Origin of the sequence: Streptomyces sp. NPDC050423 (genome assembly GCF_040655445.1) — a bacterium.
Taxonomy (GTDB): Bacteria; Actinomycetota; Actinomycetes; order Streptomycetales; family Streptomycetaceae; genus Streptomyces.
Window position 1 is genome coordinate 1 of record NZ_JBFAJY010000024.1, and the last position, 57671, is coordinate 57671.

Annotated in this window: 44 protein-coding genes, 2 tRNA genes and 1 pseudogene (1 of these 47 running past the window's edge); 24 read left to right on the forward strand and 23 right to left on the reverse strand. The window is 70.6% G+C overall.

Features of this window, described 5'->3' with window-relative positions; all coding sequences use genetic code 11:
- Positions 1-114 precede the first annotated feature (114 nt).
- Positions 115-2736, reverse strand: a complete 2622-nt coding sequence (locus tag AB0I52_RS18900; protein ID WP_363073942.1) for a valine--tRNA ligase — start codon at positions 2734-2736, stop codon at positions 115-117.
- 140 nt (positions 2737-2876) lie between these two features.
- Here AB0I52_RS18900 and AB0I52_RS18905 point away from each other — a divergent pair, with 140 nt between their 5' ends.
- Positions 2877-3878, forward strand: a complete 1002-nt coding sequence (locus AB0I52_RS18905; RefSeq protein ID WP_363073944.1) for a hypothetical protein — start codon at positions 2877-2879, stop codon at positions 3876-3878.
- Between the two features lie 81 nt (positions 3879-3959).
- Here the strand turns inward: AB0I52_RS18905 and clpX are convergent, their stop codons facing one another.
- From clpX to AB0I52_RS18930, 5 genes are all read right to left on the reverse strand, one after another.
- A complete protein-coding gene (clpX, locus tag AB0I52_RS18910; protein WP_363073946.1) occupies positions 3960-5258 on the reverse strand; it encodes an ATP-dependent Clp protease ATP-binding subunit ClpX in 1299 nt (432 codons plus the stop codon).
- Positions 5259-5415: 157 nt separating this feature from the next.
- On the reverse strand, positions 5416-6099 hold the full coding sequence (locus AB0I52_RS18915) for an ATP-dependent Clp protease proteolytic subunit (RefSeq protein ID WP_363073948.1): 684 nt from the start codon (positions 6097-6099) through the stop codon (positions 5416-5418).
- A gap of 79 nt (positions 6100-6178) precedes the next feature.
- Complete coding sequence (locus AB0I52_RS18920) at positions 6179-6784, reverse strand: ATP-dependent Clp protease proteolytic subunit (protein WP_363074087.1); 606 nt, start codon at positions 6782-6784, stop codon at positions 6179-6181.
- 266 nt (positions 6785-7050) lie between these two features.
- Positions 7051-8457 carry a trigger factor gene (gene tig / locus AB0I52_RS18925; RefSeq protein WP_363073950.1) on the reverse strand — a complete coding sequence of 469 codons (1407 nt, stop codon included), beginning with the start codon at positions 8455-8457 and terminating at the stop codon, positions 7051-7053.
- Between the two features lie 150 nt (positions 8458-8607).
- Positions 8608-8684, reverse strand: a tRNA-Pro gene (locus tag AB0I52_RS18930).
- Positions 8685-8851: 167 nt separating this feature from the next.
- Between AB0I52_RS18930 and AB0I52_RS18935 the strand changes: the two genes are divergently transcribed.
- Positions 8852-8925 (forward strand) — tRNA-Gly (locus AB0I52_RS18935).
- A gap of 109 nt (positions 8926-9034) precedes the next feature.
- On the opposite strand, the gene AB0I52_RS18940 is transcribed toward AB0I52_RS18935, so the two are convergent.
- Positions 9035-9229 (reverse strand): hypothetical protein, encoded by a 195-nt coding sequence (locus AB0I52_RS18940; protein ID WP_363073952.1) that lies wholly within the window; start codon positions 9227-9229, stop codon positions 9035-9037.
- Positions 9230-9707: 478 nt separating this feature from the next.
- Here AB0I52_RS18940 and AB0I52_RS18945 point away from each other — a divergent pair, with 478 nt between their 5' ends.
- Positions 9708-10865: an acyltransferase family protein gene (locus AB0I52_RS18945; RefSeq protein WP_363073954.1), complete on the forward strand. Its 1158-nt coding sequence runs from the start codon at positions 9708-9710 to the stop codon at positions 10863-10865.
- A 49-nt stretch (positions 10866-10914) separates the two neighbouring features.
- Here AB0I52_RS18945 and AB0I52_RS18950 read toward each other — a convergent pair whose 3' ends face one another.
- Positions 10915-11400: an HD domain-containing protein gene (locus AB0I52_RS18950; protein ID WP_363073956.1), complete on the reverse strand. Its 486-nt coding sequence runs from the start codon at positions 11398-11400 to the stop codon at positions 10915-10917.
- A 220-nt stretch (positions 11401-11620) separates the two neighbouring features.
- On the opposite strand from AB0I52_RS18950, the gene AB0I52_RS18955 reads away from it, so the two are divergent.
- Positions 11621-12784, forward strand: a complete 1164-nt coding sequence (locus AB0I52_RS18955; protein WP_363074089.1) for a cation:proton antiporter — start codon at positions 11621-11623, stop codon at positions 12782-12784.
- 50 nt (positions 12785-12834) lie between these two features.
- On the opposite strand, the gene AB0I52_RS18960 is transcribed toward AB0I52_RS18955, so the two are convergent.
- Positions 12835-13980 (reverse strand): PP2C family protein-serine/threonine phosphatase, encoded by a 1146-nt coding sequence (locus tag AB0I52_RS18960; protein ID WP_363073958.1) that lies wholly within the window; start codon positions 13978-13980, stop codon positions 12835-12837.
- A gap of 105 nt (positions 13981-14085) precedes the next feature.
- Here AB0I52_RS18960 and AB0I52_RS18965 point away from each other — a divergent pair, with 105 nt between their 5' ends.
- Positions 14086-15318, forward strand: a complete 1233-nt coding sequence (locus tag AB0I52_RS18965; RefSeq protein WP_363073960.1) for a GNAT family N-acetyltransferase — start codon at positions 14086-14088, stop codon at positions 15316-15318.
- Between the two features lie 89 nt (positions 15319-15407).
- Here the strand turns inward: AB0I52_RS18965 and AB0I52_RS18970 are convergent, their stop codons facing one another.
- Positions 15408-16217 carry a DNA-formamidopyrimidine glycosylase family protein gene (locus AB0I52_RS18970; protein WP_363073962.1) on the reverse strand — a complete coding sequence of 270 codons (810 nt, stop codon included), beginning with the start codon at positions 16215-16217 and terminating at the stop codon, positions 15408-15410.
- Between the two features lie 89 nt (positions 16218-16306).
- Positions 16307-16795 (reverse strand): ribose-5-phosphate isomerase, encoded by a 489-nt coding sequence (locus tag AB0I52_RS18975; protein ID WP_363073964.1) that lies wholly within the window; start codon positions 16793-16795, stop codon positions 16307-16309.
- Between the two features lie 228 nt (positions 16796-17023).
- On the opposite strand from AB0I52_RS18975, the gene AB0I52_RS18980 reads away from it, so the two are divergent.
- Entirely contained in the window at positions 17024-18484 is a 1461-nt protein-coding gene (locus AB0I52_RS18980) for an amino acid permease (RefSeq protein ID WP_363073966.1), read from the forward strand.
- Positions 18485-18571: 87 nt separating this feature from the next.
- Positions 18572-19906 carry an FAD-dependent oxidoreductase gene (locus AB0I52_RS18985; protein WP_363073968.1) on the forward strand — a complete coding sequence of 445 codons (1335 nt, stop codon included), beginning with the start codon at positions 18572-18574 and terminating at the stop codon, positions 19904-19906.
- Here AB0I52_RS18985 and AB0I52_RS18990 read toward each other — a convergent pair.
- Positions 19887-20483, reverse strand: coding sequence for a biotin transporter BioY (locus tag AB0I52_RS18990; RefSeq protein ID WP_363073970.1), 597 nt, complete (start codon positions 20481-20483; stop codon positions 19887-19889). The genes AB0I52_RS18985 and AB0I52_RS18990 overlap by 20 nt on opposite strands.
- A gap of 411 nt (positions 20484-20894) precedes the next feature.
- Here AB0I52_RS18990 and AB0I52_RS18995 point away from each other — a divergent pair, with 411 nt between their 5' ends.
- Both AB0I52_RS18995 and AB0I52_RS19000 read left to right on the forward strand, forming a co-directional pair.
- Entirely contained in the window at positions 20895-22328 is a 1434-nt protein-coding gene (locus AB0I52_RS18995) for an amino acid permease (RefSeq protein ID WP_363073972.1), read from the forward strand.
- A gap of 203 nt (positions 22329-22531) precedes the next feature.
- Complete coding sequence (locus tag AB0I52_RS19000) at positions 22532-23173, forward strand: superoxide dismutase (protein WP_363073974.1); 642 nt, start codon at positions 22532-22534, stop codon at positions 23171-23173.
- 134 nt (positions 23174-23307) lie between these two features.
- Here AB0I52_RS19000 and AB0I52_RS19005 read toward each other — a convergent pair whose 3' ends face one another.
- Positions 23308-23976, reverse strand: coding sequence for an O-methyltransferase (locus AB0I52_RS19005; protein ID WP_363073976.1), 669 nt, complete (start codon positions 23974-23976; stop codon positions 23308-23310).
- 106 nt (positions 23977-24082) lie between these two features.
- On the opposite strand from AB0I52_RS19005, the gene AB0I52_RS19010 reads away from it, so the two are divergent.
- Together AB0I52_RS19010 and AB0I52_RS19015 are read left to right on the forward strand one after the other, a co-directional pair.
- Positions 24083-24922: an MOSC N-terminal beta barrel domain-containing protein gene (locus AB0I52_RS19010; protein WP_363073978.1), complete on the forward strand. Its 840-nt coding sequence runs from the start codon at positions 24083-24085 to the stop codon at positions 24920-24922.
- A 130-nt stretch (positions 24923-25052) separates the two neighbouring features.
- Positions 25053-26018, forward strand: coding sequence for an aldo/keto reductase (locus tag AB0I52_RS19015; protein ID WP_363074091.1), 966 nt, complete (start codon positions 25053-25055; stop codon positions 26016-26018).
- A 36-nt stretch (positions 26019-26054) separates the two neighbouring features.
- On the opposite strand, the gene AB0I52_RS19020 is transcribed toward AB0I52_RS19015, so the two are convergent.
- Both AB0I52_RS19020 and AB0I52_RS19025 read right to left on the reverse strand, forming a co-directional pair.
- Positions 26055-27536, reverse strand: a complete 1482-nt coding sequence (locus AB0I52_RS19020) for an aminotransferase class V-fold PLP-dependent enzyme (protein WP_363074093.1) — start codon at positions 27534-27536, stop codon at positions 26055-26057.
- Positions 27528-27965: pseudogene (locus AB0I52_RS19025) on the reverse strand (GNAT family N-acetyltransferase); the annotation flags it as partial. The pseudogene AB0I52_RS19025 and the gene AB0I52_RS19020, both read right to left, overlap by 9 nt.
- Positions 27966-28024: 59 nt before the next feature.
- On the opposite strand from AB0I52_RS19025, the gene AB0I52_RS19030 reads away from it, so the two are divergent.
- A complete protein-coding gene (locus tag AB0I52_RS19030) occupies positions 28025-28558 on the forward strand; it encodes a DUF4240 domain-containing protein (protein ID WP_363073980.1) in 534 nt (177 codons plus the stop codon).
- A 67-nt stretch (positions 28559-28625) separates the two neighbouring features.
- On the opposite strand, the gene AB0I52_RS19035 is transcribed toward AB0I52_RS19030, so the two are convergent.
- Positions 28626-29276, reverse strand: coding sequence for a DsbA family protein (locus AB0I52_RS19035; protein WP_363073982.1), 651 nt, complete (start codon positions 29274-29276; stop codon positions 28626-28628).
- A gap of 134 nt (positions 29277-29410) precedes the next feature.
- Between AB0I52_RS19035 and pepN (AB0I52_RS19040) the strand changes: the two genes are divergently transcribed.
- The 4 genes from pepN (AB0I52_RS19040) (at position 29411) to AB0I52_RS19055 (ending at position 37995) form a co-directional block, all read left to right on the forward strand.
- Entirely contained in the window at positions 29411-32008 is a 2598-nt protein-coding gene (gene pepN, locus AB0I52_RS19040) for an aminopeptidase N (RefSeq protein ID WP_363073984.1), read from the forward strand.
- Positions 32009-32228: 220 nt separating this feature from the next.
- The gene (locus tag AB0I52_RS19045) at positions 32229-33296 is read left to right on the forward strand and encodes a hypothetical protein (RefSeq protein ID WP_363073986.1); all 1068 of its coding nucleotides are present in this window, start codon (positions 32229-32231) and stop codon (positions 33294-33296) included.
- Positions 33297-33491: 195 nt separating this feature from the next.
- A complete protein-coding gene (locus AB0I52_RS19050) occupies positions 33492-36803 on the forward strand; it encodes a S8 family serine peptidase (RefSeq protein WP_363073988.1) in 3312 nt (1103 codons plus the stop codon).
- A gap of 163 nt (positions 36804-36966) precedes the next feature.
- Positions 36967-37995 (forward strand): aspartate-semialdehyde dehydrogenase, encoded by a 1029-nt coding sequence (locus AB0I52_RS19055; protein WP_363073990.1) that lies wholly within the window; start codon positions 36967-36969, stop codon positions 37993-37995.
- Positions 37996-38192: 197 nt separating this feature from the next.
- Here the strand turns inward: AB0I52_RS19055 and AB0I52_RS19060 are convergent, their stop codons facing one another.
- Complete coding sequence (locus tag AB0I52_RS19060) at positions 38193-38693, reverse strand: DUF1203 domain-containing protein (RefSeq protein WP_363073992.1); 501 nt, start codon at positions 38691-38693, stop codon at positions 38193-38195.
- Between the two features lie 113 nt (positions 38694-38806).
- Between AB0I52_RS19060 and pepN (AB0I52_RS19065) the strand changes: the two genes are divergently transcribed.
- Positions 38807-41383, forward strand: a complete 2577-nt coding sequence (gene pepN, locus AB0I52_RS19065) for an aminopeptidase N (protein WP_363073994.1) — start codon at positions 38807-38809, stop codon at positions 41381-41383.
- Between the two features lie 87 nt (positions 41384-41470).
- Here the strand turns inward: pepN (AB0I52_RS19065) and alc are convergent, their stop codons facing one another.
- From alc to AB0I52_RS19090, 5 genes are all read right to left on the reverse strand, one after another.
- Positions 41471-42646 carry an allantoicase gene (gene alc, locus AB0I52_RS19070; RefSeq protein ID WP_363073996.1) on the reverse strand — a complete coding sequence of 392 codons (1176 nt, stop codon included), beginning with the start codon at positions 42644-42646 and terminating at the stop codon, positions 41471-41473.
- A 65-nt stretch (positions 42647-42711) separates the two neighbouring features.
- Positions 42712-43632, reverse strand: coding sequence for a LysR substrate-binding domain-containing protein (locus tag AB0I52_RS19075; protein WP_363073998.1), 921 nt, complete (start codon positions 43630-43632; stop codon positions 42712-42714).
- 149 nt (positions 43633-43781) lie between these two features.
- On the reverse strand, positions 43782-43994 hold the full coding sequence (locus AB0I52_RS19080) for a hypothetical protein (RefSeq protein ID WP_363074095.1): 213 nt from the start codon (positions 43992-43994) through the stop codon (positions 43782-43784).
- 278 nt (positions 43995-44272) lie between these two features.
- Entirely contained in the window at positions 44273-46438 is a 2166-nt protein-coding gene (gene malQ, locus AB0I52_RS19085; protein WP_363074000.1) for a 4-alpha-glucanotransferase, read from the reverse strand.
- Positions 46439-46705, reverse strand: a complete 267-nt coding sequence (locus tag AB0I52_RS19090; RefSeq protein ID WP_363074002.1) for a hypothetical protein — start codon at positions 46703-46705, stop codon at positions 46439-46441.
- Positions 46706-47015: 310 nt separating this feature from the next.
- Here AB0I52_RS19090 and AB0I52_RS19095 point away from each other — a divergent pair, with 310 nt between their 5' ends.
- Positions 47016-50015, forward strand: coding sequence for a beta-N-acetylglucosaminidase domain-containing protein (locus AB0I52_RS19095; protein WP_363074004.1), 3000 nt, complete (start codon positions 47016-47018; stop codon positions 50013-50015).
- Positions 50016-50110: 95 nt separating this feature from the next.
- Here the strand turns inward: AB0I52_RS19095 and AB0I52_RS19100 are convergent, their stop codons facing one another.
- Positions 50111-50647, reverse strand: a complete 537-nt coding sequence (locus AB0I52_RS19100) for an HNH endonuclease (protein WP_123471109.1) — start codon at positions 50645-50647, stop codon at positions 50111-50113.
- A 356-nt stretch (positions 50648-51003) separates the two neighbouring features.
- Here AB0I52_RS19100 and AB0I52_RS19105 point away from each other — a divergent pair, with 356 nt between their 5' ends.
- The 6 genes from AB0I52_RS19105 to AB0I52_RS19130 form a co-directional block, all read left to right on the forward strand.
- Positions 51004-52071: a mechanosensitive ion channel family protein gene (locus AB0I52_RS19105; RefSeq protein WP_363074006.1), complete on the forward strand. Its 1068-nt coding sequence runs from the start codon at positions 51004-51006 to the stop codon at positions 52069-52071.
- Positions 52072-52378: 307 nt separating this feature from the next.
- On the forward strand, positions 52379-53602 hold the full coding sequence (locus AB0I52_RS19110; protein ID WP_363074008.1) for an ROK family transcriptional regulator: 1224 nt from the start codon (positions 52379-52381) through the stop codon (positions 53600-53602).
- 73 nt (positions 53603-53675) lie between these two features.
- A complete protein-coding gene (locus AB0I52_RS19115) occupies positions 53676-55013 on the forward strand; it encodes an ABC transporter substrate-binding protein (protein WP_363074010.1) in 1338 nt (445 codons plus the stop codon).
- A gap of 7 nt (positions 55014-55020) precedes the next feature.
- Complete coding sequence (locus tag AB0I52_RS19120) at positions 55021-55962, forward strand: sugar ABC transporter permease (protein WP_363074012.1); 942 nt, start codon at positions 55021-55023, stop codon at positions 55960-55962.
- A 1-nt stretch (position 55963) separates the two neighbouring features.
- Positions 55964-56866, forward strand: a complete 903-nt coding sequence (locus AB0I52_RS19125; protein WP_363074014.1) for a carbohydrate ABC transporter permease — start codon at positions 55964-55966, stop codon at positions 56864-56866.
- A gap of 3 nt (positions 56867-56869) precedes the next feature.
- Positions 56870-57671 carry the 5' portion of a 6-phospho-beta-glucosidase gene (locus tag AB0I52_RS19130; RefSeq protein WP_363074016.1) on the forward strand. Its footprint extends 464 nt past the window's final position, so only the first 802 of its 1266 coding nucleotides appear in the window; the start codon lies at positions 56870-56872; the stop codon falls past the right edge of the window.

A 57671-nucleotide genomic window follows, 5' to 3' on the forward strand; every position in this document is an offset into this window, starting at 1 on the left:
GCTCAAGGAGATCAAGGAGGCCGGTCGCGGCCGTGTCTCCGAGTACGCGGAACGCCGCACCGAGCCCGTACCCCTCGGCCGAGGGGTACGGGGGCTCCGTGCGGCCGGGCCGGGTCAGGCCTGCGGCAGGGCCGCCAGCTGGCTGGTGATGCGCTCGATGTCGGTCTCGGCCTTGGCGAGCCGGCCACGGATCTTGTCGACCACGTTGTCCGGGGCCTTGCCGAGGAACGCCTCGTTGTTCAGCTTGCCGTTGGCCTGCGCCTTCTCCTTCTCGGCGGCGCCCAGGTCCTTCGTCAGGCGCTTGCGCTCGGCCTCGATGTCGATCGTGCCGGACAGGTCGAGCGCGACCGTGGCGCCCGCGACCGGCAGCGACGCGGTGGCGTGGAAGCCGTCACCGGCGGGCTGGAGGCGCAGCAGCTGGCGGATGGCCGCCTCGTGCGCGGCGAGCGGCGTACCGGTCAGGTCCAGCTCGGCCGGGACCTTCTGGCCGGGCTGGAGGCCCTGGTCGGAGCGGAAGCGGCGGACCTCGGTGACGACCTGCTGGACGAGCTCGATCTCCTTCTCGGCCGCGTCGTCCCGGAAGCCGCTGTCCTTGGGCCAGTCCGCGATGACGACGGACTCGCGGCCGGTGAGCGCGGTCCACAGGGTCTCCGTGACGAACGGGACGACCGGGTGCAGGAGGCGCAGCATCACGTCGAGGACCTCGCCCAGGACCCGGCCCGAGACCTCGGCCGCCCGGCCGCCGGCGAAGAACGTGGTCTTGGACAGCTCGACGTACCAGTCGAAGACCTCGTCCCAGGCGAAGTGCCGGAGCGCCTCGCTGAGCTTGGAGAACTGGAAGTCGTCGTAGTACGCGTCGACTTCGGCGACCGTCTTGTTGAGGCGGGAGAGGATCCAGCGGTCGGTCACCGACATCTCGCCAACGGCCGGCAGCTCGCCCTCGACCGTCGCGCCGTTCATCAGGGCGAAGCGGGTGGCGTTCCAGATCTTGTTGGAGAACTTGGCGGAACCCTGGACCCACTCCTCGCCGATCGGGACGTCGACACCGGGGTTGGCACCGCGCGCCAGGGTGAAACGGAGCGCGTCGGAGCCGTACTTGTCCATCCAGTCCAGCGGGTTGACCACGTTCCCGAAGGACTTCGACATCTTCTTGCCGTGCTCGTCGCGGACCATGCCGTGCAGCACGATCGTCTCGAACGGCGGGACGCCGTCGTTGACGTACAGGCCGAACATCATCATCCGGGCGACCCAGAAGAAGAGGATGTCGTAGCCGGTGACCAGGACGGAGTTCGGGTAGAACTTCGCGAGGCTGTCGGTCTGTTCGGGCCAGCCGAGCGTGGAGAAGGGCCACAGGCCGGAGGAGAACCAGGTGTCCAGGACATCGCTGTCCTGCGTCCAGCCCTCGCCGGTGGGCGCCTCGTCGTCCGGTCCGACGCAGACGACCTCACCGTTCGGGCCGTACCAGACGGGGATGCGGTGGCCCCACCAGAGCTGGCGCGAGATCGTCCAGTCGTGGAGGTTGTCGACCCAGTCGAAGTACCGCTTCTCCATCTCCTGCGGATGGATCTTGACCTTGCCGTCGCGGACGGCGTCACCGGCCGCCTTGGCGAGCGGCTCGACCTTGACCCACCACTGGAGGGAGAGGCGCGGCTCGATGGTGGTCCTGCAGCGCGAGCAGTGCCCGACGGAGTGGACGTACGGACGCTTCTCGGCGACGATCCGGCCCTCGGCGCGCAGGGCGGCGACGATTGCGGAACGGGCTTCCAGCCGGTCCAGGCCCTGGAAGGGGCCGGGGACGGTGATGACGGCCCGCTCGTCCAGGACGGTGAGGAAGGGCAGGTCGTGGCGCTTGCCGATCTCGAAGTCGTTCGGGTCGTGCGCCGGGGTCACCTTGACGGCTCCGGTGCCGAACTCGGGGTCGACGTGGTGGTCGGCGACGACCGGGATCGTACGGTCGGTCAGCGGCAGCTTGATCTGCCTGCCGACCAGGTGCCGGTAGCGCTCGTCGTCGGGGTGGACGGCGACGGCGGTGTCACCGAGCATCGTCTCGGCGCGGGTGGTGGCGACGACGATGGTCTCGTCGCCCTCCCCGTAGGTCATGGAGACGAGCTCGCCGTCGTCCTCCTGGTACTCGACCTCGATGTCGGAGATCGCGGTGAGACAGCGCGGGCACCAGTTGATGATGCGCTCGGCGCGGTAGATCAGCCCGTCGTCGTACATCCGCTTGAAGACGGTCTGGACGGCCTTGGACAGGCCCTCGTCCATGGTGAACCGCTCACGGGACCAGTCGACACCCTCGCCGAGGCGGCGCATCTGGCCGGAGATCTGGCCGCCGGACTCGTTCTTCCACTGCCAGACGCGCTCGACGAAGGCCTCGCGGCCCAGGTCGTGGCGGGACTTGCCCTCCTTGCCGAGCTCGCGCTCGACGACGTTCTGGGTGGCGATGCCTGCGTGGTCCATACCGGGCTGGTACAGCGCCTCGAAGCCCTGCATCCGCTTGCGGCGGACCAGCGCGTCGATCAGCGTGTGCTCGAAGGCGTGCCCCAGGTGCAGGGAGCCGGTGACGTTGGGCGGCGGGATGACGATGGAGTACGGCGGCTTCTCGCTGTGCTCGTCGGCCTCGAAGTAGCCGCGCTCCACCCAGCGCTCGTACAGCTTCCCCTCTACCTCGGCCGGCGTGTACTGGGTCGGCAGTTCGGGGTTGCTGGCTGGCTGCTGCGCTGCATTCTCGGTCACGCGACACAGTTTAGGGCCGTCACAGTCGTGCACTGAAACCGGTTTGTTGAGTAACGGTGTGCCTCCCGGTGCCCCACCCCCGCGGGCCTTCCGTCAGGATGTTCGGAACGCGTAAGTATGACGAACAGGGGAAACCGCAGATGAGCTTCAACCAGCCGGGCCCGTACGACGGACAGCAGCCCCAGGGCCAGCCCGGACCGTACGGCCAGCAGCCTGGCCCCTACGGCGGCCCGCCGCCGCAGGGCCAGCCGCAGGGCCAGCCCGGTTACGGGTACCCGCAGCAGGCCCCTCAGGGCGTCCCGCCGCAGCAGCAGCCCCCGCAGCCGGGATACGGCTACCCGCAGGCCCAGCAGCCCGGCCCGTACGGCCAGCAGCCCCCCACTCCCCCGTACGGCGGCCAGCCGGGATACGGCCAGCAGCCCCCGTTCCCCCCGGCCCAGCAGCCGAAGAAGAAGACCGGCCTGATCATCGGCGCGGTTGTGGTGGCGCTGGCCGTCGTCGCGGGCGGAGTGTACTTCCTGACGTCGGGCGGCGGCGGAAGCGGCGACGTGGCGGACTCGACCAAGGGCTACAAGCTCACGCCGGCCGCCTCGGTGGACACCTACAAGCAGGACATTTCGAAGGCGAAGCCTGCGACCGCGGTAACCGGCAAGGACAAGACCGAAGCCGACGCCATGGGCGTCAAGAACCCGTACAAGGTCAGCGCACAGTACGTGAGCGGCGACATGGAGAAGAACCCGCTCACCGCGAAGATCCTCATGCTCGAGGGTATCTATGGCGAAATCTCGGACCCCGAGAAGGTCATCGACGGCTCCTTCAAGAACGCCGAGAAGGAAGCGGCGATGAGCGAGGACGCCAAGGGGTCACTGGTCGGCAGCCCCAAGGAAGCCTCGCCTGCCAATTTCGAGGGCGCGCTGATGAAGTGCCAGGACATCAAGGTCATCAATGACGAAGCCGACGGCACGGCGGCCAATGGACCCAAGGAAATGACCATGCCGGTCTGCATCTGGGCCGACTACAGCACCGCGGGTGTGGTGATCGGCTTCGACATCGGTGGGGCCATGACGGACAAGCCGATGTCACAGGACGAAACGGCAACCCTCGCCGCCAAGCTCTACAACACCTCCCGCACCAAGATCTGATCCCGGCACACCGCAACGCGAAGGGGCGCCCAGCCAGTTCACCTGGCCGGGCGCCCCTTCGCGTACGTCTCTACGCCACCGCTACGCGGACTTCTCGTGGCGGCCGTCGTCGTTCTTCCCGATCGTCCGCGGCTCGCGCGGGACCAGGGTCGGGTTGACGTTGTTGCGGACCACGTCCGAGGTGATGACGACCCGGGCGACGTCCTTGCGGGACGGCACCTCGTACATCACCGACTGGAGGACCTCCTCCATGATCGCGCGCAGACCGCGCGCACCGGTCTGGCGCAGGATCGCCTGGTCGGCGATGGCCTCCAGCGCCTCGCGCTCGAACTCCAGCTCCACGCCGTCGAGTTCGAACAGCCGCTGGTACTGCTTCACCAGGGCGTTGCGCGGCTCGATGAGGATCTGGAGCAGGGCCTCGCGGTCCAGGTTGTGGACCGAGGTCAGGACCGGGAGGCGGCCGATGAACTCGGGGATCATCCCGAACTTCACCAGGTCCTCCGGCATGACCTCCTGGAACTGGTCGCTCGCCTGGATCTCCAGCTTGGAGCGGATCGTGGCGCCGAAGCCGATACCCTTCGCGCCGGCCCTGGACTCGATGATCTTCTCCAGGCCGGAGAACGCGCCGCCCACGATGAACAGCACGTTCGTCGTGTCGATCTGGATGAACTCCTGGTGCGGGTGCTTCCGGCCGCCCTGCGGCGGTACGGAGGCGGTGGTGCCCTCCAGGATCTTCAGCAGGGCCTGCTGGACGCCCTCGCCGGAGACATCGCGGGTGATCGACGGGTTCTCGCTCTTGCGGGCGACCTTGTCGATCTCGTCGATGTAGATGATCCCGGTCTCGGCCTTCTTGACGTCGTAGTCAGCGGCCTGGATCAGCTTCAGCAGGATGTTCTCGACGTCCTCGCCGACATAGCCGGCCTCCGTCAGCGCCGTCGCGTCGGCGATGGCGAACGGGACGTTGAGCATCCGGGCCAGTGTCTGCGCGAGGAGCGTCTTGCCCGAGCCCGTGGGGCCCAGCAGCAGGATGTTGGACTTGGCGAGCTCGATCGCGTCGTCGCGGCTCGCACCGCCGCCGTTCTCCCCGGCCTGGACCCGCTTGTAGTGGTTGTACACAGCGACCGAGAGGGCCTTCTTCGCGGGCTCCTGCCCTACGACGTACCCCTCGAGGAACTCGTAGATCTCGCGCGGCTTGGGAAGTTCCTCCCACCGCACCTCGGAGGTCTCCGCGAGCTCCTCCTCGATGATCTCGTTGCAGAGATCGATGCACTCGTCGCAGATGTACACACCGGGTCCCGCAATGAGCTTCTTCACCTGCTTCTGGCTCTTTCCGCAGAATGAGCACTTGAGCAGGTCGCCGCCATCACCGATGCGTGCCACGAGGTGCTTCCCCTTCGCCTGGGAGACGCCTGGTTCAGCGGCTCCTGGTGCCTCTATCCGACGGTACCTTGCCTGGCCCCCCGTTCGGGCCCCCCTTGGCACGGTTCACACGGCCGGGGCCGGGTGACCCTGCCGTGCCAAGGGGTAAAGGCCGACGTCAGGCGGCCGCTCCGGCCGCCGTCTTGCGGGTCGCGACGATCTGGTCGACCAGGCCGTAGGCCAGGGCGTCGTCGGCGGTCAGGATCTTGTCCCGCTCGATGTCGTCGCGGATCTTCTCGATCGGCGTGGTGGAGTGCTTGGCCAGCAGGTCCTCCAGCTGGGTCCGCATCCGCAGGATCTCGTTGGCCGCGATCTCCAGGTCGGAGAGCTGCTCACGGCCGGTCTGCGAGGACGGCTGGTGGATCAGGATACGCGCGTTCGGCAGCGCCAGACGCTTGCCCGCCGTGCCCGCTGCGAGCAGCACGGCCGCGGCGGAGGCCGCCTGGCCCATGCAGACCGTCTGGATGTCCGGCTTCACGAACTGCATCGTGTCGTAGATCGCGGTGAGCGCGGTGAACGAGCCGCCGGGGCTGTTGATGTAGATCGAGATGTCCCGGTCCGGGTCCATCGACTCCAGGCACAGCAGCTGCGCCATGACGTCGTTGGCGGAGGCGTCGTCGATCTGCACCCCGAGGAAGATCACGCGCTCCTCGAAGAGCTTCGCGTACGGGTCGTACTCACGCACGCCCTGCGAGGTGCGCTCCACGAAGCGCGGCACGATGTAGCGGTTGTCCACCTGCGGGCCGGTGTAGAGGCCGCTCGCGGAGGCGCCGGGGAAGTTGTTCATGTGGGTGTTCACCATCCTGGTGGCGTTCTGTGGGCTGGGTTTCTCGGCGTACGAGAGATGCGGTGCGGTGCGACGCGGTCCGGTGGGAACCGGATCAGGCGCCGGTGCCGCCGCCGCCCGGAACGCCCGACGCGATCGTGATGATCTCGTCGATGAGGCCGTAGTCCTTGGCCTCCTCCGCGGTGTACCAGCGGTCGCGGTCGCCGTCGCGGATGATCGTCTCCACGCTCTGGCCGGAGTGGCGGGCGGTGATCTCCGCCATCCGCTGCTTGGTGCGCAGCAGGTACTGGGCCTGGATCTTGATGTCCGAGGCCGTACCGCCGATGCCCGCCGAACCCTGGTGCATGAGGATGTCGGTGTTCGGGAGCGCGAAACGCTTGCCGGCGCTGCCGCCGGTGAGCAGGAACTGGCCCATCGAGGCCGCCATGCCCATACCGATGGTGACCACGTCGTTCGGGATGTACTGCATGGTGTCGTAGACCGCCATGCCGGCCGTCACCGAACCGCCGGGGCTGTTGATGTAGAGGTAGATGTCCTTGTCCGGGTCGGCGGCAAGGAGAAGCAGCTGCGCGGTGATCTTGTTGGCGATCTCATCGTCGACCTGCTGACCGAGGAAGATGATGCGCTCGCCGAGCAGTCGGCTGTAGACCTGGTCACCGAGGCCTCCACCGAGGGACGGCTCTCCGGCGGCGTAGGGCATCAGATTCGTCACGTATCCACCTGCTCGTCTCTGACGGCTCCGGCCGTCTCAGCGTCTTCGTACCGGGTGGGCCGGGACTCCCCGACCCTTCCTATTCATGGACCCTAACGCGCAGGTGGGACAACGCCATCCCGCTTCCGCGACTGTTCGCTGGGAGCGCAAGCTCCGCAGTCCGCACACGGGTTGTGGGGGCCACCGGCGGATACGACGACGGGCCCCGGACGCGGTTGCGTCCGGAGCCCGTCGTACGGGTTCAGAGTCGGGGCTCAGGCCTCGGTCTTCTCCTCGGCCGCGTCGGCCACGGCGTCGGTGGTGCCCTCGGCGGCCTCGACCGCCTCGGTGGCCTCCTCCGCCACGTCCTCGTCGTCCTCCAGGTCGACGACCTCACCGTTGGTGTCGACGACCTTGGCGGCCTCGACGACCACGGCCAGCGCCTTGCCGCGGGCGACCTCGCCGACGAGCATCGGCACCTGGCCACCCTCGACGACGGCCTGGGCGAACTGGTCGGGGCTCATGCCGGAGGACTGCGCGCGCCGCATGAGGTGCTCGGTGAGCTCCTCCTGGTTGACGTTCAGCTTCTCCTTGTTGACGAGCTCGTCAAGGATGAACTGGGTCTTGATGCCCTTGACGGCCTGCTCGGAGGTCTCCGCCTCGAACTCCTCAAGGGTCTTGCCCTGGATCTCCAGGTACTTCTCCAGGTCGAGACCCATCTGGCCGAGCTGGTGGTGCTCAAGGTTGTGCTTGCGGGTCTGGACCTCGTCCGCGAGCAGCTTCTCGGGGATCGGGACCTCGGCGAGCTTCAGCAGCTCCTCGAGGACCCGCTCCTGGGCCTGGGTGGCCTGGTCGTACTGCTTGGTGCTCTCCAGCCGCTTGCGGCTGTCGGCCTTGAGCTCGTCGAGCGTGTCGAACTCGCTCGCCATCTGGGCGAACTCGTCGTCCAGCTCGGGGAGCTCACGGGCGGCGACCGCGGTGACCTTGACGGTGACCTCGGCCTCCTTGCCCTCGGCGGAGCCGCCCTTCAGCTCGGAGGTGAAGGTGGTCTCGCCACCCGCCTCCAGGCCGGTGACGGCGTCGTCGATGCCTTCGAGGAGTTCGCCGGAACCGATGGTGTACGAAACACCCTCGGCCACGCCGTCCTCAAGGACCTCGCCCTCGACCTTGGCGGTCAGGTCGATCGTCACGACGTCGCCGTCGGCGGCGGCGCGCTCGACCGGGTTGGTCGAGGCGAAGCGGTCGCGGAGCTGCTCCACGGCCTTCTCGACGTCCTCGTCGCTGACCTCAAGGGCGTCGACGGTGACCTCGATGCCGGAGTAGTCCGGAATCTCGATCTCGGGGCGTACGTCAACCTCGGCGGTGAAGGCCAGCAGTTCGCCGTCCTTCAGCTCCGTGATGTCGACCTCCGGCTGTCCGAGGACGTTGAGCTCTCCCTCGTTGACGGCCTCGGTGTAGAACTTCGGGAGCGCGTCGTTGACGGCCTCCTCCAGCACTGCACCACGGCCGAACCGCTGGTCGATGACCCGGTTGGGGATCTTGCCCTTGCGGAACCCCTTCACCGAGACCTGCTGGTTGATCTTCTTGTACGCCGCGTCGAGGCTGTCCTTGAGCTCCTCGAAGGGCACCTCAATGCTGAGCCGAACCCGAGTCGGGTTCAGGGTCTCCACGGCGCTCTTCACGGTTCGGTCTCCTTGTGGCTGACTTCTTGGGGTTCTGCTCCACCGCACACGAGGCGGCTTCGCGGACCGAGCCCGGTACATCAGACACACGGGCACGCATTTTGCATAGTAACGGCAAGGGGTAGAACTCCCACAATGCGAGCTTGCCGGTGGTCGGGGTGGCCGGATTCGAACCGACGACCTTCCGCTCCCAAAGCGGACGCGCTACCAAGCTGCGCCACACCCCGTCGGTGCGACACGTAGGGTACATGCCGAGCGGCAGCGCGTCGGCCGCTTTCCCTCGGAGATCGCGCAACGCGACACCGGGTGCGGCGATCGGGTGTGCGGGCAACGCCCGGGACCCGCTACGATGTTTCTCGTGCCGCGGCCCTCGTGACCTGCGGTGCGCTTGCATGCGGGCGTAGCTCAATGGTAGAGCACTAGTCTTCCAAACTAGCTACGCGGGTTCGATTCCCGTCGCCCGCTCCATGCCTCGGGCCCGGCCCGGCGGCATCCTCCTCGGATGACCGCCGGACAGGGCCTTCTGCGTTCCGGGTGCGGAGCGGCCGCGGATCAACTGCTCATCCGCGGCCCCCGATCAGAAACTGATCTGGTTGATGCTCTGCGCTATCGAGTCCATGAACTTCTGGATCGACGGCGCCATGCCGGTCGAGGCCAGGAAGAAGCCGAAGAGCACCGCGACGATCGCGGGTCCGGCCTTGATGGAGCCGCCTCGGATCAGGACCACGAGGACGATCGCCAAAAGAAGCACCACAGACAGTGAAATGGCCACGACTGATCACACCCTCGGTCGGTCCGCCTTGCCGGCCCGGAAGCGTGCGGCCGTGCACACCTCCGTTGGCGTCCATCGTGCCACCAACTCCCCTGTGGTCGCTGCCAGGTGACGCATGGACCGGTCGGTATCACGCCATCTTGCGCCGGTTGCGCGCCGGTGCTCGACACCCCGGCGCGGCCGCCGGCCCAGCAGCCGCACGGCGGGCACAGGGGGACGCGCACAGCAATGAGCGGGGCCCGGGAATGATCTGCAACGGTGATCGTTTCCTTACCCACACACTTTATTCACATGGAATTCCACGGGCCGAATGCGACGTAATTCACTCCCCCAACTACCGCCCGATATGCGCCATTTAAGGAGGACCAACGCTCCCATACCGGGCGAAAATCAAAGGTTTGGCTTTCGATCAACCGGGAACACGCGATATCCGATGGCGGTTTTACGAAATGCAATCGAGACGTCTAGGGTGTTCGAGATGTTCCACGCTCCGAACGTATTTCACAGGGCCCCGCTCCCCCCGGCGACCCGGGAGTCGGAGCCCAGACGCCAGGCGCCTGCGAGGACCCCGGACTCCCCCTCCGCGGTGGCCGTGGCGGAACGGCCCGCGCAGGACGCACCCGCGAAGAAGCGTGACGCCTACTTCGACAACGCCAAGTACCTGGCCATCGTGCTGGTCGCGGTGGCGCACTCATGGGTACCGGTCATGGAGGGAAGCAGGGCGGCCCGCGCGCTGTACATGGTGACGTACACCTTCCACATGCCGGCCTTCATCATTATTTCCGGTTATTTCTCACGTTCGTTCAGCCTGACCCCCGCCAAGGTGAAGCGCCTGGTCACGGGGGTCGCCGTGCCGTATGTGGTGTTCGAGACGGCGTACTCGCTGTTCCGGCGGTACGCGAACGACTCGCCCGATGCGGCGATCAGCCTGCTGGAGCCCTGGTACCTCACCTGGTTCCTGGCCGCCCTGTTCATCTGGCGGCTCACCACACCGATCTGGCAGAACCTGCGCCACCCGCTGGCCGTCTCGCTCGTGATCGCCGTCCTCGCCTCGTTCGCCCCCAGCATCGGCGACGACCTCGACCTGCCGCGCGTGTTGCAGTTCCTGCCGTTCTTCGTGCTCGGGCTCCAGCTCAGGCCCGAGCACTTCCGGATGGTCAAGCGCCGTGAGGTGCGGTTGCTGGCCCTGCCGCTGTTCGCCGGTGCGGCGGTCTTCGCCTACTGGGCGGCGCCCCGGATGCAGCTGGGCTGGTTCCTGCGCGACTCCAGCGCCCAGGACATGAACGCCCCGTGGTGGTCCGGCGCCGTGATGACCCTCGCGCTGTTCGGCTGCGCGACGCTGCTCACCATCGGGTTCCTGGCGCTGGTCCCGCGCCGCCACATGTGGTTCACGGTGCTGGGCGCCGGGACGATCTGCGGCTATCTGCTGCACGGGTTCCTGGTGAAGGGCGCCGGCTACGCGGGCCTCTTCGACCGTAACGACTGGCTGATCTCGCCGACCGGTCTGGTGCTCGTCACCCTGGCCGCCGCGGCCGGCGTGAGCCTGCTGTGCACGCCTCCGGTGCGGCGGGTCATGCGCTGCGTGACCGAGCCGGACATGAACTGGGCGTTCCGACGGGACGCCGCCAAGATCTGAGATCAGGCGGAGCCCGGCCCGGATCCGGGCCGGGCTCCGCCGTGTTGGCTCAATCCCGCTGTTCGGTGGGCGAATTCGGTGCGGTGAGCCCGAGCAGGCTCCGTACCTGCGCATACTTCTCGGCCAGCCGGGTACGGATGGCCGGTTCCAGCACCGCGAGGCGGGCCGGGTCGGCGTTGTGCGCGAGATCGGCCTCCTTGATCAGCAGCGCGCCCGGGGTGGCCAGGATGCGGCGGGTGTACGCCGGCAGGTCCTCGCCGTCCCGCTTGCTGACGGCGAGGACCATGTCCTTCACCTGCTGCGGCAGCGCGGCCCCGGCCAGCCACCGCGCCGACAGCGCGTCGTCCTCGACCGCGTCGTGCAGCCAGGCCGCGGCGATCTGGTCGTCGCTGCCGCCCCCGGCCCGTACGCCCTCGGCGACGGCCGCGAGATGTTCGGCGTACGGCCGGCCCGCCTTGTCCCGTTGACCCGCGTGGGCCTCGCGGGCGATGCGCTCGACTTCGGCCAGGGTCAGCTGTGCGCGGGGGGTCGTCATGGCCCGACTCTACGGACGGGCGGCGGCCCGGCTCAGGGCGGCGGCCGCCGACGGATCGGGACGTCGGTCGGGCATCGGTCGGGGCATCGGTCGGGGCATCGGTCGGGGCCCGATACTTGCAACGTCAATCGTTCGGTAAACTAATTACTGACGATTTCTTGACGCTCTCTTGACCAAGCGAAGGACCGGGCTCATCGGACACGCAGACACGCTCATCGCCATGGGCGGCGCCTTCCTCGCCGCCGCCGTACTCGCCCGCGTGGGCAGCCGCATCGGACTGCCGACCATCCCCCTGTTCATCCTGGCCGGAATCCTGCTCGGCCCGCACACCCCCGGCATCGTCCTCGTCGCCGACCCGCACGACCTGGAGATGCTCTCCGCGCTCGGCCTGGTGCTGCTGCTCTTCTACCTCGGCCTGGAGTTCCACCTCGACGGCCTCAAGGAGGGCGGGCGCAAAATGGCGCTCGCCGGGGGCGCCTATATCGTCCTGAACGTCGGCGCCGGGCTCGGATTCGGCTTCGCACTGGGCTGGGGCACGTCGGAGGCACTGGTCCTCGCCGGGGTGCTCGGCATCTCGTCGTCGGCCATCATCACCAAGGTCCTGGTCGACCTGGGCCGGATCGGCAATCCGGAGACCCAGCCGATCCTGGGCATCATCGTCGTCGACGACGTGTTCCTCGCGCTGTACCTGGCGGCCCTCCAGCCCATCCTCTCGGGCGCCGACAGCCTCGCGGCGGCGGCGGTCGACGGCGGCAAGGCCTTCGGCTTCCTGCTGGTGCTGGCCCTGGCCGCCCGGTTCGGCACCAAGTTCATCAGCAAGCTGATCAACACCCGGGACGACGAACTCCTCGTCATCTCCTTCCTCGGTGCCGCGGTCCTGGTGGCCGGCATCTCGGAGTGGTTCGGAGTCGCGGACGCCATCGGCGCCTTCATGGTGGGTCTGATGCTCGGCAACACCACCTCGGGGGAACGGATCCTCAAACTGGTCCACCCGCTGCGCGACGCCTTCGGCGCGATCTTCTTCTTCGCCTTCGGCCTCTCCATCAACCCCGGCGATCTGCCGGTCGTGCTGTGGGCGGTGCTGGCCGCCGTCGCGTTGACGATCGCCATGAACGTCCTCTCGGGGATAATCACCGCCAGGCTGTACGGGTTCGGTCCGCAGGCCGCGGCGAACATCTCCACCACCCTGGTGGCGCGCGGCGAGTTCGCGCTCATCCTCGCCACGATGGCGGCGGGTGCGGGGCTCGACGAGCGGCTGGCGCCGTTCATCGCCGGGTACGTACTCGTCCTCGCGGTTCTGGCGCCACTGATGGCCGGACGCTCGCACTGGCTGGCCCGGATCCTTCCGGGCGGACGCGGCGCCACACCCGCCCCGATCCGGTGACGGGCCGAAAGCCGTTGACGTACGCCCGGTTCGGGCCAGTTGCGTACGGTTCAGGATTTACGTGACAGAAGCAACAGCGCCCGGTCGTCGTTGACGTCCTTGGCGCACGCCTCGATGAGGTGCCAGGCCGCACCCTCGAAGCCCGTCGAGACATAGCGGTCGGCCTCGCCGGTCAGCCGGTCGATGCCCTCCGCCATGTCCCGTTCGGACGTCTCCACCAGCCCGTCGGTGAACAGCATCAGTACGTCCCCGGGGGCCAGCGAGCCCTTCACGGCGTCGAACTCCGCCCCGTCGTACACCCCGAGCAGGGGGCCCTCCGCGGCCTTCTCCTCCCACCGGCCGCTGCCGGCGTGGAGTTGGAGGGCGGGCGGATGCCCCGCCGAGAGGAGTTCGTAGTCGCCCGATTCGAGGTCCAGGACCAGATGGATCGACGTGGCGAAGCCCTCGTCCCAGTCCTGGCGCAGCAGATAGCCGTTCGCGGCGGGCAGGAAGCCGTGCGGCGGCAGCGACCCGAGGAGCCCGCCGAAGGCGCCCGACAGCAACAGGGCGCGGGAGCCCGCGTCCATGCCCTTGCCGGAGACATCGGTGAGCACGGCCTCCAGGGTGCGGCCGCCGTTGGTGCGGGCCGCGACGACGAAGTCGCCGGAGAAGGACTGCCCGCCCGCCGGGCGCAGCGACATCTCCCGGTGCCAGCCCTGCGGGAGCCGGGGCAGCGCGCTCTGGACCCGGATGCGTTCGCGCAGGTCGAAGAGCATGGTGCCGCCGCGCCGCCACGGCACGCCGACCCTGGCCCGGAACTGGGCGAGCACCAGCCCGAAGAAGCCGCAGGCCGCGACCGTCAGTACGGTCCCGGGGGTGACCCCGATCGTGCCGTCCTTGAACGGGCCGAGCGAGATGGACTCGACGATCAGGGCGGCGGCGGCCGCCGCGTACAGGCCGAGCAGGCTGGCGGGCCGCAGCAGCAGGCCGCCCGCGACGATCGGCAGGACGAGGGCGGTCGGTGAACACCACACGGGGTTCAGGAGGGTGCCGCAGGTGATGGCCGGGATGACCAGCAGCAGGGCGGCCAGGGCGATCCAGTCGGAGCCGTCACCGCGGAAGTAGTCGACCCCGGATCTGCGCAGCGTGCTGCGTACCCGGTGTGCCGATTTCCGCAATCGGGCCGGGTATGTCTCTGCTCCTGCGCGTCGGGCCATTGCGGGGACCTTATCGACCCGACGGCCTCCGGTGCAGGGGGACCCCTGTGACAATGCGTTCGAAATCGGGTCGCTTGCGCGCCGCGCCCCTGGTAGGCATGGCATATGACTACAGAGCTCCGCGTGTTGCGGCCGTCGGAATGGAACGAATGGTTCGAGTGCCTGGAGCTCGCCTTCGGAGGAGTCCCCGAGTCGCCCGAGGAGCGTGAGCTGGTGGAGTCGCTGACCGAGCACGAGCGCTCGGTCGGGATCTGGGACGGCACCGATGTGGTCGCCACGGCAGGGGCGTTCAGCTTCCGGGTGGCCGTTCCGGGCGGGGCGCTGGTGCCGGCCGCGGGTGTGACGATGGTGAGTGTCGCGGCCACCCACCGCAGGCGTGGGCTGCTGACCTCGATGATGCGCCGCCAGCTCGACGACGTGCGGGCACTGGGCGAGCCGATCGCCGTGCTCACGGCGTCGGAGCCGGTGATCTACGGCCGGTACGGGTACGGGGCGGCGACCCGCCAGATGTCCCTGGCGATCGACACGGACCGGGTGCGGCTGAACGTCCCCGAGGGCACGGACGCGATCCGGCTGCGGTACGCGAAGGAGGACGAGGCGGTCGCGGCCTGCGAGGGCGTGTACGCGCGCCTGGTGGCCGGCCGGCCCGGCACTCCGGCCCACGGTCCGGGCTGGGAGCGCAAGGCGCTCACCGATCCGGCGAGTTCACGGCAGGGCGGTTCGGCGTTGCAGTGTCTGCTGGCCGAGCGGGACGGCGAGGTGGTGGGTTACGCGACATACCAAATCAAACCGGAATGGGACGTGTCGGGGCCCAAGGGCCGGGTCACGGTGAGCGATCTGGGGGCGCTGGACCCGGCGGCGTACGCGGCGCTGTGGCGGTTCCTCTTCGGGATCGACCTGACGTCGACGATCGAGGCGCGGAACCGGCCGGTGGACGACGCGGTGCTGCATCTGGTGTCGGACGTGCGGCGGTGCGATGTCCGGCTCCGGGATTCGCTCCATGTGCGGCTGGTGGACGTGGGCGCGGCGCTGGAGGCGCGGAGCTACCGGGCGCCGGTGGACGTGGTGTTCGAGGTGGAGGACGCGTTCTGCCCCTGGAACGCGGGGCGTTGGCGGCTGACGGCCGACACGAAGGGCGGCGCGTCGTGCAAGCGCACGGATGACGCGGCGGATCTGGCGCTGTCGGTGCGGGAGTTGGGGACGGCGTACCTGGGCGGCGAGTCGCTGGGGTCGCTGGCCCTGGCCGGGCGGGTACGGGAGTTGCGGGCGGGGGCGGTCACGGAGGCGTCGTCGGCGTTCCTGTCCGACGTGGCGCCGTGGTTGCCCCGGGGGTTCTAGTCCTCAATCGCCGGACGGGCTGGATTTTCAAGCCCGTCCGGCGATTGAGGACAATCAAGCCCGTCCGGCGTTTGAGGACACCGGTGCGGTCAGCCGGACTGGCATCCCGGGCACCAGAAGAGGTTGCGGGCGGACAACTCCGCCGTGCGGATCTCCGTGCCGCAGATGTGGCACGTCTGCCGGGCGCGCCGGTAGACGTACACCTCGCCCCCGTGGTCGTCCACCCGTGGCGGGCGCCCCATGGCCTCGGGCAGGTGCGCGGGGCGGACCGTGTCGATGCGGTTGTTTCGTACGCCCTCGCGCATCAGCTCGCCCAGGTCCGCCCAGATCGCGTCCCACTCGCGGCGTGCGAGGTCCCTGCCGGGCCGGTACGGGTCGATGCCGTGCCGGAACAGCACCTCCGCGCGGTACACGTTGCCCACGCCCGCGATGACCTTCTGGTCCAGCAGCAGGGCGGCCACGGTGATCCGGCTCCGGGAGATCCGCAGCCACGCGCGCTCGCCGTCCTCGTCGGAGCGCAGCGGGTCGGGGCCGAGGCGGTCGTGTATCGCCCGCTTCTCCGCGTCGGTGATCAGTGCGCAGGTGGTGGGGCCGCGCAGGTCCGCGTGGTGCTCGTCGGTCAGCAGGCGGAGCCGGACGGTGTCGGTGGGCGGCGGGGCCGGGGCCGTACCGAATCCGAGCTTGCCGAACAGGCCGAGGTGGATATGGACCCAGCCGGTTCCCTCGAAGCCGAGGAAGAGGTGCTTGCCGTGCGCGTCCACGCTGCCGAGCACCCGGCCGTCGAGCAGGGCGGCGCTGTCGGAGAACTTGCCCTGTGGGCTGCTCACCCGTACCGGCCGGCCGGCGAACCTGTCCCGGTGGTCCGCCGCGAGGCGGTGGATCGTGTGTCCCTCGGGCACGGCGGCGGCTCTCCTGGTCGAGGCGGTGGGGTTCGGACATGGCTGTGCCGCCGGGGAGGCCGGCGGCACAGCGGGAGGTCGTGGGGCGGTCAGCCCTGCTGCGGGTGGTGGGCCGGGACCGGGGGGAGCTCGCCGGTGTTCTCGTACGCCGTGAGCATCGCGATGCGGCGGCTGTGCCGCTCCTCGCCGGAGTACGGGGTGGCGAGGAAGATCTCGACGAACTTCGTGCACTCCTCCTCGGTGTGCATCCGGCCGCCGATGGAGATCACGTTGGCGTCGTTGTGCTCGCGGCCCAGCGCGGCGGTCTGCTCGCTCCAGGCGAGCGCGGCGCGGACGCCCTTGACCTTGTTCGCGGCCATCTGCTCGCCGTTGCCGGAGCCGCCGATGACGATTCCGAGGCTGTCCGGGTCCGCGGCCGTCTTCTCGGCGGCACGCAGGCAGAACGGCGGATAGTCGTCCTGGGCGTCGTAGATGTGGGGACCACAGTCGACGGCCTCGTGGCCTTGGGCCTTGAGCCACTCGACGAGGTGGTTCTTGAGTTCGAAACCGGCATGGTCGGAGCCGAGGTACACGCGCATGGGAGGAGTGTGACACGAGCTTCGCCGGGTAATCGACGACGGGGTGCGGTGTGGCCCTGATGTGCGGACCCTGTGTGCGCGAAGCCGCTGAAGCGATGATCGTGTCAACGATGCGGATGAGGGGGTTCCGCTTTCGGGGTTCACCGGGCTTCAATGCAACGCTCGCCGCTCACCACCGTGCCGCGGCGGACACGCACCGAGTGATCCGAAAACGTAAGGATTCGATCCATGACGTCGCAGACGACTCTGGCCGAACCGGGCCGGCAGCCCGAGGGGCCGGACGGTTCGGACCGCGAGGGGCCCGATGGCGGGCTCCAGGCCGGTCTCAAGAACCGTCACCTCTCGATGATCGCGATCGGCGGTGTGATCGGCGCGGGCCTCTTCGTGGGTTCGAGCGCGGGCATCGCCGCCGCCGGACCGGCCATCCTGCTGTCGTACGCACTGGTCGGCCTGATGGTCGTCTTCGTGATGCGGATGCTCGGGGAGATGGCCGCCGCCCGTCCGGCGTCGGGCTCCTTCTCCGCCTACGCCGACCAGGCGCTGGGCCGCTGGGCCGGTTTCTCGATCGGCTGGCTCTACTGGTTCTTCTGGGTCGTGGTGCTCGCCGTCGAGGCCACGGCGGGTGCCAAGATCCTGGAGAACTGGGTGCCGGGCGTCCCGCAGTGGGCCTGGGCGCTGATCGTGATGCTGGTGCTGACCGCGACGAACCTGGTCTCGGTCGGCTCGTACGGGGAGTTCGAGTTCTGGTTCGCCGGGATCAAGGTCGTGGCGATCGGCGCCTTCGTGATCGTCGGCCTGCTCGCCGTCTTCGGTGTGCTGCCGGGGTCGGACAACGCCGGCTCGGGGCTGGCCCATCTCACCGACACCGGCGGCTTCTTCCCCAAGGGGCCGGGGGCCATCCTCACCGGGGTGCTGATGGTGGTCTTCTCCTTCATGGGCAGTGAGATCGTGACGCTGGCGGCCGGCGAGTCGGAGAACCCGCAGCGCGCCGTCCAGAAGGCCACCAACAGCGTGATCTGGCGAATCGCGGTCTTCTACCTGGGCTCGATCTTCGTCGTGCTGACCCTGCTGCCGTGGAACGACGCCTCGATCATGGAGAAGGGCAGCTACGTCGCCGCGCTCGACTCGATCGGCATCCCGCACGCCGGCCAGGTGATGGACGTCATCGTGCTGACGGCCGTGCTGTCCTGCCTCAACTCCGGCCTCTACACGGCCTCCCGGATGGCCTTCTCGCTCGGCGGCCGCGGTGACGCCCCGAAGGCGTTCGCCCGGACCAACAAGCGGGGCGTGCCGCAGGCGGCCATCCTGTCCTCGGTCGTCTTCGGGTTCGTCGCCGTCTTCTTCAACTACCAGTGGCCGGACACCGTCTTCGCGTTCCTGCTGAACTCCTCGGGCGCGGTCGCCCTGTTCGTCTGGCTGGTCATCTGCTTCACCCAGCTGCGGATGCGCGGCATCATCCTGCGCGAGTCGCCCGAGAAGCTGGTCGTACGGATGTGGCTCTTCCCGTATCTGACCTGGGCGACCATCGCGATGATCTCGTTCGTTCTGGTCTACATGCTGACCGATGACGCCGGACGCGAGCAGGTCCTGCTCTCGCTGCTGGTCGCGGTCCTGGTGGTGGCCGTCTCGCTGGTGCGTGAGGCGCGCCGGCGCCGCGACGGCGCCCCGGCGGAGACCGTCGACAACTGATCACCCATACCTGACGGTCCCTGTCAGGTATACCGGGGAGGCTCTCCTTCGTCAGCCCATCGAGCGAGCGACTGGAGAGCCTCCCCCATGACTGCCGCCCCCGCCGGTTCCCCGTCCGGATCCCGGAACGACTTCCGGCCCGGCTTCCAGACCGGCTTCACGATCCGCCCGGACCTCGTCGTCGAGGCCGCCGGGGCCGACGACGTACGTGACGCCGTGGCACACGCCGCCGCCGGCGGGCTCCGGGTCGCCGTCCACGCCACCGGGCACGGGCTGCCGGGCGCCGTCGAGGGCGGGGTCCTGATCAGTACCGCCCGGATGGACTCCGTACGGATCGACCCGGTGCGCCGCACCGCCGCCGTCGGAGCGGGCACCACCTGGGGACAGGTCGTCGAGGCGGCGGCGCCGCACGGGCTCGCCCCGCTGAACGGCTCCGCCCCCGGGGTGGGCGCCGTCTCCTACACGCTGGGCGGCGGACTGGGCATCCTGGCCCGGGAGTTCGGGTACGCCGCCGATCATGTGCGCTCACTCGACGTGGTGACGGGCGACGGGGTGCGGCGCCATGTCACCCCCAAGGACGAGCCCGAGCTGTTCTGGGGGCTGCGCGGCGGCGGGCACCGGCTGGGCGTGGTGACGGGGCTGGAGACCGGCCTCGTCCCGGTGGCCCGGCTGTACGGCGGCTCGATCGCCTTCGACGGGGACGGCGAGGCGGGTGCGGAGGTGCTCCGGCGCTTCCTGGAGTGGACCCGGACCGTGCCCGACGCGCTGACGTCGTCGGTCGCCGCACTCGTGTACCCGGACGCGCCGCAGCTGCCGGAGGCGATGCGGGGCCGGTACGTCGTCTCCGTACGGGTCGCGTACACGGGCAGTGCGGCCGAGGGCGAACGTCTCGTCGCGCCGCTGCGGGCGATCGGGCCGGCACTGGCGGACTCGCTGCGGGAGATGCCATACACCGACAGCCGCACCATTCACAACGATCCGCCGTTCCCGCACGCGTACTACGGGGACGGGCTGATGCTGAGCGGACTGGACCCCGAGCGCGCGATGCGGGTGCTGGAGCTGACCGGCCGGAAGGCCCCGATGATGACCGTGGTCCAGCTCAACCACCTGGGCGGCGCGCTGGCCACCGGCCCGGCGGCGGAGAACGCGGTGCCGTTCCGCGGAGCCGGATTCCTGCTGCGGCTGCTGTCACCGCTCGGCGGTACGGACGTGGCCTCCGTCCGGGCCCTGTACGAGGAGGTGGGCGCCACCGTTTCGCCGCTCACCGTGGGCCGTTCGCTGAACTTCTCCTTCGGCGGCGGGGACCGCACCGAGGGCTTCCACGACGCGCGGACGCAGAAGAGGCTCGCCGCTCTGGTGTCGCGTTACGACCCGGCGAGCCTCTTCGGAGGGAGTTACGGCGTCAGCCGCGCCGGCCGATGAGCTTCCAGGACGCGGGCAGCGCGCCCATCGCGAGCGCCGCCTTGAGCGCGTCGCCGAGCAGGAACGGCGTCAGGCCGGCCGCGATCGCGGCGCTCGCCGACATGCCGGTGGACAGCGCCAGATAGGGCACGCCGACCGCGTAGATGACCGCCGAGCCGAGCACCATGGTGCCCGCCGTGCGCAGCACCGAGCGGTCGCCGCCGCGGCGGGCGAGGCCGCCGACCACGGTCGCGGCGAGCAGCATGCCGAGCACGTACCCGAACGAGGCACCGCCCGCACCGGAGCTGCCGGCCGAGAACCACGGCATGCCCGCCATGCCGACGAGCGCGTACACGGCGAGGGCGAGGAAGCCGCGCCGGGCGCCGAGCGCGGTGCCGACCAGGAGCGCGGCGAAGGTCTGGCCGGTGACCGGGACCGGGGAGCCGGGGACGGGCACGGCGATCTGGGCGGCTATGCCGGTGAGCGCGGCACCGCCGAGCACCAGGGCGGTGTCCACGGCGTAACGGTGCCGGGCGGCGGGCAGCAGGTCGGCGAGGACCGCTCCGGTACGGACGGGGGCGGCGGCAGCAATGCTCATCGGGACTCCGCGAGGTGAGGGCAGGTGGGGACAGGGCTGAGCCTGACGCTATCCGAGGAGCAGCGCCCGATCACCATCAGCGGCCCACAAAGCGGCGGTTGAGGGATTGGTGGGATTCGCACAAAGAGAGGCACACAATCACCCCTGGACGTGATGCTCATCACGGAGGTGGGAGCCGATCAACTCCCCGTGGACCGGGAAGGGCGCGGCGAGCTGACTGTTGACTCCCTCCAAACGGCCGAGCCACGGTCCGCCCCCGGCCGACCCGCTCCGGAGCCCCGCTCCACGCAGCGTGGTGTGTGCCTTGTGTGAGCATGGTGCCCGGATGGCGGACATCCGTTCCGCCTGAACGGTGCACGCGTCCAGACTGGGATACGTCCCCCCGCCTCACCGACCGAACAGAGTTCGTCCATGCCTCGGACCTCCGTGCCTCCCCCCACCGGCACCCCGGCCGTCACCTCCGACCACGGGACCGACTCGGCCCTCACCCACGGACTCAAGCAGCGCCATCTCTCGATGATCGCCCTCGGCGGTGTCATCGGCGCCGGGCTGTTCGTCGGCTCCGGCGCGGGAATCGCCGCGGCCGGCCCCTCGATCGTCATCGCGTACGCCTGCTCCGGGCTGCTGGTCATGCTCGTGATGCGGATGCTCGGCGAGATGTCGGCCGCCAATCCGGCGTCCGGCTCCTTCTCCGTGCACGCCGAGCGGGCGATCGGGCCGTGGGCGGGGTTCACGGCGGGCTGGGCGTTCTGGGTGCTGCTCTGCGTCGCCGTCGGCCTCGAAGGGATCGGTGCGGCGAAGATCGTCACCGGCTGGCTGCCCGGAACTCCGGAGTGGGCCTGGGTGGCGCTGTTCATGGTGGTGTTCCTGGGGACGAACCTGGCGTCGGTGACGAAGTTCGGCGAGTTCGAGTTCTGGTTCGCCGCGCTCAAGGTCGTCGCGATCACACTGTTCCTGGTGCTGGGCGTGCTGGCGATCCTCGGCGTGCTCCCGGACACGGACGCCCCCGGCACCGCCAACCTCGGCGGCGAGGGCGGCTTCATGCCGAACGGCTCCGAGGGGCTGGTCATCGGGCTGCTCGCCTCCGTCTTCGCGTACGGCGGCCTGGAGACCGTCACCATCGCCGCCGCCGAGTCCGAGAACCCGGTGCGGGGTGTCGCGAAGGCCGTGCGGACGGCGATGTGGCGGATCGCGCTCTTCTACGTCGGTTCGATGGCGGTCATCGTCACGCTGGTCCCGTGGGACGACCCGAAGGTCGTGGCGGTCGGCCCGTTCTACGCGGCCCTGGACCACCTCGGCATCAGCGGCGCCGCCGAGATCATGAACGTGGTCATCCTGGTGGCGCTGCTCTCCGCGATGAACGCCAACATCTACGGCGCCTCGCGCATGGCCTGTTCTCTGGTCGCCCGCGGCCAGGGCCCGAAGCGGCTCGGCAGGGTCTCGTCCGGGGTGCCGCGCCGCGCGGTCCTGGTCTCGTCCGTGTTCGGCTTCCTGTGCGTGCTGCTGAGTTACTGGCGCCCGGACGACGTCTTCCCCTGGCTGCTCAACATGACCGGCGCGGTGATCCTGGTCGTCTGGATCTTCATCGCCGTCTCCCAGCTGATCCTGCGCGCCCGGCTGGAGCGCGAGGAGCCGCAGAAGCTGGTGGTCCGGATGTGGCTGTTCCCGGGCTTGACGGTGGTGGCCCTGGCGGCGATGGCCGGCATCTTCTTCCTGATGCTCCGCCAGCCCGAAACCCGCGACCAGCTGCTGGCGACGGGCGCGCTGACGGCAGCCCTGATCGCCACCGGCGTCGTGCGCCGGCGGCGCTCTGCGGCGTCGCCGCCGGGAGCGGCGGACGCGTGACCCCGGCACACGAGACGCCGGGCGGGCCGGATCACTCCGGCCCGCCCGGCGTTTTCCGTGCGCCGAAGCGTGCGCCGGAATCGTCCGCGGGAGGCCGGAGTCCTACGCCGAAGGGCTGACATCTCCTCAGCCACTGCTGCTGTTAGCCTGCTCTTGCGTATAGGTTGCAATAACAACAGGACAGCAGCTGGAGGGTTCGAACCATGGCCACGTACACGCTCCCGGAACTCCCGTACGACTACGCGGCGCTCGAACCGGTCATCAATCCGCAGATCGTCGAGCTCCACCACGACAAGCACCACGCGGCGTACGTGAAGGGCGCGAACGACACCCTGGAGCAGTTGGAGGAGGCGCGCGACAAGGAGGCCTGGGGGGCGATCAACGGGCTCCAGAAGAACCTCGCGTTCCACCTCTCCGGCCACATCCTGCACTCGATCTACTGGCACAACATGACCGGTGACGGCGGCGGCGAGCCGCTGGCCGCGGACGGTGTCGGCGGCCTCGCGGACGCGATCACCGAATCCTTCGGCTCCTTCGCGGGCCTCAAGTCCCAGCTGACGAAGGCCGCGGCCACCACGCAGGGCTCCGGCTGGGGCGTCCTCGCGTACGAGCCGGTCAGCGGCAAGCTGATCGTCGAGCAGGTCTACGACCACCAGGGCAACGTGGGCCAGGGTTCGGTCCCGGTCCTCGTCTTCGACGCCTGGGAGCACGCCTTCTACCTGCAGTACAAGAACCAGAAGGTCGACTTCATCGAGGCGATGTGGCGCGTCGTCAACTGGCAGGACGTGGCGAAGCGGTACGCGGCCGCCAAGGAGCGCGCGAACGTACTGCTGCTCGCCCCCTGACCGGGGAGCGCCGTGAACGTCCTGCCTCGTGATCGTCTTCTCAGCCTTCGCCGGGCAGGCGGATGAACGAAGGGCCCCCGCGAGGACATGACTCGCGGGGGCCCTTCCACGCCCGCGCACCGGCGGGCCGGCGTCTACTCGGTGACCAGGGCCATCAGCAGCCCGTCGTAACCCTTGCTGCCGACGGTCTGCAGAGCGGTCGCGGTCAGGGTCGGCTCGGCCGCGACGAGTTCGGTGAACCGGCGCACCCCCCGCACCTTCGGGTCCTCGCTCCCGGCGTCGGCCACCTCTCCGTCGCGCACGACGTTGTCGGCGACGATCAGGCTCCCGGGCCGGGTCAGCTTCAGCGACCAGGCCAGGTAGTCGGGGTTGCTCGGCTTGTCGGCGTCGATGAACACGACGTCGAACGGCCCGTACCCCTGCTCCGCGAGCTCCGGCAGCGTGTCGAGGGCCGGGCCGACCCGGATCTCCACGACATCCGCCAGGCCGGCGCGCCCGATGTTCCGGCGCGCCACCTCGGCGTACTCCGGGTCGGCTTCGAGCGTGACGACCCGGCCGCCCCCGGGCAGCGCGCGGGCCAGCCAGATGGTGCTGTACCCGCCCAGGGTGCCGATCTCCAGCACGGTGCGCGCCCCCTGGAGCCGGGCCAGCAGGTGCAGCAGCTTCCCCTGGTTGGCCGCGACCTGGATCGCCGGCAGCCCGGCCTCTTCACTGGCCTCCACGGCCGCTTCCAGGGCATCGTCCGAGCCCACCAGCAGAGCGTCGAAGTAGTCGTCGACCTCGGCCCACCGCGCCTGCGTCATGGCATGTTCCCCTCTCGGCACCCAAGTAAGTTCCTCAAGGGAACTTACCTCATACGAGGTGAATGGGATGATGGCGGCCTCAGCATGTTTTTCCGGAGAGGACATCATGACGATCACTGTGCGCGAGCTGGTGTACTACCCGGTCAAGGGCTGCGCGGGGACCGCTGCCGACTCCGCGCACGTCATCGGGACCGGCCTCGAACACGACCGGACCTTCATGGTGGTGGACGCCGCGGAGGGCGCCTTCCGCAGCCAGCGCACGCACCCCGCGATGGCCGCGATCAGGGTCGGGGTCCTGCGGTCCGGGGCAGTGCTGGCGCTCTCCGCCGAGGGCGTCGAACCCCTGCGTCTGGACGTCGACCGGGACGGCCCCCGCCGCGACGTCAGCATGTTCGACCGGCCCCTCGGCGCGGCCGTCGACCAGGGGGACACCGCCGCCGAATGGTTCTCCGACGTGCTGGGAGCCAAGTCCCGCCTGGTGCAGGCGGCCCCCGGCTTCGACCGGGACGGCTGGGGCGACACCCCCGGCAAGGTCAACTTCGCCGACGCGCACGCGGTGCTGGTCACCTCGACGGCCTCCCTGGACGACCTGAACGCCCGGATCGCCGCACGGGGCGACGCCGACGCCGTCCCGATGGACCGCTTCCGCCCCAACATCGTGCTGACCGGCAAGGACGAACCGCACTTCGAGGACCGGGTGCGCCGGATGACCCTGGGCTCCGTCGAGCTCGCCCACTCGGTACGGGCGACGCGGTGCAGCGTCCCGCTCGTCGACCAGCGCACCGGCCGCCGCCGGGGCCCGGAACCGGTCCGGACGCTGGCGACGTACCGGCGCGAGCCGGAGTACGGGAACCGGGTCAGTTTCGGCGTGAAGAACGCGGTGGTCAGCGAAGGCGTGGTGAGCGTCGGCGACCCGGTCACGGTCCACAGCCTGGTCGGCCCGTGAGCGCACCCGTCCCCCGGCCGGCGCACCGAAAACCACCTGCCCCCGACGCGCAGCTCACCTATCGTCAACGTCATTTGCCGGCACGGACCCCAGGGTCCGCCGGTACGGGACGAGGACGTGGAGGATGATTGTGCGCTACCGCGAGCTGGGACGCAGTGGACTGCGGGTGTCCGAGATCGGTTACGGCGCGTGGGGCATCGGCGAGTCCAGCTGGGTGGGCGCGACGGAGGACGAATCCGTGCGCGCCCTCCACCGGGCCGTCGACCTCGGCGTGAACTTCATCGACACGGCACGCGGCTACGGCGAGAGCGAGCGCATCGTCGGGCAGGTCGTGCGGGAGCGGGCCGGGGACGACGTACTGGTCGCGACCAAGGTGCCGCCGAAGAACGGGGTGTGGCCCCCGGCGGACGGCACGGACCCGGCGGCGGCGTTCCCGGGCGAGTACATCCGTACGAGCCTGGAGACCAGTCTGCGCGCGTCCGGCCTGGACCACTTCGACGTACTGCAGTTCCACGTCTGGCACGACGAGTGGGTGGGGCGCGGGGACTGGCTGGAGACGGTCGCCGAGCTGAAGCGGGAGGGGAAGATCCGCCTGTTCGGGGTCTCGGTCAACGACCACCGGCCCGAGAGCGCGCTCGCGCTGGTCCGCAGCGGCGCGGTGGACAGCGTCCAGGTCATCTACAACGTGTTCGACCAGGCACCGGCCGACGAACTGCTGCCCGCCTGCGAGGAGAACGGTGTCGGGGTCATCGTCCGGGTGGCCCTGGACGAGGGCGGGCTGACCGGCCGGATCACCGCCGGCACGACGTTCCCCGAGGGTGACTGGCGCAACCGCTACTTCCGTGACGACCGCCCGGCCCAGGTCGAGCGGCGGGTGGCGGCGATCGTCGCGGACCTGGGCATCGAGCCGGACGCCGTCGCGGAGCACGCGCTGCGGTTCGTGCTGAGTTCGCCGGCGGTCTCCACCGTCATCCCCGGAATGCGCAGCGTGCGCAACGTGGAGCGCAACACCGCGCTGAGCGACGGGCGTCCGCTCACCGCGGACCAGCTCGGTGTGCTGGCCGGGCACCGGTGGCAGCGGAACTTCTACTCCTGAGCCGTCCGGCCCGGCCCGGTCTTCCGGATCCGGCCGTCAGATCCGGAAGACCGAGCCCACGAACTCCGCGAGCAGCCGCTCCGTCAGCGGTCCTGGCAGGGCGTCCAGCAGGATCAGGACCGGGGCCATCCGGGCGGGCAGGCCGCCGTCGCCGGTGAGGCCCGCGAAGGCCAGCACCGCTTCGATCTCGTCCGGGCCGAGCCTCGACGGGTCGAGCCCGGCGGCCAGTTCGGCGAGGGCGGGGTCCACCGCGACCGGGGGCAGGGCGCGGGCCGCGCGCAGTGCCGCGTGGAGGTCGGTGAGCAGGGCGTCCACCTGGCCGACCGTGGCCGGGGTCAGGGTGAGGTGGAGATTGGGCGGCAGCCCGTCGAAGGAGAGCTGCGGCTGGAGGTACCAGCCGCGCTCGCGCATCTCGTCCGCCAGGTGCAGCAGCAGGCTCGGTCCGGGCTCGCCGTCCGGGCCGTCCACCACGGTGAAGGCCACGAGCCCCGCCGAGGGGTCGCCGAGCACCCGTACGTCCGGCATCGCGCGCAGCCCCGCGAGCAGCCGGCCCGACGCCTCGGCCACCCGGCCGGCCAGTGCGGTGTAGCCGTCCTCGCCGACGTACCGGAGCACCGCCCACGCCTGGGCCAGCAGCCCCGCCGACTTGGTGCCCTGGACGGTCGGGTTGACGACCGGGTAGCCGGGCCAGCCCGCGTGGGCGAAGTACTGGTGGCGGCGGAGTCCGGCGTCCCGGTAGAGCACCACGGAGGCGCCCTTGTCCGCGTAGCCGTACTTGTGCAGGTCCACGGAGAGCGAGGTGACGCCGGGGACGGAGAGGTCGAACGGCGGTATCTCCTGGCCCGCGCGCCGCAGATGGGGCAGCAGCCAGCCGCCGATGCAGGCGTCCACATGACACAGGACGCCCCGCTCCGCGGCGGCCGCGGCGATCTCGGGGACCGGGTCGATCACCCCGTGGGCGTACGAGGGTGCCGAGGCGACCACGAGGGCGGTGCGAGGGGTGATCGCGGCGGCCACGGCGGTGGCGTCGGCCCGGTACGTCGACCGGTCCACGGGCACCACGACCGGTTCCAGGCCCAGGTAGGCGGCGGCCTTGTGGAAGGCCGCGTGAGCGGTGGACGGCAGGACCAACTGGGGTTCGGTCACACCGCGTTCGGCCTTCGCGTGGTCGCGGGAGGTCTTCACCGCCAGCAGGATCGACTCCGTACCGCCGCTGGTGAACGTGCCCTGCGCGCCGGACCCGCCCAGCAGCGCGGCCGCCGCACCCACCACGTCGTTCTCCAGCCGGGCGACGCTCGGGAAGACCGTGGGGTCCAGGCCGTTGACGGTCGCGTACGCCGAGTACGCGGCGGCCGCCAGCTCGTCGAGGCCCTCCAGACCCGCGTCGTAGACGTAGGCGAAGGTCCGGCCGCCCCGGGTGGGGGCGTCGGCGCCGCGCAGGGCGCCGAGTTCGGCCAGTACGTCGGCGGCGGGGACGGCGGGTGCGGGGTCGGCCGACGTGAGGGTGAACTCCAGCAGCGGCAGCTCGCGGCCCGGCACCGAGCCGGACGGTGTCACCCCGACGCGGACCGCGCCCATGCCGAGGTAGAACCCCTCGGCGTTCGGGTCGGCGTCGATCGTGAAGCGTGCGAGGCCCAGCCGCCCGGCCTCTTCGACGACGTGTCCGAAGAGCAGGCGGCCCACCCCGCGCCCCAGCGCGTCCGGCTCGGCGAACATCATGCCGAGCACACCGGAGGGCGGCTCCCCCTCCAGCGTGGTGAAGCCGAGGACCCGGCCGTCCTCCTCGGCGACCGCGGTCCGGCGGCGTTCGATGTCGGCGGGGGCCATGGTCAGTTCCTCGCGGCAGGCGGCGATGAACGCCTCGTCGTAGCCCCAGTACGCCTTGGAGCGCAGGGCGAGCGCGGTCAGTTCCGCGGCTTCGGACGGGCGTCCGGGACGGACCCTCATACGGTTCTCCGTTCGCTCGGCCGGCGCACTGTCAGACCCCTCCGGCATGCTTCACCTCCATGGACACCAAGGACTTCTGGAAGCTGATCGACGACGCCCGCGCCCTGGTCACGGACCCGGCGGACGCGGAGGCCGTGGCCGAGCGGATCTCGGATCTGCTCGCCGAACGGCCGGCGCACGACATCGTCGCCGCTCAGCAACTGCTGTGGGGTCTGATGGCCGCCTCCTACCGGGCCCCGCTCTGGGCCGCGGCGTACACGATAAACGGCGGATGCTCCGACGACGGGTTCGACTACTTCCGGGGCTGGCTGATCAGCCAGGGCCGTGACGTGTTCGAGCGGGTGGTCGCGGACCCGGACACGCTGGCGGAGCTGCCGTCGGTCAAGGAGGTCGCGGCCGACTACGAGGAGCTGGAGTGCGAGCGGATGCTCGGGGTCGCGTGGGCCGCGTACCGCCGGGTGACGGGCGAGGAGCTGCCCCCCGGCTCGTTCACGGTCGAGTTCCCCGCCCTGGACCCCGCGTGGGACTTCGACTTCGACGACGAGGAGGAGATGGCGGGGCGGCTGCCGAAGCTGGACGCGCTGTACGGATGAGGACGCGCCGTACGGGTGGGACAGCCGGGTGCGGGCTCCGTGACGCACGGTGCCCGCACCCTCGGGATCAGCTGAAGTCGGGCCCGGCCGTCCGGGTCCGCTTGATCTCGTAGAAGCCGGGGATCGACGCGACCAGCAGCGTGCCGTCCCACAGCTTCGCCGCCTCCTCGCCCTTCGGGGCGGGGGTGACGACCGGGCCGAAGAAGGCGATCTGCTCGCCGTCCGCGCCGGGCACGGCGATGACCGGGGTGCCGACGTCCTGGCCGACCTTGTCGATGCCCTCCTTGTGGGAGGCGCGCAGCTCGGTGTCGTACGCGTCGGAGTCCGCGTACTGAGCGAGCTCGGCCGGCAGGCCGACCTCTTCCAGGGCGGCCACGATCGCCTCGCGGGTGGGGCCCTCGCCCTGGTTGTGGAAGCGGGTGCCGAGCGCCGTGTAGAGGGGGCCGACGATGTCGTCGCCGTGCTTCTGCTGGGCGGCGATCACCACGCGGACCGGGCCCCAGGCCTTGTTCTCCAGGAGGTCGCGGTACTCCTCGGGCAGATCGTCCAGGCGGTCCTCGTTGAGTACGGCCAGGCTCATCACGTGCCAGCGGACCTCGACGTCGCGGACCTTCTCCACCTCCAGCATCCAGCGGGAGGTCATCCAGGCCCAGGGGCAGAGCGGGTCGAACCAGAAATCGGCGGGGATCTTGCGGGTTGCCGTGGTGTTCTCAGACATGTCTCTCCTCAGGCGGACCGATCTCCATCTGTGCGCGAGAACACCGCGGGACGCTCCGGCCATTCCCGCATGCCGGGCCGGGAAGCGGCATGGGAGGATCAAAGTATTCGAACGTGACACAAAGGAGTGTGCTCGTGCCCGGTGAAAACCTGTCCCGCGACGAGGCCCGCGAGCGGGCCGAGCTGCTGACCGTCGACGGTTACGACGTCGAGCTGGACGTCCGGTCCGCCATCGGCGAGCCCGACGGGGACGGCGGCCCGGACTCCGGTCCGCGGACATTCCGCTCGGTGACCACGATCCGGTTCCGCACGGCGCGCGCCGGTGCGTCGACCTTCGCCGACCTGATCGCGCCGGCCGTGAACGCGGTGACGCTGAACGGCACCGCGCTGGACCCGGCGGCCGTCTTCGACGGGAACCGGGTGGCGCTGGCGGACCTGCCGGAGGGCGACCAGGTCCTGGTGGTGGACGCGCAGTGCGCGTACAGCCGGACCGGCGAGGGGATGCACCGCTTCGTCGACCCGGAGGACGGCGAGGTCTACCTCTACACGCAGTACGAGCCGGCGGACTCGCGGCGCGTCTTCGCCAACTTCGAGCAGCCCGATCTCAAGGCCCCCTTCCGCTTCCGGGTGACGGCGCCCGAGGCGTGGACGGTCTGGAGCAACGGGGCCGAGGAGTCCCGGGAGGACGGGGTCTGGCGGTTCGCCGAGACGAAGCCGATCTCCACGTACATCACGGCGGTCGTGGCCGGCCCGTACCACTACGTGACCGACTCCTACACCCGTACCTTCGACGACGGCACGAAGCTGGAGATCCCGCTCGGCGCGCTGTGCCGCAAGGGGCTCGCCCGGCACTTCGACGCCGACGACGTCTTCCTGATCACCAAGCAGGGCCTGGACTTCTTCCACGACAACTTCGACTACCCGTACCCGTTCGGGAAGTACGACCAGGCGTTCGTGCCCGAGTACAACCTCGGCGCGATGGAGAACCCGGGCTGTGTCACGTTCCGCGAGGAGTACATCTTCCGCGGGAAGGTGACGCAGGCGGCGTACGAGGGCCGGGCCAACGTCATCCTGCACGAGATGGCGCACATGTGGTTCGGCGACCTCGTCACCATGCAGTGGTGGGACGACCTGTGGCTCAAGGAGTCGTTCGCGGACTTCATGGGTGTCTTCGCCATGGTGGAGTCGACGCGGTTCAAGGACGGCTGGATCACCTTCGCCAACAACCGCAAGTCCTGGGCCTACCGCGCCGACCAGCTGCCGTCCACCCATCCGATCACGGCCGACATCCGTGACCTGGAGGACGCCAAGCTCAACTTCGACGGCATCACCTACGCCAAGGGCGCCTCGGTGCTCAAGCAGCTGGTGGCCTATGCCGGACGGGACGCGTTCCTGGAGGGCGCCCGGCGCTACTTCAAGAAGCACGCGTACGGCAACACCCGGCTCGGAGACCTCCTGTCGGTGCTGGCCGAGACGTCCGGGCGGGACATGACCGGCTGGTCGCGCTCCTGGCTGCAGACCGCGGGCGTCAACTCGCTGACGCCGCTGGTGACGTACGACGCCGCGGACCGGATCACCGAACTGGCCGTCCTCCAGGAGGCGGCCCCGTCCCACCCGGAGCTGCGCCCGCACCGCGTGGCGGTCGGCCTGTACCGGCGCGACACCGATGGCGGCCTGGTGCGTTACGCACGGGCCGAGGTGGACGTGGCGGGGCCGCGCACGGTGATCGGGGAGCTGGCCGGGGCCGAGCGGCCCGAGCTGATCCTCGTCAACGACGACGACCTGACGTACTGCAAGGTCCGCTTCGACGAGGTGTCGCTGACCACGCTCCGCTCGCACCTCGGTGACATCACGGACCCGCTCGCGCGGGCGCTGTGCTGGTCCGCGCTGTGGAACCTGACCCGCGACGGCCTGATGCCGGCCCGCGACTTCGTCTCGCTGGTGCTGGACTTCTCCGGCCGCGAGACGGACATCGGCGTCCTGCAGATGCTGCACGCCTGGACCCGGACCGCGCTGGTGCACTACGCGGCGCCCGGATGGCGCGAGGAGGGCGGCACAGCGCTGGCCGAGGGCGCGCTGCGCGAGCTGCGGCTCGCGGTGCCGGGCAGTGAGCACCAGCTCGCCTGGGCGCGGTTCTTCGCGGCGGTCGCCACGTCGGACACGGACTTCCAGCTGCTGTCCGGGCTGCTCGACGCAACGGCGCGGATCGACGGGCTCGACGTCGACCAGGAGCTCCGGTGGACGTTCCTGTCCCCGCTGGCCTCGCACGGACTGGCCGACGAGTCGGTGATCGGTGCCGAGCTGGCCCGCGACGACACGGCGTCCGGCAAGCGCCACCAGGTGCGGTGCCTGGCCTCGCGGCCGTCGGCCGCGGTCAAGGCGCAGGCGTGGGCGGGTGTCGTGGAGTCGGACGCGCTGTCCAACGCCCTGGTGGAGGCCACCATCCTGGGCTTCGCGCAGTCGTCGCAGCGGGAGCTGCTGGCGCCTTACTCGGCCCGGTACTTCGAGGTGATCGAGCGGGTGTGGGCCGAGCGGTCGATCCAGATCGGGATGGCCGTGGTGAAGGGCCTGTTCCCGGCCCTCCAGGGCGACGCGTCGACGCTGGCGGCGGCGGACGCGTGGCTGGCGGCGCACGCGGACGCTGCGCCGGCGCTGCGGCGGCTGGTGCTGGAGGCCCGGGACGACCTCGACCGGGGGTTGCGCGCGCAGGCGTGCGACGCCGCCACGGCCTGAGGGGTCTGAGGGGTTCCTGGGCCGTCCGGCGTGAGGCCCTTGCCGGGGTGCCCGACACCTCGGCAAGGGTTCCGTCCTCAAACGCCGGACGGGCTGGGTTTGGTGCGGACGGCCCTCTTCGACTGCCGAACGTCCATACTTCTGGACGGCGTTGTCCTGGAATGTCGACGGGCCTGTAACAGGGGTTACGGCCCCCGCGGCGCGCGGGATACCCCGGAGCATGACCCAGAACACCCCGCCCCCTCCCTGCCACCTCCGTATCACCTCCGATGTGCGCCAACGTGTGCTGTCCGCAGCCCAGTTGAAGGCCCGCGGCGTCTCCGCCACGCAGGCCGCCGGGCAGTGCGGGACCGGTGGCCCGTGGCAGCAGCCGCTGCCCGGTGTCTACGTGCTGCACCCGGGACCGCTCAGCGGCCGGGAGCGGCTGCGGTCCGCCCTGCTGCACGCGGGACGCCCGGCGGTCTCCGGCCGGCGGGCCGTGCCGGGGCGGACCGCCGGCACCGACCCCGCGTACGGCGGGGCGATGGTCACCGGGCTCGCCGCGCTCTCGCTGCACGGGTTCGCCGCGGCGCCGCCCGCCGTCTCCCTGGACCGGATCGACGTGCTGGTGCCGCGGGTCCGGCGGCTGCGGTCGGTCCGGTACGTCCGCCTGGTGCGGACGGCCGAGCTGCCGGAGCCCGAGCTGCTGGACGGGCTGCCGGTGGCCCCGGTGGCCCGCGCGCTGGCGGATGCGGTCGCCGGGATCGCCGACGCCCTCGTCGTACGCCGGCTGCTCACCGAGGCGGTCCGCGAGGGCCACTGCGAACCGGCCGTCGTGGTGGGTGAGCTGAACCGGGCCAAGGTCCTCGGCCGCCCCCAGGTGGTGCACGCGGTGGACTCGCTGCTGGCCGAGAGCCGGGCGCTGGCGGAGGACCGGCTGTACGACCTGGTGCGGGGACACGGGCTGCCGGAACCGCTGTGGAACGTGGACCTGCGTCTGCCCGGCGGCCCGCATCTGGGCGGGGTCGACGCCTACTGGCCCGAGGAGGCGGTCGCCCTCGAACTGGACACCGGGGCCCCGCGGTACGGCCGGACCGGCGACGACCGCCGGCGGGAGGAGCACGAGGCGCGGTGGTCCGGGCACGCCGCCCGGCGCGAGCACCTGGAACGGCTCGGGGTCACCGTCGTCCACCTCTCCCCAGGAAAGCTGCGCGACGCCCTTGAGCAGCAGGCGGTCGTGGTGCGGACGGCGCTGATGGCGGCGGCCGCGCGCGAGCCGGCCGCGCACGTGGTGATCCTGCCCCGGTAGTCCCGCCCGGTGAGGTTCCCGGTGCGGATCGCCACGTAACCACCGCTTCGTCCCATGTGGCGCTTCGGCACCGTTGGCGGGAGTCCGCCATGTTCACAACTCCCGCACCACAACTCTCCACAAACCCCTGTCCTTTACGAAAGGGTGAGCGGTCATCCGGTACCGATTTCCGGACTTTCACTTTCACATACAGGGATGCTGATGACCTCCGAATCCCCCGGCTACATACCCGGAGCGAGACGCGCGGCACGAGTCGCGGCCGCCGCCGGTCTGGTGGCCGCACTGGCCGCCACCGGTGTCGCCCCCGTCTTCGCCGCCGACGACCCGGCAACCGCCCCCGTCAAGGCCGCCCCCGGGAACGCCACGGCGGACAAGCTCGGCACGGCCGACGCCGATGTGCTCGCCAAGGCGCGGGCCAAGGGCGAGAAGAACATCACGATGATGGTCGCCACCGCACCCGGTGCGACCGCGCAGGTCACCAAGCAACTGGACGCCGTCAAGGGCTCCGTGCTGGGGCGTGCGTACGACAAGCTCGGCTACGTACGGGCGACCGTGCCGATGTCGAGCGCCGAGGCCACCATCAAGGCGGCCTCGAAGCTGACGTCCGTCCACGGCATCGATCTCAAGCAGGAGATCATGCTGGACGACCCGACCCCCGCGGCCGACCGGGCGACCGGCAGCAAGGCCAAGACGAAGTCGACGGGCAGCTACGCGGCGCCGAACAAGAAGACCCCGGCGAAGAACCCGTTCAACCCGTCGTTCGAGACGGGTGCGGTCGACTTCGTCAAGCAGCACCCGAAGGCCGACGGCCGGGGCATCACCATCGGTGTTCTGGACGCGGGCGTCGACCTCGGTCACCCCGCCCTCCAGAAGACCACCACCGGCGAGCGCAAGATCACCGACTGGGTGACGGCCACCGACCCGGTCAGTGACGGCGACGGCACCTGGCTGCGGATGACGGACGCCGTGTCCGGCCCGACGTTCACCTACAAGGGCCGCACCTACTCCGCGCCCAAGGGCTCGTACCGGATCAGCCTGTTCGCCGAGGCCGCCACCAAGGGCGGCGACATGGCGGGCGACCTGAACCGCGACGGTGACACCACCGACGTGTGGGCCGTGCTGTACGACCCGGTCACCGGCACCACCCGGGTGGACCTGAACGACAACGCCGACTTCACCGACGACGCCGTCCTGAAGCCGTACAAGGAGAAGCACCAGGTCTCCTACTTCGGCGAGGACGACCCGCGCACCGATGTCGTCGAGCGCATCCCGTTCGTCGTCGAGACCCGTAAGAGCGTCGTGTACAACGCCGCCGGGAACACCTCCGACTACGTCAACATCGGTGTCATCGAGTCCGAGCACGGCACGCACGTCGCGGGCATCACCGCCGCGAACGGCCTGTTCGGCGGCAAGATGAACGGTGCCGCGCCCGGCGCGAAGATCGTCTCCTCGCGCGCCTGCACCTGGTCCGGCGGCTGCACCAACATCGCGCTCACCGAGGGCATGATCGACCTCGTCGTGAACCGCGGTGTCGATGTCGTCAACATGTCGATCGGCGGCCTGCCGCCGCTGAACGACGGCAACAACGCCCGCGCGGAGCTGTACAAGCGGCTCGTCGACATCTACGGCGTCCAGCTGGTCATCTCGGCCGGCAACGACGGTCCGGGCGTCAACACCATCGGTGACCCCGGTCTGGCCGACCACGTCATCTCGGTCGGCGCGTCCATCTCCAAGGAGACCTGGGCCGCCAACTACGGCTCCGGCGTCACCAAGAAGTACGACATGCTGCCGTTCTCCTCGCGCGGTCCGCGTGAGGACGGCGGCTTCACGCCGACGCTGACGGCGCCCGGTGCGTCGATCAACTCGACGCAGACCTGGCTGCCCGGTTCGCCGGTCGCCGAGGCGGGCTACTCGCTTCCGGCCGGTTACTCCATGCTCCAGGGCACGTCGATGGCCTCGCCGCAGGCCGCCGGCGCGACGGCCCTGCTGCTGTCCGCCGCGAAGCAGAAGCACATCGAGCTGCCCCCGGCCGATCTGCGCACCGCGCTGACCAGCACCGCCACCGAGATCAAGGGAGTGCCCGCGCACGCCCAGGGTGCCGGTCTGATCAACATCATCGACGCCTGGAAGCAGATCAAGAAGCAGGGCGCCCCGGCGCACGAGTACTCGGTCAAGGCCCCCGTCGACACCGCGATCGACTTCGCGCTGAAGACCCCGGGCTTCGGCACCGGTCTGTACGACCGCGAGGGCGGCCTCAAGGCCGGCCAGAAGAAGTCGTACGACGTCACGGTCACCCGGACCACGGGCCCGGACAAGAACGTCAAGCACAAGCTGTCGTGGAAGTACAACGACGGCACCTTCAAGCTGACCGGCGACAAGTCCGTCTCGCTGCCGCTCGGCAAGCCGGTGACGGTCAAGGTCCAGGCGAAGCCGGGCAGCGCGGGCGTGCACAGCGCGATCCTCCAGGTCGACGACGCGAAGACCTCCGGGGTGGACCAGCAGATCCTCGCCACGGTCGTCGTCGCCAAGGACCTGGTGCAGCCGGGTTACGCGTTCAAGGCGTCCGGTTCGGTGCAGCGCAACGGCACCACGTCGTACTTCGTGAACGTGCCGGAAGGCGCCAAGACCCTTGAGGTCGCGATGAGCGCCCTGCGCTCGGGCAGCCAGACCCGCTTCATCTCCATCCACCCGTACGGGGTCGCGGTGGAGAACAGCGGGACGCCGTACTGCTACCCGAACTACGAGAACCCGGCCAACACCTGCCGCCCCGACGTGCGCTCGTACGCCGACCCGCAGGCCGGTGTCTGGGAGATCGAGGTCGAGGCCCGGCGTACGTCGCCGCTGCTGGACAACCCGTACAAGCTGGACGTCTCGCTGCTCGGTGTGTCCTTCGACCCGGCCGTGCAGACCATCGCCGAGGCGAAGATCGGCACCCCGGCCCCGGTGGACTGGACCGTCACCAACAACGCGGGCGCGCTGGAGGGCAAGCTCAAGGGCGGCTCGCTGGGCTCGGCCGACGTCGAGCGTCCGTCGATCTCCACGGGCGGCGAGTACACCCAGGAGGTCACCATCGGTGAGGGCGTCGAGAAGCTGGACATCGCCATCGGCTCCACCACGGACGCCAACGCCGACCTCGACCTGTACGTCTTCAAGGGCGCTGCCCAGGTGGGCTCCTCCACCACGGCCGGCTCCGAGGAGTCGGTCAGTCTGGTGAAGCCCGCGGCCGGTACGTACACGGTCGTCATCGACGGCTACGACGTGCCCGCCGGGACCACCGAGTTCGACTACCGCGACGTGTACTACGCGCCGTCGCTCGGCACGATCTCCGTCGACGAGTCGAAGGCCGTGAACCTGGCCGCCGGCGCATCGGCGCAGGTCGGTGCCGAGGTCGCGGTCGCCGGTGCGGCCCCCGAGGGCCGGCAGTTCTTCGGCGAGGTCCAGCTGGTGAACGCGCGGGGCACCGCCGCGGGCACCGGCAGCGTCGTGATCGAGAAGGTCGCGCCGTAACCGCATGTGATCCGTACGACAGTGGGGCGGGTGCTCACCGAGCGCCCGCCCCACTGCGCTGCGCGCGCTGTCCGCTCCCCGGACAATGGATTGGACAAGGAAGCCGTGGACATACGCATCATGGAGCGGCAACCGTGCCGTTCGTACGCTTGAAGGAGTTCCTGTGAAGGTCGGAATCGTCGGCGCCACCGGTCAGGTCGGCACAGTCATGCGCAGGATCCTGGCCGAGCGGAAGTTCCCGGCCGACGAGCTGCGGCTGTTCGCCTCGGCGCGCTCCGCGGGCTCCACGATCGAGTGGCAGGGCCGGAACATCACCGTCGAGGACGCCTCCGGGGCCGATTACAGCGGCCTGGACATCGTGCTGTTCTCGGCCGGCGGCGCGACGTCCAAGGCGCTCGCCGAGAAGGTGGCCGCCCAGGGTGCCGTCGTGATCGACAACTCCTCCGCCTGGCGCAAGGACCCCCTGGTCCCGCTGGTCGTCTCCGAGGTCAACCCGCACGCGATCGCGGACCGCCCCAAGGGCATCATCGCCAACCCGAACTGCACCACGATGGCCGCCATGCCGGTGCTGCGCCCGCTGCACGACGAGGCCGGCCTGGAGGCGCTGACCGTCGCCACCTACCAGGCGGTGTCCGGCTCGGGTCTGGCCGGTGTTGCCGAGCTGCACGGCCAGGTGTCCAAGGTCGTCGCCGAGGCCGACAAGCTCACCCACGACGGCGGCGCCGTCGACTTCCCGGAGCCGGACGTCTACAGGCGTCCGATCGCCTTCAACGTGCTTCCGCTGGCCGGCGCACTCGTCGACGACGGCTCCTTCGAGACGGACGAGGAGCAGAAGCTCCGCAACGAGTCCCGCAAGATCCTGGAGATCCCGGAGCTGAAGGTGTCCGGCACCTGTGTCCGGGTCCCGGTCTTCTCCGGCCACTCCCTCCAGATCAACGCCCGGTTCGCGCGTCCGATCGGCGTGGAGCGCGCGTACGAGCTGCTGAAGGACGCCCCGGGCGTCGAGATCTCGGAGATCCCCACCCCGCTCCAGGCCGCCGGGCAGGACGCGTCGTTCGTCGGGCGGATCAGGGCCGACGAGACCGTGGAGCACGGTCTCGCGCTCTTCGTCTCCAACGACAACCTGCGCAAGGGTGCCGCGCTGAACGCGGTGCAGATCGCGGAGCTGGTCGCGGCGGAGCTCGCGGGCTGACGCGGCGGGGGCGGGATGCGGGTGCGGTGCGGGTGCGGTGCCGCTGCGCGGGGCTGTCCCCTACCCGCCCCTTCCCGAAACCGGGGGCGAGCCCCCGGGCCCCCTTGTCCTCAATCGCCGGACGGGCTTGATTTCGGCGAAAATCAAGCCTCTCCGGCGATTGAGGAGCGGGGTCCGGGGCAGAGCACCGGGGGTGCTCAGGGGCGCCGGACCTCGAAGTGCCAGCAGCCGTACTCCACCGCCCTGACGTGCACCAACGCCACCTCCGGATCGGCAAACGCCTCCGTGAGGGCCTCGTCGTACCCTCGCTCCTCCTCCGCAGGGATCGTCAGGAGGCGGCCACCCACGATGTGGCCCTCCGCGTTGTAGCGCCGCACCGTCCGCAGCGCCCCCGCCCGCGAGAACGGGTAACCCGTACGGTCGGGCGCCGGGCCCGCGCACGGCTCCGCGTGGATGAAGACCGGGCCCTGCTCGTCGTACGCCCCCGGCTTCGCCCGGCCGGCGGCCGCCCAGCGGCGCAGCGGCGCGTAGGAGACGAGGGCGATGCGCTCCCCCGCCTCGCCGCCCCGCAGACAGCAGCGCAGCGGGCTGCCCGCTTCCGTGGCGGTGTACGGGACGCAGGGACGTCCCGCGTCGTCGGTCTCCCGGAGTTCCCTGAGCGCGGCCGGGGCGATCGCGCGTGCCTCGTAACTGGTCATGCGACGAGAATGGCCCGCCCCACCTGCACGGTCCGGCGGAAAACGGACATCGCCCTGGGTGCGGGTCACGTGGAAGGATGACCGGAAACATCACATACCAAGGAGATGACCGCGTGCCTGGCACGAATCTGACCCGCGAAGAGGCACAGGAGCGGGCGCGCCTGCTGACCGTGGACGCGTACGAGATCGATCTCGACCTCTCCGGAGCGCAGGAGGGCGGGACCTACCGGTCCGTCACCACCGTGCGCTTCGACTCCGCCGAAGCCGGTGCGGAGACCTTCATCGACCTGGTCGCCCCGGCCGTGCACGAGGTCGAGCTGAACGGCAGGGCCCTGGATGTCGCGGCCGTGTTCCGCGACTCGCGGATCACGCTGCCGCAGCTGGCGGCGGGCTCCAACGAGCTGAGGGTCGTCGCCGACTGCTCGTACACCAACACGGGTGAGGGGCTGCACCGGTTCGTCGACCCGGTCGACCAGCAGGCGTACCTCTACACCCAGTTCGAGGTTCCGGACGCGCGCCGGGTCTTCGCGAGCTTCGAACAGCCCGACCTGAAGGCGACGTTCCGGTTCACCGTGAAGGCCCCGTCCGGCTGGACCGTGGTCTCCAACTCCCCGACGCCGGAGCCCAGGGACGACGTCTGGTCCTTCGAGCCGACGCCGCGTGTCTCCACGTACATCACCGCGCTGATCGCCGGCCCGTACCACTCGGTGCACAGCAGCTACGAGAAGGACGGCCAGTCCGTCCCGCTGGGCATCTACTGCCGCCCCTCGCTCGCGGAGTACCTCGACGCGGACGCGATCTTCGACGTGACCCGGATGGGCTTCGACTGGTTCCAGGAGAAGTTCGACTACGCGTACCCGTTCGCCAAGTACGACCAGCTGTTCGTCCCGGAGTTCAACGCGGGCGCCATGGAGAACGCGGGCGCGGTCACCATCCGCGACCAGTACGTGTTCCGCTCCAAGGTGACGGACGCGGCGTACGAGACGCGGGCCGAGACGATCCTGCACGAGCTGGCCCACATGTGGTTCGGCGACCTCGTCACCATGGAGTGGTGGAACGACCTGTGGCTGAACGAGTCGTTCGCCACCTACACCTCGGTCGCCTGCCTGGCGTACGCCGAGGGCTCCGCGTGGCCGCACTCCTGGACCACGTTCGCCAACACCATGAAGACCTGGGCGTACCGGCAGGACCAGCTGCCCTCGACGCACCCGATCATGGCCGACATCCGTGACCTGGACGACGTCCTGGTCAACTTCGACGGCATCACGTACGCCAAGGGCGCCTCGGTCCTGAAGCAGCTGGTGGCGTACGTCGGCCAGGACGAGTTCTTCAAGGGCGTCCAGGCCTACTTCAAGGCGCACGCCTTCGGCAACACCCAGCTCTCCGACCTGCTGGGCGCGCTGGAGAAGACCTCCGGCCGCGATCTGCGGGCCTGGTCCACGGCGTGGCTGGAGACGGCCGGCATCAACATCCTGCGCCCGGAGATCGAGACGGACGGCGACGGCCGTGTCACCTCGTTCACCGTGCTCCAGGAGGCGCCCGCGCTGCCCGCCGGGGCGAAGGGCGAGCCGACGCTGCGCCCGCACCGGATCGCCATCGGGTGCTACGACCTCGACGAGGCCGGGAACCTGGTCCGGACGGACCGGATCGAGCTGGACGTCGACGGGGAGCGCACCACCGTGCCGTTCCCGGCCGGCGCCGCCCGTCCCGCCGTGGTCCTGCTCAACGACGACGACCTGTCGTACGCGAAGGTCCGCCTCGACGAGGAGTCGCTGCGGGTCGTCACGGAGCACCTGGGCGACTTCACCGAGTCCCTGCCGCGCGCCCTGTGCTGGGCCTCCGCCTGGGACATGACCCGGGACGGCGAGCTGGCCACCCGGGACTACCTGTCGCTCGTGCTGTCCGGTGTCGGCAAGGAGTCGGACATCGGCGTCGTCCAGTCGCTGCACCGCCAGGTGAAGATGGCGCTGGACCTGTACTCGGCGCCGGAGTGGCGCGAGGCGGGGCTGACCCGGTGGACCGAGGCGACGCTCGCGCACCTGCGCGCGGCGGAGCCGGGCAGCGACCACCAGCTGGCCTGGGCCCGTGCCTTCGCGGCCACGGCCCGCAACCCCCAGCAGCTCGATCTGCTCCAGTCGCTGCTCGACGGCACCGAGGCGATCGAGGGCCTGGCCGTCGACACCGAGCTGCGCTGGGCCTTCGTCCAGCGGCTGGCCGCGACGGGGCTGCTGGACGAGGACGAGATCGCCGCCGAGTACGAGCGCGACCGGACGGCGGCGGGCGAACGCCACGCGGCGTCCGCGCGTGCGGCGCGCCCGTCCGAGGAGGCGAAGGCACAGGCCTGGGCTTCGGTCGTCGAGTCCGACAAGCTGCCGAACTCCCTCCAGGAGGCGGCCATCAGCGGCTTCGTCCAGACCGACCAGCACGAGCTGCTGGCTCCGTACACGGAGAGGTTCTTCACCGCGGTGAAGGACGTCTGGGGCTCGCGCAGCCACGAGATGGCCCAGCAGGTCGCCGTGGGTCTGTACCCGTCGCTCCAGGTCTCGCAGGAGACCCTGGACGCCACGGACGCCTGGCTGGCCTCGGCTGAGCCGAGCGCGGCCCTGCGCCGGCTGGTGTCGGAGTCCCGTTCGGGTGTGGAGCGGGCGCTGAAGGCCCGTGCGGCGGACGCGGCGGCGGCGACCGCGTAGGGCCTGCACCATGGGAAACCGCCCGGCGGGCAGGCGCGGAGCGCAGCTGTCCGCCGGGCGGGAGCAGGGGGGGTGCCGGGGCTGGAGTTACGCGCCCGACTCCTCGTAGCGGGCGGCGAGTTCGGCCGCACCGGACTCCGTCAGCGAGCCGTGCAGGCGCATCCGCGCCACGCCGCCGTCGGGGAAGGCGTCCAGTCGGACGTGGGTGACCACGGCCTGGGCGCGGAGCGGGAAGCGGTGCAGGGTGTCGGGCTGGAGCCGGGTGCGGGGGATGATCTCGAACCACTCACCCGCCTCACCGTTGCGGCCCTGGAGGGCGATCCAGCCGGCCGCGTTCCCCTTGAGGTAGGCCGTGTCGATCTCGATCGCGCGGACCGCGCCCTGGGCGGGCAGCCGGAAGCGCACCCAGTCGTTGGTGTCGCGGACCCGGCGGCGGCGGTTCTCCCAGCCGTCGTCCATCTTGCGGGAGGTGCCGGGCAGGATGATCTGGGTCGGCGAGGAGTAGAAGCGGTCGGAGGCGTCCTCGTAGCTGCCGCCGTTCAGGACCGAGATCAGGTCGAACGTGCCGAGTGCCGCGAGCCAGGACGGGTCCGGGACGACCTCGCCGTGCACGCGGAGGCGGGCGATGCCGCCGTCGGGGTGCTGGCAGAGGCGGAGGTGGGTGTAGCGGCGGCCGCCGGTGATCTCGAAGCCGTTGGCGGCGTGGCCGCGTACGGGGGTCGGCGGGACGATCTCGTCCCACTTGACGTCGTCGGCGAGGAGCTCTTCGGGGCCGGGCGAGCCCTGGACCGAGGTGGCCTGGACCGAGACGCGCTGCGGGTAGTTGCCGCGGAAGTGGGCGGTGTCGACGACGAGGCCGCGGATGATGCCGGGGGCACCGAGGCGGATCAGGGCCCAGTCGTGCTCGTCGGGGGCCGGGAAGGGACGGTCGGCGTCCGCGCCGCGGCGGCGGCGGGTCTCCCAGCCGTCCATGATCTTGCCCTTGTGGCCGAAGCGCTCGGGGTCGAAGACCGCGCGTTCCCTGATCAGGAGGTTCTCGCGCTGGGCGAAGAACTCGTCGTTGGCGGCGATCACGCCCGCGCCGAGGCGACGGTCGGCGAGGTCGACCAGCTCGGTGAAGGGGAGGTCGGTGGTGCGGTAGTCGGCGTACGGGTCACCGCCGCCGTACGGGGCCGCGTCGTTGGCATGGGGGTCGTGGGCATGGGGCTCGTTGGCATGGGGGTCGTTGTCCAGGGCGGGGGTCTCGCTCGCGTCGAAGGTCATGTGCCCCACTGTCGTACAGACTCATGCATCAGGTCCATCGAAAGTTTTCGCACATTTCGTTCAGCTCAGCTGAACGATTCCTCGCGTACGGCGCTGACCTCCTTGAGCGCGGCCAGCACCCGGGCCACCGCCGGGCCCGCCTCGGCCCCCTGCCGCACCGCCGCCACGACGTGGCGCCGGGGCAGGTCGGCATCGAGGACGCGCAGCACCACGCCCTTGCGGCGTTCCGCCGATGCCATCCGGGGGATCAGCGCGACGCCCATGCCGGCCTCCACCATGGCCAGGATCGCGGTCCATCCGGAGGCGCTGTGGGCCTGCTCGGGGACGAACCCGGCGGCCTCGCAGGCGGCGGTGGTGATCTGCGACCACGGTCCCGAGCCGCCGAAGATCCAGGGCTCGGCGGCGAGGTCGGCCAGCCGGAGCCCGGGTGCGCCGGCCAGCCGGTGCCCGACGGGGAGGGCGACGTCGAGCGGGTCGGCGAGCAGCGGCAGCAGGGCGAACCGGGTGTCGCGAGCCGTCGGGGCGTGCGCGGCGAGCGAGAGCGCGAGGTCGACGTCACCGGCCGCGAGGAGTTCGTACGCCTGCGCGGCCTCCGCCTCCCGTACCCGCACCTCGGGCCCCGGCCGGCCGGCCGCACGCAGCAGTTGGACCGCCGGTACGACGAGGGCGGGCACGGCGGTCGAGAACGCCCCGACCCGCACCTCGCCCGCCTCACCGCGCAGATAGCCGGTCAACTCGGCCTCGGCGCGTTCGAGCTGGGCGAAGACCACTTCCGCGTGGCGGAGTACGAGGTACGCGGCGTCGGTGAGCCGGACCCGCCTGCCCTGCGCCTCCAGCAGCGGCACACCGAGCTGCCGGCCCAGGTTCGACAGCTGCTGGGACACCGCGGAGGGGGTCATCAGCAGCGCCTCGGCCGTCGCCGTGACGGTTCCGCGCTCGCTCAGCACCCGCAGGATCCGGAGCTTCTTGATGTCCCACTCGGTCATGTCCGCACATTAGCCGCCGTCCGCCCCGGACCCGGCCCGCCCCGGCGCCGCTCCGACGCGGACAGGGCGTCCCGATGCGCTCGCGCACATCGGGACGCCCTGGGACGGACTGGGGAGCTACGCGGTCCGGTACGCCGCGCAGCCGGGTGTCAGACCTGCTTCTTGGACTTGTCGAGGACCATGACGAGGCCGGCGATGACCCCGAACAGGACCAGGGGGGCCACGACGTACAGGCCGACCGTGTCGATCACGCTCAGGCCAGGACCCGGGTCGTCGCCGTCGTCGCGGGTGAGCGCGAGCGCGGGGGACGTCATGAGCAGCATCATCAGCGTCGTTCCGGCGGCGACCGCGCCGGCGCGCATAGCGTTCTTCTTGTCCACGGTGCAAACGTAGCGAACGGCTACGAGGGCCGCGCGCCCGGGGGTGCCGAACGGGCCTCTGGGGCCTGTATTGGGTTGTCACGCGGAAGAAGGAGCGGGGCTGAGTACGTGCGATCGCAAGGCGCCGGAGCGCCCTGATAGCTCAGCTACCAGGGCGCTCCGCCAACGCTGGAGGGGGCCCCTCCCTGCTCGAGCGAAGCCGAGAGCTTGGGGAGTGCGTGCCCAGCCCCGTGACGCCGCGGGACAACCCAATACAGGCCCTAAGCCTCCTGGCGGGGGCTGAGAACCTCCATCAGCCGGTGCAGCCGGGGCGAGGCGGCGAGCTCCTCCAGGGTGACCGGGCGGCCCTCGGCATCGGCGACGGGCAGCCGCCAGTTTGGGTACTCGTCCCAAGTGCCGGGCAGGTTCTGCGGGCGGCGGTCACCGATCGTGTCGGGCAGCCAGACCCCGGCCATCCGGGCGGGGGTGCGCAGCAGGAAGCGGTGGACGGCACGGACGGCCGCCTCCTCGTCGCCGCCGCCCTCGGGGAGCAGGCCGAGCCGGGAGAGCAGGCCGAGCCACTCCGCGGTGTCGGCGCCGTCCTCGGTCCGCTCCTGGTCCAGCGGGCGGGTCAGCAGGCCGAGGCGGTGGCGCAGCGTCACGTGGTCACCGGTCAGCCGGGCCGCCGTGGAGGGCAGATCGTGGGTGGTGGCGGTCGCCAGGCAGCCCTCGCGCCACTCCTCGGGGGCCAGCGGGCGGCCGGTGCCCGACCAGTCCCGCTCGAACCAGAGCACGGAGGTGCCGAGGACCCCGCGGCGGGCGAGCGCCTCGCGGACGCCGGGTTCGACGGTGCCGAGGTCCTCCCCCATGACGACGGCGCCCGCGCGGTGGGCCTCCAGGACGAGGACGGCGAGCATCGCCTCGGCGTCCTGGCTGACATAGGTGCCCTCGGTGGGCGGGCGCCCCTCGGGCACCCACCAGAGCCGGAACAGGCCCATGACGTGGTCGATGCGCAGGGCGCCGGCCCGGCCGAGGATCCCGCGCAGCAGACCGCGGAACGGGGCGTAGCCGGACGCGGCGAGGGCGTCGGGGCGCCAGGGCGGCAGCCCCCAGTCCTGGCCGCGCGCGTTGAAGGCGTCCGGGGGCGCGCCGACGGACATGCCGTGCGCGAAGGCGTCCTGCTGGGCCCAGGTGTCGGCGCCGCCGGGGTGCACGCCGACGGCGAGGTCGTGGACGATCCCGACGGCCATCCCGGCGTCCCGGGCGGCCCGCTGGGCGTCGGCGAGCTGAGTATCGGTCAGCCAGGCGAGCCGGCAGTGGAAGTCGACCCGGTCGAGCAGTTCGCCGCGGGCGCGGGCGGTCTCCCTGGAGCGGGGGTCGCGCAGGCCCGGCGGCCAGGTGTGCCAGTCGGAGCCGTGCACCTCCGCGAGGGCGCACCACAGGGCGTGGTCCTCCAGGGCCTGTCCCTGTTCCGCGAGGAAGTCGCAGTAGGCGGCGCGGCGGCCGGGCGTGAGGGGGACGTCGACGAGGACGGCGAGGGCCTGTCGCTTGAGCTCCCAGACGGCGTCGCGGTCGATGAGTGCGCCCTTGTTCAGGACTCCGTCGCTGAGCTCTGCGGCCCGGCGGCGCAGATCGTCCAGCGCGGCCCGGTCGGGCGCGTGCCCGTACTCCGGGACGGACTCGACGCGCAGGTGCACGGGGTCGGGGAAGCGCCGCGAGGACGGGCGGTAGGGCGACGGGTCGGTGGGGCTGCCCAGGACCGCCGCGTGCAGCGGGTTGACCTGGACGAAGCCGGCGCCGAGGCACCGCCCGGACCAGGAGGCGAGATCGGCGAGGTCACCGAGGTCGCCCATGCCCCAGGAGCGGGCGGAGAGCAGCGAGTAGAGCTGCACGAGGAAGCCGTGGCTGCGGGCCGCCGGCTGCGGGACGCGGGCCGGGGCGACGACGAGCGTGCAGGACTCGGCCGGCCGCTCCGGCGCCCGGACGGTCAGCCGGTGCACGCCGAGCGGTGGTTCGTCCCACCAGCCGGGCGCGGGCGCGGGGCCGGGGCCCACTGTGCCGGACGCTGGGCCGCCCACCGGCTCCGGCACCGGCGTACCGGAAACGGCCGGATCCGTATCCCCGCCGGGGATCCTCACCCGGGCCGGCGTGGCCGAACCGGACTCCTCGGTCCGGACGGTCAGCTCCGTGCCGGGCGGCAGCGCGGCCAGGGCCGCGGGCAGTGGCTCCCCGGTCCACACGACCAGGGTGGGCGGGAGCAGCCGGGAGCCGGCCGCGCACTCGGCGGCGGCGAGCGCCTCCCGTACCGCCTCGGGCGTGGCGGCGTCGACACCGAGCGCGGCGAGCACCGCGACGACCGTGCCGTCGGGGACGGACACCGTGACGTCGGCGGACGGTGAGTAGGAGGTGGCGACGCCGTGCAGTGCGGCGAGCCGGGACAAGCCCATTCAGACTCCTGGGGACTCCATGCCCCAAGCGCTGCCGGAGGAAGCCGGCTCGCTGGTCAGCGGGGCGAGAACGGCGAGCGGGGGCTCGCTGGTCAGAGGTGTGGCGTCGGCGAGCGGGGGCTCGCTGGTCAGAGGTATGGCGTCGGCCAGTGGCGCTTCGCTGGTGAGCGGGCCGGGGGTAGTGGCGGGGCACGCGCTGATCAGCGGGGCGGGTTCCGGCACCTGTTTGGTCAGGGCGGAGAGCAGGAGCTGCGCGGCAGCGGGCATGGTGGCCTCCTGGCCGTGGAGAGCAGGACACAGCAGGCCTACCCAGCGGATGCGTCCGCAGACGTAGGCGTTATGACAACGAGTTCAACGTGCTCTGGGTCACAATCCGTTCCCCGGAGGGCGGTTCCCCGTAAGACGTCCGCTGTTTTCGGCCATTCGGCGTCATCTTTCGCGTGACACGACGTCAGTCACACTCGTCCCACTCCATCCGTCGCTTCGGGCATTTGCACCACAACGACCACGCACATTGACACCCTCGCACGCGGGTGGTGGGCTCGGAGCCCACCGGTGGGAGCGAGGGAGAACGGGCATGCAGCTCAGGCGCAGGAAGCAGGCGGCGGCGGTCGCCGCGGCCGTGCTCGGCGGACTGCTCTCCGCGGGAGCCCCGGCCGCCTTCGCCGCCCCTCAGGCACCCGGCACGCCCGCCGCCAGCGCCCCCGGCCGCACGGACGACGGCGCGCCGCCCCCCGTGTGGCCCCGGCCGCAGAGCATCAAGGCGTCCGGCACTTCCGTCCCCCTCTCCGACGAGGTCACGCTCCTCGTCGGAGAGCAGACCGACCCGTACGCCGTCACCGCGCTCCGTGAGGTCCTGCGCGACGCGGGCGTGCGGACCGTCCACGAAGCCCTGCCGGGCCGCGGACCCGTCATCCGGCTCGGCGACGACGGGGCCCTGGACGCGCTGCGCACGCTGCGCGCCCCCGACCGTGACGATCTGCCGGCCGGCGGCTACCGGATCGCGGCCGGCCCGGTCGCGGGCCGGGACACCGTCGCCGTGGACGGCCTCGGCGACGACGGGCTGTTCCACGCGGTGCAGACCCTGCGTCAGCTGATCCGGGGCGGCAGTGTCGCCGGGGTCACCGTCCGGGACTGGCCGTCCAGCGCCGTGCGCGGGATGACCGAGGGGTTCTACGGGCAGCCCTGGACGCAGGAGGAACGGCTCTCCCAGCTCGGCTTCATGGGGCGCACCAAGCAGAACCGGTATCTGTACGCGGCGGGCGACGACCCCTACCGGCAGGCCCGCTGGCGCGATCCGTACCCGGCCGAGCGGCGTGCCGACTTCCGCGCGCTGGCCGAGCGGGCCGCCGCCGAGCACGTGACGCTCGGCTGGGCCGTGGCACCAGGCCAGTCGATGTGCCTGTCCTCGGACCGCGACGTGAAGGCGCTGACGAAGAAGATCGACGCGATGTGGGCGCTGGGGGTGCGGGTCTTCCAGGTGCAGTTCCAGGACGTCAGCTACAGCGAATGGCACTGCTCGGCCGACGCCGCCACCTTCGGTGACGGCCCGGAGGCGGCGGCCAGGGCGCAGGCCCGCGTCGTGAGCGGCGTGGCCGAGCACCTGGCGGACCGCTATCCGGGCGCGCAGCCGCTGTCGATGATGCCGACGGAGTTCTACCAGGACGGGGCGACCGCCTACCGCACGGCGCTCGCCAAGGAGCTCGACGACCGGGTGCAGGTCGCCTGGACCGGCGTCGGGGTCGTGCCGAGGACCATCACCGGCGGCGAGCTGGCCGGTGCGCGCGACACGTTCCGCCATCCGCTGGTCACGATGGACAACTACCCGGTCAACGACTACGCGCAGGACCGGATCTTCCTCGGTCCGTACACCGGCCGCGATCCGGCGGTCGCCATCGGTTCGGCGGCGCTGCTGGCCAATGCGATGGAACAGCCGTCCGCCTCCAGGATCCCGCTGTTCACCGCCGCCGACTTCGCCTGGAACGCGAAGGGGTACCAGCCGCAGGAGTCCTGGCGGGCGGCCATCGACGACCTGGCGGGCCAGGAATCCGGCAGCCGGGACGCACTGCGCGCCTTGGCCGGCAACAGCATGGCCTCCGTGCTGGGCGGTGACGAATCGGCGTATCTGCGACCGTTGCTCGCCGCGTTCTGGAAGTCCCGGGCGGGGACGGACGCCGCGGCCCGCGACAAGGCGGCGGACCGGCTGCGCTCCGCGTTCACCATGATGCGCGAGAGCCCGCAGCGGCTGGCCGGACTGGCGGAGGGGCGGCTCGACGACGAAGTGCGCCCGTGGACCGAGCAGTTGTCCCGGTACGGCAGGGCGGGTGAGCTGGCCGTCGATCTGCTCCAGGCCCAGGCGCGCGGCGACGGGTCGGCCGCCTGGCAGGCGTCGCTGGCCCTGGAACCGGTGAGCAGGTCCGTGAAAGCGGGCGGCGCGACGGTCGGCAAGGGGGTGCTCGGCCCGTTCCTGGACCGGGCGCGCAAGGAGGCCGACGCCTGGACCGGGACGGACCGCGACAACGGCACGGTGACCGAGGCGCAGGGCAGCTACACGGTGCGGCTGGACCGGGCGCGTCCACTGGAGGCCGTCACCACGACGACCGTGCCGGGCGGCGGCGCCACGCCGGCGCAGGCGACGGTCCAGGCCCATGTGCCCGGTGAGGGCTGGCACAGCCTCGGCGCCCTGTCGGCGAGCGGCTGGACCCAGACGGGAGGGCAGGGCCTGCGGGCCGACGCGGTCCGGATCAGCTGGCCGACCGTCACCCCGTCGGTCACCGGTGCGCCGCCCCTGATCATCCCGCCGCTCGCGGGCGCGGCCCCGTCCACCGGAACGGCGCCCCGGGTGCGCTCGCTGGTGCCGTGGTTCGTCGACGAGCCCGCCGCCCGGCTCGATCTCGCGCACGGGGAGACGGACGCCGAGATCGGCGGCAAGCCGCAGCGGGTCGAGGCACGGCTCTCCGCCGGCCGTCCGGCCGAGGTGCGGGGCGCGCTCACCGCGAAGGCCCCCAAGGGCATCAAGGTGCGGGTGCCCAAGCAGACGACCGTCCAGCGCGGCTCCCGTACCGACGTGCCCGTGGAGATCACCGTCCCCGCGGACACCCCGGCGGGCGAGTACGAGGTGCCGTTCTCCTTCGGCGCCGAGGAGACCACCCTCACCGTCCGCGCCTTCCCGCGCACCGCGGGCCCCGACCTGCTGCGCACGGCCACCGCGTCCTCGTCGGGCGACGAGACGGCGGACTTCCCCGCGGCCGCCGCGTCGGACGGCGACCCGGAGACCCGCTGGTCCTCACCGGCCGAGGACGGCGCCTGGTGGCAGGCCGAACTGCCCGCCCCGGCCCGGATCGGCCAGGTGGTCCTGGACTGGCAGGACGCGTACGCCTCCCGCTACCGCGTGCAGGTCTCCGCGGACGGCCGCACCTGGCGCACGGCGTCCACCGTCCGGGAGGGCGGGGGCGGCCACGAGTCGGTCCGGATGGACGCGAAGGAAACCCGGTTCATCAGGGTCCAGGGCGACGGGCGGGCCACCCAGTACGGCTACTCGCTCTGGTCGGTCCAGGCGTACGCCGTGGCGGAGTAGCGGCGCATGGCGCACCCCGCGGAGCTGCGCTTCACATAGGGCCGCGGTGCGGTGGTGCGCGCAGCCGCTCTCCCGGACCACGAGGGCCCGGGGTCTCAGGCGGAGATGCCATCGATCCGGGCCATCGCGTCGTCCGCTCCGAACGGTTGCAGATAGGGCAGCCAGCGCGGGTCGCGGTGGCCCGTGCCGATGATCCGCCAGGCGAGTCCGGTCGGCGGGGCGGGCGGCTGGTGGAGCCGCCAGCCGAGCTCGGGCAGGTGCCGGTCGGCCTTGACGTGGTTGCAGCGGCGGCAGGCCGCCACCACGTTCTCCCAGGCGTGCTGTCCGCCGCGGCTGCGCGGAATGACGTGGTCGACGCTGGTCGCGGCGGCGCCGCAGTACATGCAGCGCCCGCCGTCCCTGGCGAAGAGCGCCCGGCGGGTCAGCGGGACGGGGCCCCGGTAGGGGACGCGCACGAACCGCTTCAGGCGGACGACGCTGGGTGCCGGGACGGCACGGGTGGCACTGTGCATGAAGGCGCCGGACTCCTCAAGGCAGATGGCCTTGTTCTCCAGGACGAGGACGAGCGCGCGGCGGAGCGGTACGACGCCGAGCGGCTCGTACGACGCGTTGAGAACCAGGACATGCGGCACGGTTGATGCCTCCTTGTACGCCGGCGACGCGTGGCTCGCGCCGGGACGATCCGATCTCAGTCTCCCCTCCGGCCTGGTCGAAGCGCCACCACGTCCGGGTAACGGGCCGGGAGGATTTTCCTCCGGTCCGTGCCGTCCGTACGACGGGAACGGGCCGGAACAGGCGCTTCAGGGGCCCTGCCGCCGGTGCCGCGCGCCCGATGTGCGATCGGCCACACGCGGGGCCGCCGGCCTGGTCCCTTACCTGCTCCATATCCCCGGGTGAGACGTGTCTCTCCCCTCGATCACGGCAACGGAGCACGCCCGATACCCCGTTAGTGTGGTTGGTCAGCGCTCGCCCAACTGGAGGTTTCACCGTGTCCCTGTCCGCCCTGTTGGCAGCGGCCCAGTCACCCGGGTCCGGTGGCTCGCTGGACGAGGCCGCGAAGCAGGCAGGCAACGCCGCGGGCTGGGTGGAGCAGAACTGGTCCACCTGGCTGAACACCGGTCTGCGGATCGTGCTCATCGCCGCCATCGCGATCGTGCTGCGCACAGCGGTCCGCCGTGCCCTGACCAAGCTCATCGAACGCATGAACCGCAGCGCCCAGGCGGTGGAGGGCACCGCGCTGGGCGGTCTGCTGGTCAACGCGGAGCGCCGCCGCCAGCGCTCGGAGGCGATCGGTTCGGTACTCCGTTCGGTGGCCTCGTTCCTGATCCTCGGCACCGCGGCCCTGATGATCCTGGGCGCGTTCCAGATCAATCTGGCCCCGCTGCTGGCCTCCGCCGGGGTCGCCGGGGTGGCGCTCGGCTTCGGTGCCCGCAACCTGGTCACCGACTTCCTCTCCGGCGTCTTCATGATCCTGGAGGACCAGTACGGCGTCGGCGACACCATCGACGCGGGCGTCGCCTCCGGCGAGGTCATCGAGGTCGGTCTGCGGGTCACCAAGCTGCGCGGCGACAACGGCGCGATCTGGTACGTCCGCAACGGCGAGGTGAAGCGGATCGGCAACCTCAGCCAGGGCTGGTCCACCGCGGGCGTCGATGTGCAGGTGCGCCCCACGGAGGACCTCGAACAGGTCGGTACGGTCATCACCGAGGCCGCCCAGCAGATGGCCAAGGAGGACCCGTGGACCGAGCGCCTGTGGGGTCCGGTGGAGATCCTGGGCCTGGACACGGTGCTGCTGGACTCGATGACCGTCCGGGTGACCGCCAAGACGATGCCGGGCAAGGCCCTGGGCGTGGAGCGCGAGCTGCGCTGGCGGATCAAGCACGCCTTCGACGAGGCGGGCATCCGCATGATCGGCGGCGTCCCGGCCCAGGCCGGTGAGCCCTCGGCCGCCGACCCTACGGCCTCCATGGCCGCCCCCTCGGCGTACGCCTCGGCCACCTCACCCCAGTCCCTGGCGACGACCCCGATCGTCCAGCCCCCGAACATCTCCAAGTAGCGAGCGGCCGTACGCCGTACGGGTGAGGGGCGCCCCGCGAGGTCTGCGGGGCGCCCCTCACCCGTTCCCGGCCGACCGGCCCGCCTGCGATGGATCCGGGCCAACTCGGTTCACCGTCCGCCCTGTTGGGAATGGACTCCGACGGGGCACCTGCGGGGCGCGGGGCCGCCACCCGCACCACCGGCCCCCGCCCAGGTAACGCTTTGGTTGCCACAGCGGTGCAGACCATTGACGCCCAGGTGACGCGCGCCCTACGGTCCTCTCACCGAATAGGAAACTTTCCTAACAGAGGGCAGGTGCAGTGATCATGGCCGGAACCACGCCGGGTACCCCCCGCGTTCTGCGGGCCATGAACGACCGGGCCGCCCTCGACCTGCTGCTGGAGCACGGGCCCCTTTCGCGGACCAGGATCGGGAAGCTGACGGGCCTCTCGAAGCCCACCGCCTCCCAGCTGCTGGCCCGGCTGGAGGCGGCCGGTCTGGTCGTCGCCACCGGGACCGCGGCCGGGCGTCCGGGACCCAACGCACAGCTCTACGCCGTCAACGCCTCGGCCGCCCATGTGGCGGGGCTCGACGTGAACGCCCAGCGGATCGTCGCCGCCGTCGCCGATGTGACCGGTGAGACGGTCGGGGAGTTCGAGCTGCGGACCCCGGGGCGGCGCGCCGACAGCGTGGTGCGGCAGGTGGCGGACGCGCTGGACGGGGCGGTCAAGGACGCCGGGCTGACCCGCTCGGACGTGCACCGGCTCGTCATCGGCACGCCGGGCGCCTTCGACCCGGGCACGGGCAGGCTGCGGTACGCCTCGCACCTGCCCGGCTGGCACTCCCCGACCCTGCTGGACGAGCTGGCCGCCTTCCTGCCGATGCCGGTCGAGTACGAGAACGACGTGAACCTCGTCGCGGTGGCCGAACAACGGCTCGGCGCGGCCCGGGGGCACGACGACTTCGTCCTGCTGTGGAACGAGGAGGGTCTCGGCGCCGCCCTCGTCATCAACGGCCGGCTGCACCGGGGCTTCACCGGCGGCGCCGGTGAGGTCGGGTTCCTGCCGGTGCCGGGCGCGCCACTGGTCCGGCAGGTCACCAAGGCCAACTCGGGCGGCTTCCAGGAGCTGGCCGGTGCCCAGGTGCTCGCCAGGCTGGCCCGTGAGCTGGGCATCGACGACGAGGCGGTCCGCGGTCCCGGCACCCACCACGAGATCGCCGCCGCCCTGGTGGGCAGCGCGGCCGAGGCCGTGGAGCGGGGCGAGGACGGGCCGTACGGCCGGCTGCTCGATCAGTACGCCACCGGTCTGGCGACCGGCCTCGCCTCCATGCTCGCCGTCCTGGACCCCGAGGTCGTCGTGCTGTCGGGAGAGCTGATCTCCCGCGGCGGGGAACCGCTGCGCGGCCGGGTGGCGGCCGAGCTCGCCGAGCTCGCGGCGTCCCGGCCCCGGCTGATCGCCGGTGAGGTCATCCACCGGCCCGTACTGCGCGGCGCGCTGGAGAGCGCGCTCGCCACCACCCGCGACGAAGTGTTCGACACCTCGCGCTGAACCCCTTCGCCACCCCCCTGACGTACACCTGCCTTCCCTTCCCCGTCCCAACCCTTCATCGGGAGACACCACCATGTCCGGAAACCGCCGGAAGCCGGCCGTCGCACTCGCCGCGACCGCCGCGATAGCCCTGTTCGCCTCCGCCTGTACCGGGCAGAGCAGCTCCGGTGCCAAGGATGATGCGTCCAAGGAGACGACCATCAACTTCTGGCACGGCTGGAGTGCCCCGAGCGAGGTCAAGGGAATTCAGGACACGATCGACGCCTTCGAGAAGGCGCACCCCAACATCCATGTGAAGGTCGTCGGCAACATGACCGACGACAAGATCAACCAGGCGCTCCGCGCGGGCGGTTCCAAGGCCCCGGACGTCGTCTCGTCCTTCACCACGAACAACGTCGGCAAGTTCTGCAAGTCGAAGGCCTTCGTCGACCTCAACCCCTTCCTGAAGAAGGACGGGATCGACGCGGACGCGACCTTCCCGAAGGCGATGAACGAGTACACCCAGTTCGAGGGCGTGCGCTGCACGGTCCCGCTGCTCGGTGACGCGTACGGCCTCTACTACAACAAGGACGCGTTCAAGGCGGCCGGCATCACCAGCCCGCCCAAGACCTGGTCCGAGCTGGCCGCCGACGCGAAGACGCTGACGAAGCCGAAGGGCGACTCGTACGAGCAGCTCGGCTTCATGCCGAACTACCACGGCTACGAGTCGACCACCGAGCACTACCTCGGTGGCTGGGACCCGTCGTACTTCGACGCGGACGGCAAGTCGAACATCGCCAAGGACCCCTCGTTCGCCGCCATGCTCACCAACCAGAAGAAGCTGGTCGACTCGCTGGGCGGCTATCAGAAGCTGGAGAAGTTCCGTACCGGCTTCGGTGACGAGTGGGGCGCCAAGCACCCGTTCCACACCGGCCAGGTGGCCATGCAGCTGGACGGCGAATGGCGTCTGGGCATGGCCGAGGAGACCAAGCCGAAGTTCGAGATCGGCGTCGCCCCGATGCCCGTCGCGGACGACCAGGCCGACACGTACGGCAAGGGCTATCTGACCGGGACCATCGCCGGGATCGCCGCCACCTCGTCCAAGCAGAACGCCGCCTGGGAGCTGGTGAAGTTCATGACGACCGACACCGACGCGGTGGTGAACTTCGCCAACGCCATTCACAACGTGCCGTCCACGCTGGCCGCGCTGAAGTCGCCGAAGCTGAAGTACGACCCGCGCTTCAAGACGTTCCTGGACATCGCCGCCAACCCGAAGAGCACCACCACCCCGCCCTCGGTGAACGGCGGCGCGTACCTGGTGTCCCTGCAGAACCTCGGTTTCGACATCGAGAAGGGCAACCAGAAGGACATCAAGGCGGGTCTGGAAAAGACCGCCAAGGAGATCGACGCCGCGATCGCACAGGCGAAGTAGCACCACGATGAGCACGTACACACTCCGTTCGAAGCGCCGCCGTTCGGCGCTTCGGACGGCGGCCTTCATGTCGCCGTGGCTGATCGGGTTCTGTGTCTTCTTCGCCTACCCGCTGATCTCCACGCTCTATTTCTCCTTCACCAGCTACGACGGTTTCTCGGCCCCGGAGTTCAGCGGGCTGAAGAACTGGTCGTTCGTCTTCAACGAGTACCCGCTGTTCTGGCCCGCCCTGCGCAACACGCTGTGGCTGGTCCTGGTCATGGTGACCTGCCGGGTGGTGTTCGGACTCGGTGTCGGCATGCTGATCACCAAGATCAAGACGGGCACCGGAGTCTTCCGGACGCTCTTCTACCTGCCGTACCTCGCGCCGCCGGTCGCCGCCACGCTGGGTTTCGTCTTCCTGCTCAACCCGGGTACCGGACCGGTCAACTCGATCCTCGGCGAGCTCGGGCTGCCGACCCCGGGCTGGTTCACCGACGCCGCCTGGTCCAAGCCCGCGCTGACCGCGCTCGCGGTCTGGGGGGTGGGCGACCTGATGGTGATCTTCATGGCCTCGCTCCTGGACGTCCCCAAGGAGCAGTACGAGGCGGCGGAGCTGGACGGGGCGTCCTCGTACCAGCGGTTCCGCTTCGTCACACTGCCGAACATCTCGCCGATCATCATGTTCGCCGTGGTCACCGGCATCATCCAGACGATGCAGTACTACACCCAGCCACTCGTGGCGGGGAAAGTCGCCTCGGGTGTCATGGGCGGCTCCGGGCAGCAGTTCGAACCGGGCTATCCCGACAAGTCGACACTGACGCTTCCACAGCTCGTCTACAACCTCGGTTTCCAGCGCTTCGACTACGGCTCCGCCTGTGTGGTCGCGCTCGTTCTCTTCGTCCTCGCCATGGCGTTCACCGCACTGCTGATGCGGCGCCGCAGCGGACTGATCCAGGCAGGTGAGTGACGTGGCGCAGGTTCTCGACACCCCGAAGGCCGGCGGGCCGGTGAGCGACCCCGTCACCCCGGCCGCGCGCGTCGCGCGCCGCAAGGCGCTGTTGCACTGGATCGCCGTGCACTCGCTCGGCGTCGCGGCCGCACTCTTCTTCGTGCTGCCGTTCGTCTTCCTCCTCCTCACCTCGCTGATGAGCGACCAGCAGGCACTGACCCGTGACCTGTGGCCGCACCCCTTCGAGTGGAGCAACTACAAGGAGGTGTTCAACACCCCGGGCTTCCTGACCTGGTGGAAGAACACCCTGCTGTACGCGGGTCTGGGCACCGTCCTCACGGTGGTGTCCTCGCTGCCCGTGGCCTACGCGCTCGCCAAGTTCCGCTTCCGCGGCCGGCACCTGTCGCTGATGCTCGTCATCTCGATGATGATGCTGCCGCCGCAGGTCGTCGTCATCCCGATGTACCTGTTCTGGGCCAAGCAGCTGGACATGTCCGGCACGCTGTGGCCGCTGATCATCCCGATGGCGTTCGGCGACGCGTTCTCCATCTTCCTGCTGCGGCAGTTCCTGCTGACCATTCCGAACGAGTACCTCGACGCGGCGAAGGTCGACGGCTGCGGTGAGTTCCGCACCCTGCTCCGCGTCGTGATACCGATGGCCAAGCCGGGCATCGCCGCCGTCGCACTCTTCCAGTTCTTCTACGCCTGGAACGACTACTTCGGACCGCAGATCTACGCCTCGGAGAACCCGGGGGCGTGGACGCTGAGTTATGGACTGGAGTCCTTCAAGGGCGCACACCACACCGACTGGAACCTGACCATGGCCGCGACCGTTCTGGTCATGGCCCCTGTGATCGTCGTCTTCTTCTTCGCACAGAAGGCCTTTGTCGAAGGCGTCACACTGACCGGAGTAAAGGGCTGATTCATGAAGCTCGCAGTAGTGGGTGGCGGGTCCACCTACACACCTGAACTGATCGACGGTTTCGCACGGCTGCGGGACACCCTGCCGGTCGAGGAGCTGGTGCTCGTCGACCCGGCGGCCGACCGGCTCGAACTCGTCGGGGGCCTCGCACGGCGGATCTTCGCCAAGCAGGGCCACCCGGGGCGGATCGTCACCACCACGGACATCGACGCGGGCGTGGCCGACGCCGACGCGGTGCTCCTCCAGCTCCGCGTGGGCGGCCAGGCCGCCCGCGGCAAGGACGAGACATGGCCGCTGGAATGCGGCTGCATCGGCCAGGAGACCACCGGCGCCGGCGGCCTCGCCAAGGCCCTGCGCACCGTCCCGGTCGTCCTGGACATCGCCGAGCGCGTCCGGCGCACCAACCCGAACGCGTGGATCATCGACTTCACCAACCCCGTCGGCATCGTGACCCGGGCGCTGCTCCAGGCCGGTCACAAGGCCGTCGGCCTGTGCAACGTGGCGATCGGCTTCCAGCGCAAGTTCGCCCGGCTGCTCGACGTGACCCCCGGTGAGGTGCATCTCGACCACGTCGGGCTGAACCACCTGACCTGGGAGCTCGGGGTGCGCCTCGGCGGCCCCGAGGGCGAGAACGTGCTGCCGCGGCTGATCGCCGAGCACGGCGACGCGATCGCGGACGACCTGCACATGCCGCGGGCGATCGTGGACCGCCTCGGCGTCGTCCCCTCGTACTACCTGCGCTACTTCTACGCGCACGACGAGGTCGTGCGGGAGCTCGGCACCAAGCCCTCGCGGGCGGCCGAGG

Bases quoted from the DNA above. Each gene is read 5' to 3' on its own strand.
- AB0I52_RS18905 (WP_363073944.1), top strand. From the start codon at position 2,877: ATGAGCTTCAACCAGCCGGGCCCGTACGACGGACAGCAGCCCCAGGGC.
- AB0I52_RS18915 (WP_363073948.1), bottom strand. From the start codon at position 6,099: ATGGTGAACACCCACATGAACAACTTCCCCGGCGCCTCCGCGAGCGGC.
- AB0I52_RS18920 (WP_363074087.1), bottom strand. From the start codon at position 6,784: ATGCCCTACGCCGCCGGAGAGCCGTCCCTCGGTGGAGGCCTCGGTGAC.
- AB0I52_RS18945 (WP_363073954.1), top strand. From the start codon at position 9,708: ATGTTCCACGCTCCGAACGTATTTCACAGGGCCCCGCTCCCCCCGGCG.
- AB0I52_RS18950 (WP_363073956.1), bottom strand. From the start codon at position 11,400: ATGACGACCCCCCGCGCACAGCTGACCCTGGCCGAAGTCGAGCGCATC.
- AB0I52_RS18955 (WP_363074089.1), top strand. From the start codon at position 11,621: ATGGGCGGCGCCTTCCTCGCCGCCGCCGTACTCGCCCGCGTGGGCAGC.
- AB0I52_RS18960 (WP_363073958.1), bottom strand. From the start codon at position 13,980: ATGGCCCGACGCGCAGGAGCAGAGACATACCCGGCCCGATTGCGGAAA.
- AB0I52_RS18965 (WP_363073960.1), top strand. From the start codon at position 14,086: ATGACTACAGAGCTCCGCGTGTTGCGGCCGTCGGAATGGAACGAATGG.
- AB0I52_RS18975 (WP_363073964.1), bottom strand. From the start codon at position 16,795: ATGCGCGTGTACCTCGGCTCCGACCATGCCGGTTTCGAACTCAAGAAC.
- AB0I52_RS18980 (WP_363073966.1), top strand. From the start codon at position 17,024: ATGACGTCGCAGACGACTCTGGCCGAACCGGGCCGGCAGCCCGAGGGG.
- AB0I52_RS18985 (WP_363073968.1), top strand. From the start codon at position 18,572: ATGACTGCCGCCCCCGCCGGTTCCCCGTCCGGATCCCGGAACGACTTC.
- AB0I52_RS18990 (WP_363073970.1), bottom strand. From the start codon at position 20,483: ATGAGCATTGCTGCCGCCGCCCCCGTCCGTACCGGAGCGGTCCTCGCC.
- AB0I52_RS18995 (WP_363073972.1), top strand. From the start codon at position 20,895: ATGCCTCGGACCTCCGTGCCTCCCCCCACCGGCACCCCGGCCGTCACC.
- AB0I52_RS19000 (WP_363073974.1), top strand. From the start codon at position 22,532: ATGGCCACGTACACGCTCCCGGAACTCCCGTACGACTACGCGGCGCTC.
- AB0I52_RS19005 (WP_363073976.1), bottom strand. From the start codon at position 23,976: ATGACGCAGGCGCGGTGGGCCGAGGTCGACGACTACTTCGACGCTCTG.
- AB0I52_RS19010 (WP_363073978.1), top strand. From the start codon at position 24,083: ATGACGATCACTGTGCGCGAGCTGGTGTACTACCCGGTCAAGGGCTGC.
- AB0I52_RS19030 (WP_363073980.1), top strand. From the start codon at position 28,025: ATGGACACCAAGGACTTCTGGAAGCTGATCGACGACGCCCGCGCCCTG.
- AB0I52_RS19035 (WP_363073982.1), bottom strand. From the start codon at position 29,276: ATGTCTGAGAACACCACGGCAACCCGCAAGATCCCCGCCGATTTCTGG.
- AB0I52_RS19045 (WP_363073986.1), top strand. From the start codon at position 32,229: ATGACCCAGAACACCCCGCCCCCTCCCTGCCACCTCCGTATCACCTCC.
- AB0I52_RS19050 (WP_363073988.1), top strand. From the start codon at position 33,492: ATGCTGATGACCTCCGAATCCCCCGGCTACATACCCGGAGCGAGACGC.
- AB0I52_RS19060 (WP_363073992.1), bottom strand. From the start codon at position 38,693: ATGACCAGTTACGAGGCACGCGCGATCGCCCCGGCCGCGCTCAGGGAA.
- alc (WP_363073996.1), bottom strand. From the start codon at position 42,646: ATGACCTTCGACGCGAGCGAGACCCCCGCCCTGGACAACGACCCCCAT.
- AB0I52_RS19075 (WP_363073998.1), bottom strand. From the start codon at position 43,632: ATGACCGAGTGGGACATCAAGAAGCTCCGGATCCTGCGGGTGCTGAGC.
- AB0I52_RS19080 (WP_363074095.1), bottom strand. From the start codon at position 43,994: ATGCGCGCCGGCGCGGTCGCCGCCGGAACGACGCTGATGATGCTGCTC.
- malQ (WP_363074000.1), bottom strand. From the start codon at position 46,438: ATGGGCTTGTCCCGGCTCGCCGCACTGCACGGCGTCGCCACCTCCTAC.
- AB0I52_RS19090 (WP_363074002.1), bottom strand. From the start codon at position 46,705: ATGCCCGCTGCCGCGCAGCTCCTGCTCTCCGCCCTGACCAAACAGGTG.
- AB0I52_RS19095 (WP_363074004.1), top strand. From the start codon at position 47,016: ATGCAGCTCAGGCGCAGGAAGCAGGCGGCGGCGGTCGCCGCGGCCGTG.
- AB0I52_RS19110 (WP_363074008.1), top strand. From the start codon at position 52,379: ATGGCCGGAACCACGCCGGGTACCCCCCGCGTTCTGCGGGCCATGAAC.
- AB0I52_RS19115 (WP_363074010.1), top strand. From the start codon at position 53,676: ATGTCCGGAAACCGCCGGAAGCCGGCCGTCGCACTCGCCGCGACCGCC.
- AB0I52_RS19120 (WP_363074012.1), top strand. From the start codon at position 55,021: ATGAGCACGTACACACTCCGTTCGAAGCGCCGCCGTTCGGCGCTTCGG.